The following is a 57262-nucleotide window of genomic DNA, read 5'->3' on the forward strand; positions in this document are numbered from 1 at the left end:
GACCCGCAGCGGCCCCACCACCGGCAGCTCGACGGTGAACTGGAGCGTCAGCGGCTCGGGGACCAACCCGGCCTCGGCCGCCGACTTCGCGGGTGGAACCCTGCCCTCGGGCACGGTGACCTTCGCGGCCGGCGAGACCACCAAGACGATCACGGTCAATGTGGCCGGCGACACCGTGGCGGAGAACACCGAGGGCTTCACCCTGACGCTTGCCAGCCCCACCGGGGCGACCCTGGGCACGGCGACCGCCTCCGGCACGATCACCAACGACGACGGCAGCACCCCGCCGCCCACCGGAGGCCAGGTGCTGACCTCGTCCAAGTGGGGCGACACGCTCACCGGCGGCGCCGGGGCTGACACCCTGAACGCCGGCCAGGGCCCCGACCAGCTGACCGGGAACGGCGGCGCGGACCGGTTCGTGTTCGCCAACCCGGTCTGGAACGCCGGCAAGATCACCGACTTCACCCCGGGGACGGACAAGATCGACCTGCGCGGGATCTTCGACCAGGCCGGCTACACCGGCACGGACCCGATCCGCGACGGCTGGATGACGCTGCAACCCGGCGGCGGCGGCACCCAGGTGATCGTCGACATGGACGGCCCAAACGCCAGCGGCCAGTGGCCAATCACGGTGACGAACCTCGTCGGCGTGACGCCTGGCCAGCTGACGTCGAGCGACTGGATCGTGCAGTAGGCGGCGTCGGCGGCGGAGCGCCCTACCTCCCCCGTTGGGACAGCGACGGCGGGAGGGGGACCGCCGGCCGAGGCCGCAGGCCGGAGAGCCGGGGGTGGAGGGGGCGAGCCCCACACGCTGCGCCTGCCCCCGCGGGGATGAGCGCCTGCGCCTGTGGCTTGCCCCCTCCACCACCCGCTCTTCCGCCCGCTGGCGCGGACGTCGGCGGGCGGTCCCCCTCCCGCCGCTTCGCGGGGGAGGTAGGGGAAAGCGGCGGCGCGGGGATTTTCCCCGCCTCCCCGTTGCGGCAGCAACGGCGGGAGGGGGACCGTTCGCCGAGCATAGCGAAGAGCGAAGGGTGGAGGGGGCGAGCCCCACGCGCTGCGCTTGCCCCGCCGGGACGAGCGCCTGCGCCTGAGGCTTGCCCCCTCCACGGCCCGCCGCTTCGCGGGGAGGTAGAGCCGCGGCGCTAGGACCAAACGCCCCAGGGGATGAGGCTGGCGTTCCGCCCGCCGCCGGGATAGCGGACCGGCCCATGATCCGCCTCGACAACATCTCCAAGCAGAACGGCCACCAGATCCTGTTCATCGAGGCCTCGATGGGGGTGCTGAAGGGCGAGAAGGTGGGGCTGGTGGGCCCCAACGGGGCGGGCAAGACAACGCTGTTCCGGATGATCACCGGCCAGGAGCAGCCCGACGACGGGCTGGTGACCATCGATCCCGGCATGACCATCGGCTACTTCAGCCAGGACGTGGGCGAGATGTCCGGCCAGAGCGCGGTGGCCGCGGTGATGGACGGCGTGGGCCCGGTGAGCGCGCTCGCCGCCGAGATGGCCAGGCTGGAAGCCGCCATGGTCGATCCTGACCAGGCCGAGCAGCTGGACGCCATCATCGAACGCTACGGCGAGGTGCAGGAGCGGTTCGAGGAGCTGGACGGCTATGCCCTGGAGGCCCGCGCCCGCGAGGTGCTGGCCGGCCTGAGCTTCAGCCAGGAGCGGATGGACGGCGACGTCGGCCTGCTGTCCGGCGGCTGGAAGATGCGCGTGGCCCTGGCCCGCATCCTCCTGATGCGCCCGGACGCCATGCTGCTGGACGAGCCCAGCAACCACCTGGACCTGGAAAGCCTGATCTGGCTGGAGGCCTTCCTCAAGAACTACGACGGCGCCCTGCTGATGACCTCGCACGACCGGGCCTTCATGAACCGGATCATCGGCAAGGTGGTGGAGATCGACGCCGGGTCGCTGATCACCTACTCGGGCGACCTCGACTTCTACGACCAGCAGCGGGCGCTGAGCGAACAGCAGCGCCAGGCGCAGTACGAGCGCCAGCAGGCCATGCTGGCCAAGGAGATCAAGTTCATCGAGCGGTTCAAGGCCCGCGCCAGCCACGCGGCCCAGGTGCAGAGCCGGGTGAAGAAGCTGGACAAGATCGAGCGGGTGGAGGCGCCGCGGCGGCGCCAGTCGGTGCAGTTCGAGTTCAAGAGCCCGCCCCGCTCGGGCGACGACGTGATCAGCCTGCGCAACGTCCACAAGGGCTATGGCGCCCAGCCGATCTATGAGGGCCTCGACTTCCTGGTGCGCCGGAAGGAGCGCTGGTGCGTGCTGGGCGCCAACGGGGCGGGCAAGTCGACGCTGCTGAAACTGGTGGCCGGCGCGACCGAGCCCGACGAGGGCGTGGTCAGCATCGGGGCCAGCGTCCGGATGGGCTACTTCGCCCAGCACTCCATGGACCTGCTGGACGGCGAGGAGACGATCTTCGAGTCCCTGGACGGCGCGTTCCCGCACGCCGGCCAGGGCGCGCTGCGCACCCTGGCGGGGTGCTTCGGCTTCTCCGGCGACGACGTGGAAAAGCCGTGCCGGGTGCTCTCCGGGGGCGAGAAGGCGCGGCTGGTCATGGCCAAGATGCTGTTCGATCCGCCGAACCTGCTGGTGCTCGACGAGCCGACCAACCACCTGGACATGGCCACCAAGGAGATGCTGGTCCAGGCCCTGGCGAACTTCGAAGGCACCATGCTGTTCGTCAGCCACGACCGCCATTTCCTAGCGGCGCTGTCGAACCGGGTGCTGGAGCTGACGCCCGAGGGGGTCCACCAGTACGGCGGCGGCTATACGGAATATGTCGCCCGCACGGGCCAGGAAGCGCCGGGGCTGCACCCGGGCGGCTAGGCGGCGGGCTTCGGCGCGCGAGGGTCGCGCGCGGCGACGGTCAGGGGGACCAGCCGCGGCGCCGGCGGACCTCGACCAACATGGCCTGCGCCGAAGGGGCGGAGACGGCGGCGGCCGGTGCGTCGCCCGGGGGCGCGCACGCGAGCTTGAACAGCAAGGGCATCTGGCGGTCGCCCGGCAGGGCCCGCCAGGGCGAGCGGCTGGGATTGCGGAACACGGGCCGGAAGGCGGCGTCGTAGGCCACGACCTCCTCTGCCCGCACGCGCGCGCCCTTGCAGTCGAAGCCGTAGCTGAACTTCAGGTAGGTGGCCGGCGGGTCGCCGCCCGGCTGGGCCGCCGCGCCCCACAGGTCGAGGACCCGCGCGCCGTCGGGAGCCGATCTGATCGACAGGCTGGCCACGTGGGCCCGCCGATCGTCCTGGTCGATCACCAGGAAGGTCTCGGCCCCAGCGCTCACCGGCGCCGCCGGCCAGGCGAACAGCAGGGCAAAACAAGCGTGACGGACGCGCGCGAGGGCCATCGTGGACCTCCGTGACCGGGAAGGTGGCGCAGGCGCTTGTAGGCAAGCGTGCGCGGGCGGGCAACGGGGCCAACGGATTCGCCCGCCCGCCTGAGCCTTGCCGCCGGAGCCGCGTTTAGGGGGACGCGAAGGGAGCCGACGATGCGAGCATTCCTGGCGGCCGGCCTGGCGGTCTGCGCCTCATTCACGGGCGGCGCAGCAGCCGCCCAGGGCGGCGTCCCACCTGAGCCACCCAGCGTCTGGTCTCGGGTGACGCTGGCGGTCCCCGTCGCCACGCGCCACACGCCGAACAATCGCGACTTCAACAACGAGAACTGGGGGCTGCTGGCCGACGTGGCTCTGAACGAGCGGTGGTCGCTGGTCGGCGGCGGCTTCCGCAACAGCTATGGCCGCAACACGGTGCTGGCGGGGGTCGCGTGGCAGCCCCTGAGCGCGCGGGTGGGCGACGCGCGGCTGCGCCTCGGCGGGATGGTCGGCGTCGACCTCAACGGCGGGTACCGCCGCTTCAACTCGGCCGATCCGCTGATCGGGGCCTTCAATGTCAGGCTGACCGCGGCCGAGCCGGACGCGCGCCCGCTCAGCCGCCTGGGCCTGCTGCTCACCATCATCCCGCCGGCCCCCGAGAACGGCAGCACGGCCTTCAACCTGGCGGTGACCTACAAGTTGAGGTGAGCCGCCGCCGCGGGCAGGCCGTCAGTTGAGCGCAGCTCCCGCCGTCAGGTCGGCGACGGCGTGGGCCTGCTCCGGCCGACCGTAGGGCAGCGGCACGATGATCTCGCAGAAAACGCCGGTGGGACGGTATTCCAGCCGAGCCTCGCCGCCGCTCTCGCGCGCGATGCCCGCGATCAGCCGCGATCCGAACCCGCTGGTGGTGGGCGGCTTGACCGGCGGGCCGCCGCTCTCCACCCACAGCAGCTTCATGATCGCGCCGTCGCCGCTGCGCGCCATCCACCAGGACACGTCCACCCGGCCGTCGGCCGACAGGGCGCCGTACTTGCTCGCGTTGGTCGCCAGCTCATGCAGAACGAGGGTGACGGCCACCGCGCTGCGGGCCGAGAGGCGCATGCTGGGACCCGAGGCCCGGAGCCGGTCGCGATTGTCCAGGAAGGGCTCGATCGCGGCGGCCACCAGCTCTTCCACGAAGGCGGCCTCCCAGCTGTGGCGGGTCAGCACCTCGTGCGCGTTGGCCAGGGCGATGATCCGGGACTCGAAGCCGGCGCGGATGTCGGCGGGCACGGATTTCAGGCTCTGGCGGGCGACGTTCTGGACCAGCGCCAGGGTGTTCTTCACCCGGTGGTTCAGCTCGTCGAGGAGCAGCTCCTGGCGGCGCTCGCTGGCCTTCAGGGCGCTGATGTCGCGGGCCACGGCGACGACGCCGCGGACCTCGCCTTCGGCGGTGCGCAGCGGCACCTTCTTCACCATGTAGGCGCGCTCGACGCCATCTCGCGAGCTCGGCGCTTCCTCGCCGACGATGGTCTCGCCGGCGAGAACCCGGGCGTCGTGCGCCTGCACGGCGGCGAAGGCCTCCGGCGAGAACAGCTCCGCCGCCCTCACGCCGACGAGATCGCGCTCCGGATCGCCGAAGGCGGCCGCGGTGGCGCGATTGGCGAACAGGTAGGCCCCATCCGCATCCTTGGCGAAGATCGGGTCCGGCGAAGCCTGCAGGATGCCGGCGAGCAACTGCCTCGCCTCTTCCAGCTGGGCCAGCTGGTTGCGTTCGGTGGTGAGGTCGACGGACACGCCGGCGAGACCGATCACCTCGCCGTCGGCGTTCTTGAGCGGCGCCTTGGTGGTCCGCCAGACGGTGCGGCGGCCTTGGCCATCGGTGAAGGTCTCTTCCGCGGCCAGGGCCTCGCCGGTCTCCAGCACCCGGGCGTCGTTGTCGTCGTAGGTGGCCGCGTCGGCGGGCGCGAGCTCCCGGTTGGTGCGCCCGAGCACCGCCTCCAGGGGCTTGCCCAGCTCCCGGAGCAGGGCGGCGTTGGCGTAGATGGTCCGCCCCTGGCGATCCTTGGCGTAGGTCGGGATCGGCGAGGCCTCGCCGATCGCCTGAAGCAGGGCCGAGGCCCGCGTCGCGGCCTCAGTGGCCTCGCGCTGGCGCGCCAGCTGGGCCTCGCGCTCGGCGAGCGCCCGGCGCAGCTCGAGCTCCGCCATGACGTGGCGGGCCAGGACCCGCAGGATGCGCGCCTCGGCCGCGCTCAGCCCCTCCGGCCGAGGCGTGCGGTCGAGGACGCAGACGGTGCCGATCGGCAGGCCCTCGGGAGTGAGCAAGGGGGCGCCGGCATAGAACCGCAGGCCATCCTGCACGTGGATGAGCGGGTTCTGCCGGAAGCGGCTGTCGGCGCGCAGGTCCGGGACCACGAAGAGGTCGGGCTGCAGGATGGCGTGCCGGCAGATGGAGACGTCGATCGGCAGCTCGCGCTGGCCGATGCCGATCTCGGCCTTGAACCACTGCCTTTCCGTGGCGACGAAGTTGACCACCGCGATGGGCGCAGACAGGCCGTCGGCGGCGAGGCTGGCGATGTCGTCGAACTGCGCCTCGGTGGGCGTGTCCAGGATGGCGTACCGCCCAAGCGCCGCCGCCCGCTCCTGCTCGTCCCACGCGGGAGAGCAGCTGGCCGCGGCGGAGAAGGCCGAGGCATCAGCGCTCAAATCGGCGGGGTCGTCCACAGTCGCTTCGGCCCTCGTTCTCCCGAGCAGCCACCATGACGTGTTCTTCGGCAGAGTGCGAAAGCTAAACGCCTGATAACGCGGTATTGCAAGGCGAACGGCCGGTTGTGGCCGCCAGCGCTTACCCTCAGGCGGTGGGGTAGACCCGCGGGCGCATGGGCTCGATGCGGACCGGCAGACCGGGGGTGACGCCCTGCGGCAGGGTCGGGCCATGGGCTTCCAGCTCGAAGACCTGGCCGGCGATGACGCATTCGATGCGCACGTCCGGGCCGCGCTGGGCGACGGCGCGGACGTCCGCGGCCAGGCCCTGGCCGCCCGCGGGCGCGAAGGCCACCTCGTCCGGGCGGAAGAAGACCTCGACGGGGCCCTGCGGCGCGCCGGCGGGCGCGGCGGTCTCCCAGTCGGCGACGGTCATGCGGCCGCCCCGGATCTCGCCCGGCAGGCGGCAGGCGGCGCCCAGGAAGTCGTAGACGAAGGGGGTAGCCGGATCCTCGTAAACCTCGTTGGGCGTGCCCAGCTGGACGAGCTCGCCGTCCTTCAGGATGGCCACGCGGTCGGCAAGGTCGAGGGCCTCCTCCTGGTCGTGGGTGACGAAGACGGTGGTGACGCCGGTGCGCTCGTGCAGCTCGCGAAGCCAGCGGCGCAGCTCGCGGCGGACCTGGGCGTCCAGGGCGCCGAACGGCTCGTCCAGCAGCAGCATGCGGGGCTCGATGGCCAGGGCCCGGGCGAGCGCCACGCGCTGGCGCTGGCCGCCGGAGAGCTGGGTGGGGAAGCGCTTCTCCAGCCCCTCCAGCTGGACGAGGGACAAGAGCTCGCGCACGCGCTCGGCCACCTGGGCCTTGGACGGGCGCTCGGCGCGCGGCCGGACCGTCAGGCCGAAGGCGATGTTCTGGGCCACCGTCATGTGGCGGAACAGGGCGTAGTGCTGGAAGACCATGCCCACGCGGCGCTTGCGGACCGGCAGGGCGAGGAAGTCCTCGCCCGCGAAGCGCACCTCGCCCGCGTCGGGAAGCTCGAGGCCGGCCAGCACGCGCAGCAAGGTGGTCTTGCCCGAGCCGGACGGCCCGAGCAGCGCCAGGAACTCCTTGTCCCTCGCCTGCAGGGAAACGTTGTTCAGCGCCGGGAAGCGGCCGAACGACTTGGAGATCCCGCGGATCTCCAGCGACGTCTGACTAGTGTCGGCGGCTGGCTGAAAGTTCACCGGAATGACGCCATTCGAGAGCGGTCTTGAGGATGAGGGTGACGAGGCCGAGGCCTGCGAGGATGGACGCGGCCGCAAAGGCGCCGACGCTTTCGTAGTCATTGTAGAGCACCTCGACGTGGAGCGGCAGGGTGTTGGTGGCGCCCCGGATGTGGCCTGACACCACCGAGACGGCGCCGAATTCCCCCATCGCGCGCGCATTGCAGAGCAGGACCCCGTAGAGCAGGGCCCAGCGGATGTTGGGCAGGGTGACCTTCCAGAAGGTGGTGAAGCCCGAGGCGCCGAGCGTCAGCGCGGCGACCTCCTCGTCGGCCGACTGGTCCTGCATCAGCGGGATCAGCTCGCGGGCCACGAAGGGGAAGGTCACCAGGATGGTGGCCAGCACCAGGCCCGGCAGGGCGAAGATGATCTTCAGGTCGTGCTCGATCAGCCAGTCGCCGAAGAAGCCCTGGGCCCCGAACAGCAGCACCCAGACCAAGCCCGAGACCACGGGCGAGACCGAGAACGGCAGGTCGATCAGGGTGAGCAGCACGCTCTTGCCGCGGAACTCGAACCTGGCGATGCACCAGGCCGCCGCCACCCCGAAGACGGCGTTCAGGGGCACGGAGATCGCCGCCACGATCAGGGTCAGCCGGATGGCGGCCACCGCGTCGGGCTCCTTGAGCGCCTCGCGGAAGGCGTCCCAACCCTGCGCCAGGGCCTCCTTGAAGACGATCCCCAGCGGCAGCACCACGAGGGCGCCCATGGCGGCCGCGGAGAGCAGCACCATGAGGGGCGCAAGGCCCGGCAGGTGGACCCGAAAGGCGGGCGAGGCGGTCTGGCTGCTCATCGGCGACCCCGTCCGGCGAGGAAGATCTGGGTGGCGTTGATGACGATCAGGGCGCCGAACGAGATCACCACCATGGCCAGGCCGATCGCCGCAGCCCCCGCATAGTCGTACTGCTCGAGCTTGATGACGATCAGCAGCGGCGCGATCTCGGTCTTCATCGGCATGTTGCCGGCGATGAAGATCACCGAGCCGTACTCGCCCACGGCCCGGGCGAAGGCCAGGGTGACCCCGCTGATCAGGGCCGGCAGGAGGGTGGGCAGGACCACCCGGACGACCCGCTGCAGGTCGGTGGCGCCCAGGGTGCGGGCCGCCTCCTCCACCTCGCGGTCGAGATCCTGCAGCACCGGCTGCAGCGAGCGGACGACGAACGGCAGGCCGATGAACACCAGGGCGATGAAGATGCCGAGCGGCGAATAGGCGGTCTTCAGCCCGATCTTCTCGAACTGCGAGCCGAGCAGGCCCGACGGCGCGTAGAGGGTCGTGAGCGCGATGCCGGCCACCGCCGTGGGCAGGGCGAACGGCAGGTCGACCAGGGCGTCGATCAGGCGGCGGCCCGGGAACTCGTAGCGGGTCAGCGTCCAGGCGATCAGCAGGCCGAGCGGGGCGTTGACCAGGGCCGCGGCGGCCGAGAGGCCGAAGCTGAGCTTCAGGGCCGCGGCCACCCGCGGATCGGTGAGCGTGCGCACCACGCCGTCCAGCCCGAGTTCCCAGGGGCGGAGCGCAAGGGCCGCCAGCGGGATTAGGACGACCAGGCTGAGGTAGACGACCACGAAGCCGAAGGAGAGGCCGAAGCCCGGCAGGATCGAGGGTTGCACGAAGCCCTGCCGCCGCGCGGGCACGGGCGACGGCGGTCGGATCACCGGGGCGGCGTAAAAGCGAGCCTCCATGTTCAGGCCGGCTTGTAGATCTGGTCGAACACCCCGCCCTCGGCGAAGTGCGTCTGCTGGGCCTTCGCCCAGCCGCCGAACGGGTCGGCGACGGTCACCAGCGGGATCTGCTTGAAGCTCGCGCCGTGCCGGGCGAGCGCGGCGGCGTCACGCGGCCGAAAGTGGTGCTTGCCGACGATGTCCTGGACCGCCGGGCTGTAGAGGAACTCCAGATAGGCCTGGGCGGCGGCGCGCGTGCCGCGGCGGTCGACGTTCGTATCCAGCAGGGCGACCGGGGGCTCGGCGAGGATCGACAGGGACGGATAGACGATGTCGAAGTTCGGGCCAAACTCGTCCAGGGTCAGGAAGGCCTCGTTCTCCCACGACAGCAGGACGTCGCCGATGCCCCGCTGCGCAAAGGTGGTGGTGGAGCCGCGGGCGCCGGTGTCGAGCACGGGGACGTTACGGTAGAGCCGGGCCACGTAGTCGCGGGCGGCCGCGTCCCCGCCAGCTTTCAGGCCGAAGGCGTAGGCCGCCAGGTAGGCCCAGCGCGCGCCGCCGGAGGTCTTGGGGTTGGAGGCGATCACCTGAACGCCCGGCTTGATCAGGTCCGGCCAGTCGCGCAGGGCCTTGGGATTGCCCTTCCGGACCAGGAAGACGATGGTCGAGGTATAGGGCGCCGAGTTGTTCGGCAGGCGCGACTGCCAGTTCGCCGGCAGGAGCTTGGCCCGGTTGGCGATCTCGTCGATGTCCGCGCCCAGCGCCAGGGTGACCACGTCGGCCTGGAGGCCGTCGATCACCGCGCGCGCCTGCTTGCCCGAGCCGCCGTGGCTCTGCTCCATCTCGATCTTCTGACCGCCGTGCTTGCCCGCCCAGTCGGCGGCGAAGGCGGCGTTGATCTCCTTGTAGAGCTCGCGGGTCGGATCGTAGCTGACGTTGAGCAGGCGGATCGCGCCGCCGCCCTGACCGTCGTCCCCGCCGGACGAACAGGCGGCGGCGAGGCCGGCGACGCCGGCGGCCAGCAGGGTGCGTCGGGAAAGCAGGGTCATGCGGGGGCTCGCCATGGGCTCGATGTCCTCAGCGGCCGTTCTACCTCAATTCCAAGCCGCGCACTCGGAATAAGCGTGAAAGCCGGCCGAGATTTTCTAACCCCCGGCTAACGCCCCCGTCTTTTTTCCCGTGGCGATCACGCCGGCTTGTAGATCCGGTCGAACACGCCGCCGTCGTTGAAATGGGTGGCCTGGGCCTTCTTCCAGCCGCCGAAGGTGTCGTCGATGGTCACCAGCGGGATCTGGCGGAACTTCGACCGGTACTTGGCCAGCGCCTGGGCGTTGCGGGGCCGGAAGTGGTGCTTGCCGATTAGGTCCTGGGCGAGCGGGCTGTAGAGGAAGTTGAGGTAGCCCTCGGCCTGGACGCGGGTCTTGTGGCGATCGACGTTGCGGTCGACCACCGCCACCGGCGGCTCGGCCAGGATCGAGACCGACGGATAGACGATCTCGAAGTTGGGCCCGAACTCCTCGATCGTCAGATAGGCCTCGTTCTCCCAGGCCAGCAACACGTCCCCTAGGCGGCGTTGGGCGAAGGTGGTCGTCGAGCCGCGGGCGCCGGTGTCCAGCACCGGAACCTGCTTGTAGAGCTTCTGAAGGAAGGCCTGGGCGGTGGCCGGCGAGCCGCCGGGCTGCCGTAGCGCCCAGGCCCAGGCGGCCAGGTAGTTCCAGCGCGCGCCGCCCGACGTCTTTGGATTGGGCGTGATCACCTGGACGCCCGGCTTCACCAGGTCGTTCCAGTCGCGGATCTTCCACGGATTGCCCTTGCGGGTCACGAACACGATCGTGGAGGTGTAAGGGGTCGAGTTGTTCGGTAGCCGGCTCTGCCAGTTGGCCGGCAACAGCTTGGCGCGGGCGGCGATCTCGTCGATGTCGGCGGCGAGCGCGAGCGTCACCACGTCGGCCTGCAGGCCGTCGATCACCGAGCGCGCCTGACGGCCGGAGCCGCCGTGGCTCTGCTGGATGTCGAGGCTCTGGCCGGTGCGGCCCTTCCAGTACTTGGCGAACTCGGCGTTGATCTCCTTGTAGAGCTCGCGGGTCGGGTCGTAGCTGACGTTCAGCAGCTTGATCGGCTTGCCGGCGGCCTGGGCCTGGGCCTGGGCCTGGCCGCCGAGCGCCAGGGTGGCGGCCGCGCCGGCCCCGGCGGCCAGCAGGCCGCGGCGGGAGACTTCAGAGAAGCTCATCGGAATTCCCTTCGGGAGCAGTGGGTTAGAAGGCGTACTGGGTGCGGAGCGACCAGATGTCGAACTCCTGGCCGATCTGGGCCCCCGCGGGCGGGGTGAGCGCCCCGGCTCCGAAGGCCGTGCCGCCCGGCGACAGGCGGTCCACGTCCACGTGCTGCCAGGCGGCCTGGAAGCGGACGACCTGGTTCGGGTACCAGTTGAGGCCAAGGGTGATGATCTTCTGTTCCCCGCCGCGCACCGCCGAGGCGACCTGCGCGCCGCCGGAGCCGGCCAGGTAGTTCAGGTCGAGGTCTGAGTAGCGGGCCGCCAGCTCCCAGACGCCCCATGTCCGCTTCTTCAGGCTGAACGGGTCGCCGCGCGGACTGTCGAAGGTGGCCGTGGCGATGCTGTAGCGGCGCGGCTGCCCGGTGATCGTCCAGGCGCCCTGCACGTACCAGCCGTCGAAGCTGGGATCGGCCAGGGCGCTGGCGCGGCGGTCGATCTCGATGCCGTAGTATTCCGCCTGGACGTGCAGGTTCTTGCGCTGGGCGGCGAACTCGAGCCCCCAGGCGGTGAGGCCGTCGGCGTCGATGTTGCCAGTGTCCACCAGGCGGGTCCCGTCGACGCGGATCTCGGGCCGGTCGCGCAGGCGCAGCGGGCTGGCCACGCCGGCGGCGACCTCCGGGCCCGACTTGGCCGGGTTGATGACGATCTCGGTGTTGGCGCCCAGGTGGACGAGGTAGTCGGGCCCGCGCATCGGCACGTAGGCGACGCGGCCCACAAAGGCGAGCTGCTCGTCGAAGGTCTGCGTGCCCACGATGTTGCCGCTGAACGCCGCCGAGTAGTTCCAGCGGTCGCCGTTGCCGAACAGGCCGATGGCGGTGCGCCCGTCGCCGGAGGCGATGCTGCGCACCAGCTCGGACGGCGAGGCGCGCTCGACGAACAGGGAGCCGTTGGTGGAGGTGGCCTCCTCGATGCCCGAGGGCGGGGAGAAGGCGCCGATCCGCAGCCGGGCCTTCGGGAAGGCGGCGTATTCCAGCCAGGCGGCGGAGATCCGGCCGGCCTCCTCGTTCCCCGAGCCGCCGAAGTCGTAGAGGAAGTTGTAGTTCCAGTCGCCGAAGGCCCTGCCCTCGATGCCGATGCGGGCGCGGCGGAAGTTCGCGCCGTCGCCGAGGTCGCGGGCGCGGTCGGACTCGGTGGCGTCACCAAGCGAGCCGCGTCGGAAGTCGCTGGCCAGCGGGCCCGCGCGGTCCTGGTCATAATGGGCGGCGTCGAGCTGGAAGACGCCGCGCAGCGAGGCGGTGAACTGGCCGTCGCCGGACGCAAAGGTCGGGCGGCCGTTGGCGAGCGAAACGGTGGTCGCCTCCACCTGCTCGCGGATGGCCTGATCACCCGCGGTGGTCTGGGCCTTCAGGTCGGCGATCTGGTCCTGCAGCTCGCGGTTCTGCTGCTCGAGGGCGTCGAGCCGGGCCGACAGCGCGAGCGCCTGCTCCTGGCTGATGCCGCCGCCCACCACGGGCGCGGTGGACTGGGCCTGGGCCAGGGCCGCCGGCGCAGCCCCCGCCAACAGGAGGGCCAGGAAGGCCGTGCGGATCGGTCGGTTGGTCATGTTCGCCCCTCAGTCTTATGAGGAGCAACATACCCCACTTATTCCTATCGGCTAAGTGGGATTACTCTGCTGAGGCGACGAGTTTTTCTGAAAGCGTCGCCTCGGCCCGCTATTCCGCGGCGGCCAGCAGGGCGCGGCCGGCGGTGAGCGAGGTCTTGGCGGCGAGCTCTGCCTTGGCCCGCTCGTACTCGGCCGAGAGGCGGGCCACGAGCTCGCCGGCGGTGGGGATGTCCTTCACGGCGCCGATCCCCTGGCCGCAGCCCCAGATGTCGCGCCAGGCCTTGGCCTTCTGGTTGCCGCCCGAGCCGAAGTTCATCCGCGAGGGGTCGGACTGCGGCAGGTCGTTGGGATCGAGGCCCGCGGCGATGATCGACGGCTTCAGGTAGTTGCCGTGCACGCCGGTGAACAGGTTGGAATAGACGATGTCGTCGCCCGACGAGGCGACGATCATGTCCTTGTAGGCGGCGTCGGCGTTGGCTTCCTGCGTGGCGATGAAGGCCGAGCCGATGTAGGCCAGGTCCGCGCCCATGGCCTGGGCGCCCAGGATGGCGTGGCCGTTGGCGATCGAGCCCGAGAGCGCGATCGGGCCGTCGAACCACTCGCGGATCTCCTGCACCAGGGCGAAGGGCGACAGCTGGCCGGCGTGGCCGCCCGCGCCCGCGGCGACGGTGATCAGGCCATCGGCGCCCTTCTCCACCGCCTTCTGGGCGAAGCGGTTGTTGATCACGTCGTGCAGCACCACCCCGCCGTAGGCGTGGACCGCCGCGTTGAGGTCCTCGCGCGCGCCCAGAGAGGTGATGACGATCGGCGCCTTCCACTTGCTCGACATCTCCAGGTCGTGCTCGAGCCGGTCGTTGGTCTTGTGGACGATGTGGTTCACGGCGAAGGGGGCGGACGGGGTGTCCGGGTGGTCGCGGTCCCAGGCGGCCAGCTCCTCGGTGATCCGGTGCAGCCACTCGTCGAGCAGCGAGGCCGGCCGGGCGTTCAGCGCCGGGAAGCTGCCCACCACGCCCGCCTTGCACTGGGCGATCACCAGCTCGGGCCCCGAGATGATGAACAGGGGCGAGCCGATCACCGGCAGGCGCAGGCGGTCACGGAGCACGGGCGGCAGGGCCATGGGCGGGTCCTTCTGGCGGAGGCTGGCGGATTTGATTTACAGCGTACAGGCAACCAGCGCGAACCCGCAAGCCTCCTCAGCCTGCCGCGGCGTCCGGCAAGTCAGATCTTCGGCGTGCGCGGCGGCGGCCGCACCTGCGGCCTGCGGACCGGCGGCGGCGGGCGGCTGGGCCGGTCCTCCACCTGCCGGGTCCATTTGTCCAGCAGGCGCCCGGCGGTGTCGCGGCCGCCGATGCCGAAGGCCAGGGCCGCGGCCACGGCCGCCGAGCCGAGCACCAGGCCGAAGGCCAGGATCACGATCTCGTCGGCGATGCCCATGAACTGCAGGCCCATGGCAGTGGCCAGCGCGATGGTCGCCCAACGCACGATGGTCGAGGCGAAGTGGTCCGCGCCGTTGGTGGAGCGGTCGAGCAGGTTGGCCAGGAAGTTGCCGATCAGCACGCCGACGGTGATGATCACCCCGCCGAACAGCACGTGGCCAGCGAGCTCCAGCACCTCGGTGAGCATCACCGCCACCGCGGCGAAGGCCAGCAGGCGGGCCGCCTCGACGGCGGAGAACAGCATGATCGCCACGAGGGCCAGGCGCGCCACCACCTTGGAAGGCGTGATCCCGCCCGGGGGCGGGGCCTCGGGGGTGTCGGCGGGGTCGGCCGCCGAGGGCCCGCCGATGCCCAGCGCCTGCAGGCTGCGGTCAAAACCGAAGGAGGGCAGCACCTGCTCGATCAGGCCCGCCACCCAGCGGCCGATCAGGAAGGCGATGGCCAGCACGATGGCCGCCGCGATGAGCCGCGGCAGGGCGTCGAGGACCGTGGCGAGCACCGCCACCGCCGGCTCGGAGATCGCCCGCACCCCCAGCTGCTGCAGGGCCGCGATGGTCACCGGAATGATGATCAGCACATAGACGAGCGTGCCGAAGGTGCGCGCCAGGCCGGACGCGCCGGTGAGCCTGGCGAGCCCTGCGCGGTCCAGCCAGCTGTCCACGTGGGCCACGTTCAGGGCGGCTTCCACCACCCGCCGGGCCAGGGTGGCCACGACCACGCCGACCACGAAGATCACCACGGCGCCGATCAGGTTCGGCAGGAAGGCCATGACCTCGGTCAGCAGGCCGTTCAGCGGCAGGATGATGTCGTCCATGCCGAGGATGGAGAGCGCGCCCACCACGCCCACCAGCAGCACCAGCCAGTAGCCGAGCTGGCCAAGCTGGTAGCCGGTGGTCTCCTTCGGCGCCGCGCCCTCGTTGTGCTTCTTCATGCCCGGCGCACGGTCGATCAGACGGGCCACGCCCCACTGCACGCCCTTGGCGATGAAGTGGGAGACCACCAGCACGGCGATGGCGGCCAGCAGAGCCGGGCCCCAGTTCCAGGCCAGGTTGCGGAAGTAGGTGTAATCCAACGTGGGCATGGCGATCCTCGGAGCGTCCCAGAAGCTTAACTTTTAGAAGGCGATTCCGTTCGCCACGGCGCCCTTAGGTGAACTTGACGGCCCACGGCCTTCCGGCCCATCTGCCCCGATGGCCGACGCAAGCCTTTTCCCGCCCGCCACGGAGGACGCCTGGCGCGCCCTGGTCGCCAAGACGCTGGGCGAGGCGCCGTTCTCCAGCCTGGAGAAGACCACCGCCGAGGGGCTGCCGATCGCGCCGCTCTATCCCCAGGCCGAAGCGCCGGCGGCCTTTCCGGCCCGGCCGTTCGACGCGGCGCGGGCCTGGGACCTGCGGACCCTGGTGGCCCATCCGGACGCCGGCCGCGCCAACGCCGAGATTCTGGCCGACCTGGAAGGCGGCGCCGCTTCGGTGGCGGTGCGGATCGATCCCGCTGGCCGCAACGGGGTAGCGGTGGGCTCGGCCGACGGGCTGGCCCGCGTGCTCGACGGCGTGATCCTGGAGCTCGCCCCCGTGGCCCTGGACGCCGGCTTCCTGGGGCCCAAGGCCGCCGACTGGCTGGGGACGGTCGCCAAGGCATCGCCCGGCGCCAAGCTGCGCTTGCACATGGACCCGCTGTCGGCCTTCGCCGAGGCGGGCGCGAGCCCCGGGCCGATCGAGAGCCACCTGATCGCCGCGGCCACCGTGGGCGCGCGGCTGGCCGAGACCTATCCGCAGGCGCAGCTTTTCCTGGCCTCGGGCCGGGGCGCCCACGAGGCGGGCGGCGGCGAGGCGCTGGAGGTGGCCGTCGCCGCCACCGCCGCCATCGCCTACGCCAAGGCCCTGGCGCGCGCCGGCCTGCCGGTCGCCGAGGCCTTCGCCCGCATCACCCTTGGCCTGTCGGCCGACGCCGACCATTTCGTGACCATCGCCAAGCTGCGCGCCGCCCGCGCCGTCTTCGCCCGGATCGCGCAGGCTTCGGGCGCCGATCCGCAGGCGCGGATCGAGGCGCGGTCCTCGCGGCGCATGCTGGCCGTCCGCGACGCCTGGACCAACATGATCCGGCTGACCGCGGCCGGCTTCGGCGCGGCGGTGGGCGGCGCGGACGCCATCGTGCTGGGCGCCTTCACCGACGCCATCGGCCTGCCCACCGCCTTTGCGCGCCGCCAGAGCCGCAACACCCAGCTGGTGCTGATGGAGGAGGCGCACGTGGGCCGCGTGGCCGACCCGGGCGCGGGCTCCGGCTACATCGAGGCCCTAACCGACCAGATCGCCCGCGCGGCGTGGGCCAAGCTGCAGGCCATCGAGGCGGCCGGCGGCCTGGCCGCGGCGCTGAGCTCCGGCCTGGTGGCCGAGGAGGTTGCGGCGGCCCGCGCCGCGCGTCCGGCGCCGAAGCTGGTGGGCGTCAACGCCTTCCCGCCGGACAAGGAGAGCGCGGTGGAGGTGGAGCAGGCCGAGCCGAAACCGGTGGAGGCCCCCTCCCCGCAGCTTCCGGGCCCGGACGGGCGCTGCCCGCCGCTGGCCCCGATCCGTCTGGCGGAGGCGTTCGAGGCATGATCTGCGACCTGCTTCGCTCGTATCTGCAACGCGAAGAGCGCATCTCTCCCGCTCATTCCCGCGGAAGCGGGAACCCAGGCTTTTTCCGCCAACCTGGGGCAGAGGCGGGCGCCGAACCGATGTCCGAACAAAAACACCTGGGTCCCCGCCTTCGCGGGGATGAGCGGGGTTACTGAGATGAGCGCAAGCTTCCCCGATTTCGCGACCCTGCCGTTCGACGCCGACCTGCCGGCCAGCGCTGCGCCTGCCGGCGACCCCTGGGCCACGCCCGAGGGCATCGCGGTGAAGGCGGCCTATGGCCCGCAGGACGCCGCCGGCCTGGACGTCGTCGGCGGCTATCCGGGCCTCGCGCCGTTCCTGCGCGGCCCCTACCCCACCATGTACCTCACCAACCCGTGGACGATCCGCCAGTACGCGGGCTTCTCCACGGCCGAGGACTCCAACGCCTTCTACCGGCGCAACCTGGCGGCCGGGCAGATGGGCCTGTCGGTGGCCTTCGACCTGGCCACCCACCGCGGCTACGACAGCGACCATCCGCGGGTGAAGGGCGACGTGGGCATGGCCGGCGTGGCCATCGACTCGATCCTCGACATGCGCACGCTGTTCGACGGCATCCCGCTCGACAAGATGAGCGTCTCGATGACCATGAACGGCGCGGTGCTGCCGATCCTGGCGCTGTACATCGTGGCCGGCGAAGAACAGGGCGTGGCGCACAAGGCGCTGTCGGGGACGATCCAGAACGACATCCTGAAGGAGTTCCTGGTCCGGAACACCTACATCTATCCGCCGGCGCCCTCGATGCGGATCATCTCGGACATCTTCGCCTACACCAGCGCGGAGATGCCGAGGTTCAACTCGATCTCGATCAGCGGCTACCACATCCAGGAAGCCGGAGCGACGCTCGACCTGGAGCTGGCCTACACCCTGGCCGACGGGATCGAATACGTGCGCGCCGGGGTCGCCGCGGGCATGACCGTGGACCAGTTCGCGCCCCGCCTGTCGTTCTTCTGGAACGCCGGCATGAACGTCTTCATGGAGATCGCCAAGCAGCGCGCGGGGCGGCTGCTGTGGGCCAGGCTGATGAAGGAGAACTTCGACCCGAAGGACTCCCGCTCGCTCTCGCTGCGGGCCCACACCCAGACCTCGGGCTGGTCGCTGGCCGCGCACGACGTGTTCAACAACGTGCCCCGCACGGTGGTCGAGGCGCTGGCGGCGACGGGCGGCCAGACCCAGAGCCTGCACACCAACAGCCTCGACGAGGCCCTGGCCCTGCCCACCGACTTCTCGGCCCGGATCGCGCGCAACACCCAGCTGTTCATCCAGCTGGAGAGCGGCCAGACCCGGGTGATCGACCCCTGGGGCGGCAGCTACTACGTGGAGCGGCTGACCGCCGACCTCGCCGAGCGCGCCCTGGCCCACATCGCCGAGGTCGAGGCCCTGGGCGGCATGACCAAGGCGATCGAGGACGGCCTGCCCAAGCGCCGCATCGAGGAGGCCTCGGCCCGCACGCAGGCGCGGATCGACTCCGGCCTGCAGTCGGTTGTCGGGGTGAACCGCTACCGGCCCGAGACGGCCGACGAGATCCCGGTGCTGAAAGTGGACAACACCGCCGTGCGCGAGCGCCAGCTGGAGAAGCTGCAGCGCCTGCGGGCCGAGCGCGATCCGGAGGCGGTGCGCCAGGCGCTCGAGGCCCTGACCAACGGCGCGGCCGGCGGGGCCAACCTGCTGGAGCTGTCGGTGAACGCCGCCCGGGCCAAGGCCACGGTGGGCGAGATCTCGGATGCGCTGGAGAAGGTCTTCAACCGGCACAAGGCCCAGGCCGACGCGGTGAAGGGCGTCTACCTGCGCGAGTCCGGCGAAACGCCGGCCGCCCAGCGGGCCAAGGCGATGGTGGAGAGCTTCCGCCAGGCCGACGGCCGCAAGCCGCGCATCCTGGTCGCCAAGATGGGCCAGGACGGGCACGACCGCGGCCAGAAGGTGATCGCCTCGGGCTTCGCGGACCTCGGCTTCGAGGTGGACATCGGCGACCTCTTCCAGACGCCGGCCGAGACCGCCGCCCAGGCGGTGCAGGACGGCGTCCATGTGGTGGGCGCAAGCTCGCTGGCGGCCGGCCACCTGACCCTGGTGCCCGAGCTGAAGGTCGAGCTGGCGAAGCTCGGCCGGCCCGACATCCTGGTGGTGGTGGGGGGCGTGATCCCGCCGGAGGACTTCAAGGCGCTGGAGGACATGGGCGTGGCGGCGGTGTTCACGCCCGGCACCGTGGTGCCGGAGGCGGCCGTGACGGTGCTGGAGCGGCTGAACGAGCTGCTCGGCTACGCCCAGGAGCAGGCGGCGCAGTAATCCTCCTCTCCCGCGAGCGGGAGAGGAGACGGCGGCGCGGCGAGCTCCCCCTCTCCCGCTTGCGGGAGAGGCCGGGTGAGGGCGGCGCAGGGTTCAGGTCGTGGCAGGAGGTTGGAACCGGTCGCGTTCGGGTCCAACGGGAGCGCAGGCGGCCCGGCGGGCGCCGCCCTCACCCTGCCCTCTCCCGCGAGCGGGAGAGGGAAAGGCGGAGGGTTCAAGCTTGCCCTAGCCCAGCGGGGTGTTCTCGTTGGGGCCATCGTTGGACGGGCGGCGGCGGGGGAGCAGGGCGGAGGCGGCCTTCATCTCGGCCTTGTCGATGTTGCCGTCCTTGGAGGTGTCGATCCGTTCGAAGAACGGGCCGATCATCCTGCCCATCTGGCCGCGCATCTCGGCCTTCTGCAGGCGACCGTCGAGGTTGTCGTCCATCATCCCGAAGAGCCGGGTCTCGGCGAAGCGGGCGTCGTTGTCGATCTGCTTCTCGGCGGTCTCGTCGAGCCACCGGAAGCTCACCGAGGTGAACAGCATCTCCTCGTGGCTCTGCTCGCCCCAGGTGACCTTGATGGTCGGATCGGGGTTCGCCGGGTTCCGCTTGGAGTTGTCATAGACGTAGTGGGCGATCAGCTTGGAGCCGGCCGGGATCTTCACCGGCTCGGCGAAATTGTAGCTCCGCTGCCAGTTGAAGTCGTAGCGCGGCAGGCTGAGCAGCAGGGTCTTCTTGCCGTCCGGCGTCTGCAGCCACAGATCCGAGGAATAGGCCCGGTAGTGGGCGTGCGGGAAGGCCGAGTAGAGCAGCGCGTCCTTCGGGAACTCGACGTAGGCCACTTCCTTGTGGCGGGCGCTGTTCGGCTGGATCTCGATGCTGGTGTCGATCACCACCACGCTGCGCATGATGTACTTGGGCTGGTCCTTCCGGAAGTAGACGCCGATCTGCGACTTATCGACCGTCTCCTTGCCGTAGGGCGTGTAGTGCATCTGGTAGCCCACGGCGCCGCCGGCTGGCAGGAAGGTGCCCACGTCGCCGCCGAACACGTTGGACTCCGCGCCCACCGCATAGCCGCCCACCGAGCCGCGCCAGTTGGTCTCGGACGACACGCCGTTCTTGGGGGCCTCCTTCATCCAGCCGGTCAGGACGTGGTGCACGGCCCGCCGGTCGCCCGGCTTGACGGTGGTGGCGCGGATCCACTTGCCCTCGGTCAGCGGGTTGGCGCTGAAGGGGCGCTGGTAGTCGACGATGCCGGAGGCGGGCACCTTGTAGGCCGGGATGTCGAGGATCAGGTCCGGCTTGCCCAGCGGCCACTCGGCGGCGACGATCTTCTTGGCGCCCAGGGGATCCGGGCCGTCCCCGCGCGGCGCGCCGGCCTCGATCCAGTGGACGAGGGTCTTGATCTCGGCGGCGGTCATGTTCTTGGAATCCGAGAACTTCCCGACGTGCGGATCGGCGTTGTAGGGCGGCATCCGATCGGTGCGGATCACTTCGCGGATCATCGGGGCGAAGCCCTTCACCATGTCGTAGTTGCTCATGGCGAACGGGCCGATCCCGCCTTCCGAGTGGCAGCCCACGCAGTTGCGCTCGAGGATCGGGGCCACGTCGCGGGCGTAGGAGATCTTGGCGAACTGGGCCTGGCGGGCGCGCTCGGGGAAGGCGATGGCGAGGCCCTTGGTGGCGCCGGCGGCCGGCGGCGCCTGGCCGGCCAGCACCGCCTTCAGCGCGGGCTCCGCGTCGGCGGCCGCGCCGCGGTAGGCCACGGTCCAGGTCTTCGGGTCGACGATGTAGAGCTCGGCCGAGCGGGTGACGCCCAGCTGTTCGCCCACCAGTTGGTGCGCGTCCATCAGCACCGGCAGCCGCAGGTCCTGGGCGACCAGCGCCTCGCGGGTGTCCTTGAGGTTGGAATTCAGCAGCAGCAGCTCGACGCCCTGGGCCGCGTAGCGATCGCGCAGGGCGGCCAGCTGCGGCGCCAGCCGGCGGATCTCGGGGTCGCCGGCCGCGTGGGAGACGATCACCACCGCCTTGGCGTCGGCCAGACGGTAGAGCTCGTGCGCCTCGAGGTTCTGGTCGACGAGCATGAAGTTGTCGACGCGGGCCGGGGCGGCCTCCGCAACCGAGGCGGCGTTGTCCAGCGCGTTGGCGGCCAGGGCGCTCGATGTCGTGGCGTTGTCGGTGGTGCAGCTCGCCAGGACTGCGGTGGTGGCCAGCAGGCCAAGGACGCCGAAAGCCGCGCGGATCATCACTGTCGTTCCCTCAAAATGGCGGCGGGCGCGACTCTTCGGCCGCCTCCGCCGGACTGAATGTCCGGTATGCTTGTTACACCAAAATTTCCGCCACGGCGCGGCCAAGCGAGTCGCAGGCCCGTCAAAGCCTGCTCCCCTGCCCCACGGCGCCGGGCCTACTGCCGGCTCAGCTCGACGAGGCCGAGGTCGACCTGGTCGTCCAGGTTCTGGGCGACGAGGACGCGCCCGTCGGGCGAGACGCCGATGTAGCCGGCGGAGGTGGGCACGTCGGCGAGCTTTCGGGCCGGGCCCGACCAGGGGTGCAGCCAGACGCCGGGGGGCTGGTCGCGCCGTGCCGTCAGGACGTAGATCCCGTCGCGGCCGACCGTCCAGGCGTCGCCGATTGGCGCCCGAACCGCCGGTGCGGCGCCCGTCAGCGCCTCCACCTGACCGCCCGGCGTCCGCAGGCCGAACAGCCGTCCGTCGGGTCCGGCGCGCAGGTTGCGCCAGCCGGCGCCGCCGGGCACGGGGCGCGGGCGGCCGTCGCCGGCGAGGAGCCGCTCCATCAGCTGGAAACCGGTCGCGGTGCGCTGCAGGTAATAGATGCGGTCGCCGCCCGGGCCCCACACCGGCTCCAGCTTGTCGACGCCGTCCCACGTCAGGCTGCGCAGGGCCGAGCCGTCACGGGCGACCGTGTAGAGGTCCGACCGGCGGCCCTTCACGGCGACGAAGGCCAGGCTCTGGCCGTCCGGCGACCAGGAGGGCGCGGTCAGGTAGCTGCCGACGATGGAGGTCAGCCGCACCGACTGGCCGTCGGGCCGGGTGACCCAAAGCTCGGGCGCGCCGTTGCGGCTGGAGACGTAGGCGACGGTCCCGTCGGCGGCCGCTTCCGGGTCCCAGTCGAGGCCGGCTTCGGTGGTGACCGGGGTGAGCCGCCCGCCGGGCTCGAGCCAGGCGATGTTGGTGCGGCCGCGCGGGGCCTCCACCGCCAGCCGGTTCCGGCGGTCGATGGACAGCCGGCTGAAGGTGATCTGGCCGAGGCCAAGGCTGATCCGCTCCGGCGGCTGGCCGGTGCGGATGTCGACAGTCCACAGGCCGAACTCGCCGCCGCGGTTGGACGAATAGAAGATGTGCCGGCTGTCGGCCGACCAGACGTAGCCCGCCGCCTTCCAGCCGTCGGTGGTCAGGGCCCGCTCGCGGCCGGTGCGCAGGTCCTTCAGGAAGAGGTCGTCGGCGCCGTGCATCAGGCTGCGCCGGAACACCACGTAGCGGCCGTCGGGCGAGGCGGCGGGATCGGAGTCGCCCAGGGTGCCGGCGTCCGGGCTGGTGAGGTCGCGAGCCGCGCCGGTGCGCACGTCGATGGCCCGCAGGCGCCACAGATCGGCGGGCGACGGGCGGTCGCCGATCACCAGGGTCTGGTCATCGATCCAGCTGACCCGCGTATAGGTGGCCTGCTGGCAGGGCGCGACCGCGCGCTCCGGGCCGACCGGCACTGGGACGATCATCACGGTGCAGGCGCCGCTCGGCGGCGTCCGGATGAAGGCGAGGCGATCCCCGCGAGGCGACCACACGGCGCTGATGTCGTCGTCCGGGTGGCTGGTGATGCGCACCGGCGTGCCCTGCTCGACGCTGCGGATGTAGAGGTCGCGCCGGGCGGAGAGGTCGGGGCGCTGACTGTAGACGATCTGCTCGCCGGTGGGCGACAGGGCCGGGTGGGTCTCCAGCCCCTGCTCGGCGGTGAGCGGATGATAGCCCTGGGCGCTCCAGCTCACCGGCCGCGGCAGGGCGAGCCACAGGCCGGCGGAGGCCGCCGCAACGCCGGCCAGCAGGCCCAGCACCACCCGGTGGGCCGGCCGCCGCGCCGACGGGGCGGGCGCCGCGGGCTGCGGGGCCGGCTCGGCCGCCACGGGCAGCGCCCGGCGGGCCTCCGGCAGCGCCTGCAGGCGGTAGCCAACGGTGGGGATGGTGTCGAGGCGGATGCGCGGCTCGGACTGCAGCGCCTTGCGCAGCTGGGCCACGCAGCGGTTCAGCGCACCCTCGGTGACGATCCGGCCGTTCCAGCACAGGTCGATCAGCTCGTCGCGGCTGACCGGCTGGCCCCGGGCGCGATGCAGGGCGACCAGCACCTTCATGACCCGCGGCTCGAGCTGGACCACCGCGCCGGCGGTCTCGACCTCCAGGGCGGCGGGGCGCACCTGGGCGCCGGCGAGGGTGAAGGGCAGCTCGCGGGCCAGGTTCAGCCCCGGCCAGAGCGCCACGTGCTCGTTCATCGCGAAACCATTACGAATAAATCACGCCCGCTGCCGCGCCGTCCCCGCGCCAATTTCCGACAGATCGCCCCGTCTGAACAGCCGAGTTCGGCGGGGATTACAGAGATGTCACACTTCAGGGCCGCGCTTCTGATCACGGTTTTCACGGGCACGCCCGTCCTGGCGCAGGAGAGCGCCGTGCGGTCCGCTGCCGACGCCTTCGGCGAGCGGGTGGGGATCGAGCAACTGGGCCTCTACTCCGAGGGCCAGGTGCGCGGCTTCGACCTGCAGTCGTCGGGGGCCTACCGGATCGACGACGCCTACTTCGCGCGGGCCGCGCCGCTGAACGATCCGGTGCTGGCCGGCGTGGGCGTGCGGGTGGGGGTGAACGCCGCCCGGCTGGCCTATCCCGCGCCCTCGGGCGTGGTGACCTACCGGCTGCGGGAGCCTGGCCCGCGCAACAGCCTGACGGTGGGCGGCGGCTTCCGCGACTATGGCACCCAGACGCTGGAGGCCAACGGCTCGTGGTCGAGCGAGGGCGGCGAGGTCGGCGTGGCCGGCGGCGTGGTCTGGCGGCCCCAGGCCAACTGGGGGGCGGGGACGCAGGGCAAGGCGGTCGACGCCGGGCTGGTGGGGCGCTGGCGCATCTCGGAGAACCAGACGCTGCGCGCCTTCGCCTCGTTCTACGACCGCGCCTATGACGGGGACTACGGGATGAAGGCCGCAGAGCCGCGCGTGCCCCCCGCCGCCGAGCCGTTCCGCAACTACTCGCCCGAGTGGGCCAGGGTCGCGGCGACCAACACCAACTTCGGCGTCCTCTACGCGGCCGAGGCGGGCGGTTGGTCGCTGGGGGCATCGGCGTTCCGCTCGATCTACGACGCCGACCGGCAGGACTTCACCCTGGTGAGCGTCGATGATCTGGGCCAGGCCTCGGCGGTCCTGTTCCTCAGTCCGGGCAAGACCAACGTCTCGGACTCCGGCGAGGTGAAGCTGAGCCGGGTGTTCACGACCGGATCGCTGAGCCACCTGGTGAGCGCGTCCCTGCGCGGCCGACGCAGCGAGGTCGACCTGGCCACCACCGTGCCCGTGACGCTGGGCGCCTTCCGGTTCGAGGACGAGACGCCGCAGGGCGCCGAGCCGGTCTGGGCCGGAGCGCGCGGCCTCGACACCGTCGAGCAGGTGACCGCCTCGGTGGGCTACGGGCTCGCCTGGGCGGACCGGCTGCAGCTGCGGCTGGGGGCCCACCGGACGCGCTACGACAAGCAGGTGCGCACGCTGGCCGGCGGGGACACCCGCGGCAAGGACGAGACGACCCTGTGGAACGCCTCGGTGGTGTGGAGCCCGACCGCGCGGACCAGCCTGTTCGGCAGCTGGGTGACGGGGCTGGAAGAGAACGGCCTGGCGCCCAACACCGCCACCAACCGCAACGAGGTGCTCTCGCCCGTGGAGGCCGAGCAGTTCGAGCTGGGGGTGCGCCAGGCGGTGACCCCGCAACTGACCTTCATCGGGGCGGTCTTCGACGTCTCCAAGCCGACGATGGGCTTCCGGGCCGACGGCTCGTTCGGGCTGGTGGGCCGGGTGGCGCACCGCGGCGTGGAGGCGTCCCTGGCCGGCCAGGTCGACGAGAAGACCAGCGTGGTGATGGGCGCGGTCGCCTTCCAGCCGAAGGTCAGCGGGCCGCTGGTGGACGCCGGCGTCGTGGGGCCGCGGGCCGCCGGCCTGTCCGACGTGGTCGTCAACGCCAGCGTGGAGCGGCAGGTGGGCGACGGCTGGAGCCTGGACGCCCAGCTCAGCTGGTACAGCGCCCGGTGGGCCGACACCCAGAACACCTTCCGGACGCCGGACGTGACCCAGCTGAACCTCGGCGCCCGACGGCGCTTCACGCTGGGCGAGCGGCCGGCGCAGTTCCGTGTGCTCGCCTCCAACGTGACCGGGACGGAGGGCTATTGGGCCTCGCCGTCGACCACCCTGTGGCCGATCGCCGGGCGGACCGTGCGGGCGCTGTTCAGCGTGACTTTCGGCGGCTAGGGCGCCGCCACCGACAGCCTAGGCCGCGACCGCCTCGGCCGCGGCGGCGCCCACCTCCACCTCGACGTCCATGCCCAGGTAATCGGCGGGGTCCCCTGACCACGCGCCCTGCAGCGGCAAGGCGTGCAGCGGATTGGCGACCACCGCCACGCGGATCAGGTCGGCGGCGCCCACTGTCCCGTTGGTCGGGTCGAGGTCGACCCAGCCGCAGCCGGGCACGTGGGCCCGGACCCAGGCGTGGGTATGGCCGGCCGCGGCCGGCTCGCGGGCCGCGGCGCTGTAGAGGTAGCCGGACACGAAGCGCGCGGGGACGCCCAGGCTGCGCACCGCCGCCATCATCAGGACGGCGAAGTCGCGGCAGCTGCCGCCCTTGGCCTCCAGCGTCTCGTCGGGCGTGCGGGGACCGCCATCGAGCCGCACGCCATAGGCGAAGTCGCGGCGAATGGCCTGGCTCATCTCGGTGAGCACCGGCAGCAGCAGGGGCCGGCCCTTGCGGCTGAGGAAGCGGCTCGCCCACTGGGCGGCGGCGCCTTCCACGCGCCGGGCCGCCGGGTCGACGATGGCGTCGGAGATCAGCTTGGAGACCGGCTGCGGCCGATGGTCCACCAGCACCCGGCTCTCGAACACCAGCTCGTCGGACAGCGCGCCGAACTGCGCCACGCCCACCTGTGCGCCATAGGCGTCCTGCACGTGCTCGACGGCGTGCGGCTCGGGCGTGATGTCGAGGGCGGCGGAGATCACCCGCTGGTCCGGGCCGTCCAGAGGACGGAACATCATCCTGTGCTCGCCGAACGCCACGGGGCGGCGATAGCGGTAGGCGGTGCGGTGGCGGATCGAGACGACCGGCATCCTTGAACTGTTCAGGCGATTCCGCCGCCCCGTCCACGCGAGCGGGGCTGTGACTTGGCCGAAGGATCGGCTATCCGTGCCGCGCTTCGGAGGGAGCCCCAGATGGCCCGCGTCTATGTCCTCAACGGACCGAACCTGAACCTGCTCGGCCTGCGCGAGCCGGAGATCTACGGTCGCGACACCCTGGCCGACGTGGAGGCCCGCTGCCGCCAGATCGCCGAGCGCGAGGGCTTCGAGCTTGAGTTCCGGCAGACCAACCGCGAGTACGAGATGGTCGACTGGATCCAGGAGGCGCGCCAGTCCGCCGGCGTGGTGATCAACCCGGCGGGGCTGAGCTACAATTCCGTGCCGGTGCTCGACGCGCTGAAGATGTGCGAATGCCCGGTGGTCGAGGTGCACATCTCGAACATTCACAAGCGGGCGGAGACCGAGGCCCGCTGGCGCGCCGACAGCCTGATGAGCGCGGCGGCCACCGGCGTGATCGCGGGCCTGGGCGTCGCGGGCTACGAACTGGCTGTGGAGTACGTCGCGCGGCGTCTGGCGGCGCGATGATCCTCACCCTCTCCTGCCCGGACCGCACGGGGATCGTCGCCCGGGTCGCGGCGCTGCTCTACGAGCGCGGCGCCAACATCGTCGACGCCCAGCAATACGACGACGCCGAGACCGGCCGGTTCTTCATGCGCGTGGTGTTCGACCTGGCGGCGGGCGACGAGCTGGAGGCCTTGCGCGGCGCCTTCGGCGAGCTGGCGGCCCAGCTGTCCATGGACTGGACCCTGCGCGATCCCGCGCAGAAGCGGCGGGTGATGATCCTCGCCTCGCAGACCGACCACTGCCTGGCCGACCTGATCTGGCGCTGGCGGCAGGGCGAGCTGCCCATGGACATCTCCGCCGTGGTTTCGAACCATCCGGCCGCCACCTTCCCGCACACCGACCTGAAGGGCATCGCCTTCCACCACCTGCCGGTGACGCCGGACACCAAGGCTGCGCAGGAAGCCCAGCTCTGGGCGCTGATCCAGGAGACCCGGACCGACCTCGTGATCCTCGCCCGCTACATGCAGGTGCTGTCGGACGGGCTGTCGGCCAGGCTGGAAGGCCGCTGCATCAACATCCACCACTCGTTCCTGCCCGGTTTCAAGGGCGCGCGGCCCTACCACCAGGCCCACGCCCGCGGCGTGAAGCTGATCGGCGCCACGGCCCACTTCGTCACCGCCGACCTCGATGAAGGCCCGATCATCGAACAGGACGTGGAGCGGATCAGCCACCGCGACACCCCCGCCGCCCTGGTCCGCAAGGGCCGGGACATCGAGCGCCGCGTGCTCGCCCGCGCCGTTCGCTGGACCCTCGAGGACCGCGTCCTGCTGAACGGCCGCAAGACGGTGGTCTTCACGGACTAGAGACGGCCAGTTGGTGGGGACACCGGGGGTCGAACCCGGACGGATTGCTCCGAGCGATTTTAAGTCGCTTGCGTCTACCAGTTTCGCCATGTCCCCGGCGGCCTGAGGGTTACCGGCAAAGCCCCCGGCCGTCGAGGCGCGGGGCGCCTAGAGGCGCCGCCCGAGCAGCTTCTCCACCTCGCGGCGCTCCCAGGCCCCGTCGAGGAAAGAGATCCTGTTGAAGACCGCCAGCGCGTGCAGGCCCACGGCGGGACCCCAGGCGAGCAGGACCCACAGGCACCAGAGCTGGTCGGGGGTGGTCAGCAGGTTGCCGATCACGAACATCGGCATCAGCACGACGAACTGGATCAGGTGGACCCAGAACTCCTTGACCTTGCGCACCCGGGCGAGCGCCAGGGCTTCTTCGGTGGGCAGGTCGGCGGATTTGGGATCGGACATCGCGGTCTCCTGAAGTCGAGAGAAGTCGATCTCGAAGACAGCCCCGAGCGCCTTGAGCGACTCGGGATTGGCGCGGCGCCCGCGCTCGATGCGCTGCACCGTGCGCACGCTGATCCCGGCCAGCTCGGCGAGCTGCTCCTGAGACCAGCCGCGTTGCACCCGGAGTTTCTGAACCAGCATGTCGGCTCCCTTCCGATCGACACGCGAGCACGTGGTCAACCGCGGCGAGTTGAACACGACACGGCCACGTCAGGGTAGCGACTTTCCCCCGACACAGGGTGCGACGCTCAGCCGAACACCACGTCCAGAAACATCATCGCCACGAGGCCGACCATCAGGGCCGCCGTGCTGAGGCCCTGGCGATTATCGCGGTGGGTCTCCGGGATGATCTCCGAGCTGACCACCCAGATCATGGCGCCGGCGGCGAAGCCGAGACCCCAGGGCAGCAGGCCCGTGGCCACCGAGACGGCAGCCAATCCCACGGCAGCGGCGACGGGCTCCACCAGTCCAGTAGCCAGGGCGAGGCCTACGGCGACGCTGCGCCGATAGAATGCGGCCAGCGAAGCCGCGACGGCGAGCCCTTCGGGCATGTTCTGCAGGCCGATGCCCAGGGCCACCGGCCCGCCCTTCTCCGGCCCGACGCCATAGCTGACGCCGACCGCCAGGCCCTCCGGGATGTTGTGCAAGGTGATGGCGATCACGAACAGCCAGACCCGGCTGAGGCCGGGCGCAACCGCTCCGTGGTGGCCGGCGAGGAAGTGCTCGTGCGGAGCGAGCGCGTTCAGCACGTGAAGCGCCGCGGCGCCGAGAAGCACCGCCACCACGACCACCAGCGCGGCCCGAACCTCGCTGCCGGTGTTAAGCTCGGCCGCATCCAGGGCTGGAATGATCAGCGAGAAGAAGGCTGCGGCCAGCATGACGCCGGCGGCGAAGCCGAGGAATGCATTCTGCGCCTGGTCCGAAAGCTTGCGGACCATCAGCAGCGGCAAGGCGCCGACTCCGGTGGCCACTCCTGCGGCTAGGCTGGCCAGCACGCCGGTTGCGATAAGGTTCACGCGGTCTCCCTGAGGCGGCCCTGCAGTGGGTCCGGCCTCAGGGACGCGCGCGGCGGCGGGAGGTTCCGCCGCGCCTGGCTCAGACCCGTTCGACGATGATCGCCGGAGCCATGCCGCCGGCGGCGCACATGGTCACCAGGCCGCGCTTCAGGTCGCGGCGCTCCAGCTCGTCGACGATGGTGCCGATCAGGATGGACCCGGTGGCGCCGATCGGGTGGCCGAGCGCCATGGCCCCGCCGTTCACATTGACCTTCTCGCGGTCGAGGTTGAGGTCGCGGATGAACTTCTCGGCGACCACGGCGAAGGCCTCGTTGATCTCCCAAAGGTCGATGTCGTCGGGGGTGAGGCCCGCCTTCTTCAGCACCTTCTTGGCGGCGGGGACCGGGGCATTGAGCATCAGCGTCGGGCTGTCGCCCACATTGGCCATGGCGACCACGCGGGCGCGCGGCTTGAGCCCGTTCCTGGCCGCGTACTCCGGCGAGGCCAGCAGCACGGCCGCGGCGCCGTCGACCACGCCCGAGGAGTTCCCGGCATGGTGGAAGTGCTGGATCTTGAGGTCCGGATAGACCCGGTTGATCAGGCCAGCGAGCGTGGTGCCGTGGTTGTCCAGCGGCACGTTCGCCATCGCTTCGAACGACGGCTTCAGCGCCGCGAGACCTTCACGTGTGGTCTGCGGCCGCGGGAATTCCTCGCGGTCCAGCGCCACCGAGCCGTCCTCCCGGTACACCGGCACCACCGAGCGGTCGAAGCGGCCTTCTCGGATCGCCTGGTCGGCCCGCTGCTGGCTGACGTAGGCCAGCTCGTCCAGGGCTTCGCGGCTGATGCCTTCCAGGGTGGCGATGGCGTCCGCGCAGACGCCCTGGTGGGATTGCGGGTGCTTGGCGCGCAGGCGGGTGTTGCCGCTGTCGATCAGGGCCGGGCCGCCGTCAGGGCCCGTCGGGCTGGCGGTGGCGGCGGTGTAGCTCATCATCTCGGCGCCGCCGGCGATCACCAGGTCTTCCATGCCCGACATGATCTGCGCCGCCGCCAGGTTCACCGCGGTGATGCCCGAGCCGCAGAAGCGGTCCAGGGTCACACCGGAGGCGCGGACGTCATAGCCGGCGTCGAGCGCCGCCATCCGGCCCATGTCGCCGCCCTGCTTGCCGCGCTGCGACGAGGTCCCCCAGATGATGTCGTCCACCTCCTCGGTCTTCAGCTGGTTGCGCTCGGCGATCGCCGCCAGGACCGTGGCCGCCAGGTGCTGCGGGTGATGGTCGGCGAGCGCCCCCTTGCCGACCTTGCCGATGCCGCGGGGCGTGCGGGCGGCGTCGATGATCAGGGCTTCGGGCATAGGCGAGGTCCTCGAAAGATGCAGGATTGTGGGCGCCACGCTGCCTGCCCGACGCCACGTCAGTCCAGCGGGCGTTTCGCCCGTCAGCGCATGCCGCCGTCCACGCGCACGATCGCGCCGGTGGTGAAGGAGGAGGCGGGGCTGGCCAGGTAGAGGGCGGTGGTCACCACCTCCTCCGGGCGTCCGGGACGTCCGAGTGCGTTGTTCGCCCGCTCGCGGGCCTCTTCGGGCCAGGCCTTGGCGATGTCGGTGAGGAAGGGGCCGGCGGAGAGGGTGTTCACCCGCACCTTGGGGCCGTACTCGTGGGCCAGCGACACCGTCATGGCGTTCAGCGCCGCCTTGGCGCCCGAATAGGGCACGGCGCCCGGCAGGGGCACGAGCGCCCCCGACGAGGAGACGTTGAGGATCACCCCGCCCTCGCCTTGCGCCATGCGGTGCGCCACCAGGCTCGCCAGGCGGAAGGGGCCCTTGAAGTTCAGGCTGACCACGCTGTCGAACAGCGCCTCGCTGACCTCGTGGCTGGGGACCGACGGGGACATGCCGGCGTTGTTCACCAGGATGTCGATGCGGCCGAACTCGGCGTAGGACCGCTCGACCAGGCCCTCCACCTGGTCCCACTTGCCCGCATGTGCCGAGACCGCCAGGGCGCGGCGGCCCATGGCCCGCACCTCCTGGGCGGCCGCCTCGCAGGCCTCGAGCTTGCGGCTGGCGATGATCACGTCCGCGCCGTGCCGCGCGAAGGCGCGGACCATCTGCAGGCCGAGCCCCCGGCTGCCGCCGGTGACCAGGGCCACCTTGCCGGAGAGGTCGAAGAGGTTGTCGGTCATGGCGCGCTCCCTTTGGCCGGAGCTTCCGAGCGCGCCGCGACGTAAGCCAAGCGGCTCAGAAGAAGGCGCGGACCCCGACCACGGCGCGCGTGTCCTCCACCGCCTCCCCTTCCGCCCGGGCGTCGTCCGCCGTGTCGCCGAACTTGCGCCGCCAGTGGACCCCCACATAGGGCGCGAAGGTCTGGCGGATCTCGTAGCGGAGGCGAAGGCCGAGCTCGATGTCGCGCAGGCCCGCGCCCTCCCCGATCGCGCGGTCCGCGCTGGCCGCCAGGTTCGCCTCGGCCCGGGGCTCCAGGATCAGCGCCTGGGTCAGGCGCAGGTCGTAGGAGCCCTCCAGCCGCGCGGAGACGTCCCCCTTGTTCGACAGGAACAGCGCGCCCTCCAGCTCGAACCAGTAGGGGGCGAGACCGTCCAGGCCGACGGTGAGGTAGGTCCGTCGCGGCCGCGGCTCGATGTCCTGCCGAACGCCGGCGTTCAGGTTGAAGTAGGGGCCGATGGCGCGTGCGTAGAGCCCCTGCACCTCCGCCTCGTGGAGGTCGCCGCCGTCCAGCTCCCCCTCGGTCTTCAGCAGCAGCCGGTGGATGTCGTCGCCGTGGGATGCGGCGCCTTCCCAGGCGAACTGGTCGCCGTCCGCGGAGGGCCGCAGCTCGAAGGTTTCGGCCATCACCTTGGACCAGCGCACGGCGCCGTGCTCGTGGCGCAGCAGGGTGCGGGCTCGGGCCATGTCGGCGGCCGGGAAGTAGCGCTCGGCGGCGTGGTCCGCGGGCGGCGGCGGCGCGGGCTCCGCGCCCACTGGCGAGGCCGGGGCGGCGTGCCCCGCATGCGGGTCTGCCGGCGCGGCAGGCATGTGGTGGCCGGCGTGCGGATCGGCGGGCGCGGCGGGCATCTGGTGGCCCGCCTGCGGATCCGCGGGCGCGGCCGGCATGTCATGACCCGCGTGCGGATCGGCCGGCGCGGCGGGCATGTGGTGGCCCGCGTGCGGATCGGCGGGCGCGGCGGGCTTGTGGCGGCCCGCGTGCGGATCGGCCGGTGCGGCGGGCATGTGGTGGCCTGCGTGCGGATCGGCGGCCACGGGCGCAGCGGCCGGCGGGTGATGGTGGGCGTGCGGGTCCTGGGCGAGCGCCGGACCGGCCAGGGCCAGCGGGGCGGCCCCGAGCATCAGAAGGCGCCTCATGCGGCGGCCCCTTCCACGGGACGCACGGTCACCACCCGGAACATGCCGGCGTGCATGTGCAGCTGCATGTGGCAGTGGAAGGCCCAGTCGCCGGGCGCGTCGGCCACAAGGTCGAAACTCGCCTTGCCGCCCGGCAGGACGTTGATGGTGTGCTTCAACGGCTGGTGCGCGCCGTGGCCGTTCACCAGGCTCATGAAGTGGCCGTGCAGGTGGATGGGGTGGGCCATCATGGTGTCGTTCACCAGGGTCACGCGGACCTTCTCGTTCAGCCGGAAGGGGATCGGCGTGCTGTCCTCGGCGTAGGTCTTGCCGTCGAAGCCCCAGATGAACCGCTCCATGTTGCCGGTCAGGTGGATCTCCAGGCTGCGTGACGGCGCGCGGACGTCAGGGTTGGGCGTCGGCGAAACCAGGTCGGCGTAGGTGAGCACCTTGTGCGGGACGCCTTCCAGGCCGGTCGGACGGTCGGCCACCCGGTCGACGGGCATCGGCGAGATCATCTGCACGCCCGGCGTCAGCGCCACCTGCGGGGCGTTCGCGGGGTCGCGCATGCCCATGGAGCCGTGGTCCATCTGGTGGGCGCCGTGCCCGCCATGGTCCATGGCGCCCATGCCCATGTCCTTCATGGTCAGCAGCGGCCGCTCGCGCAGCGGCGGGACCTCGGCGACCATGCCAGCCCGCGGCGCCAGCGTGGCGCGGGCCAAGCCGGAGCGGTCGGCGGACTCGGCCACGAAGGTATAGGCCCGATCCTCGCCCGGCTGGACGATGACGTCGTAGGTCTCGGCGTTGGCGATCTGGAACTCGTCGACCTCCACCGGCCGCACTGGCATGCCGTCAGCCTGGACGACGGTCATCTTCAGGCCGGGGATGCGCACGTTGAACATGGTCATGCCCGCGGCGTTCACGATGCGCAGGCGCACCCGTTCGCCCGGCCGGAACAGGGCCGTCCAGTTGCTCTTCGGGCCGTGGCCGTTGATCAGGTAGTGGAAGGTGTCGCCCGTGACATCGGCGATGTCGGTGGGGTCCATCCGCATCCTGGCCCAGGCCATCCGGTCCTTCAGCGGCTGGTCCTTGCCGGCCAGCAGGCCCGCCACCGTCTGCTTCTGGCGGTTGAAGAACCCCGGCTGCTGCTTCAGCCGCACCATCAGCTGGTGGGGGTGCAGGAAGCTGTGGTCGGACAGCACGATCACGTGCTCGCGGTCGTAGGGGGCGGGCTCGGCGCCGGCCGGGTCGATCACGATGGGCGCATAGTGGCCCATCATCTCCTGCATGCCCGAGTGCGAGTGGTACCAGTAGGTGCCGGCGTGCTTGATCGGGAATTCGTAGGTGAAGGTCTCGCCCGGCCGGATGCCGGGGAAGCTGACCCCCGGCACCCCGTCCATCTGGAACGGCAGCAGCAGGCCATGCCAGTGGATCGAGGTGTCCTCGTCGTGCAGGCGATTGGTCACGTGCAGGCGGACGTTCTGGCCTTCCTTCAGCCGGATCAGCGGGCCTGGGACCGTGCCGTTGATCGCCACGGCGTGGCTGCGGCGGCCGTCGATCATCGCGGCGGCGTGGCCGATGGACAGGCGGATGTCTTCGCCCTGCAAAGCATCGGGACGAGCCGCCAGGCCCGGCGTCTGGCTGCGCGCCCAGCCGGGCAGCAGGCTGGCGGCCCCAAGCGCCGCGGCGCCGGTCAGCAGGCGGCGCCGGTCGGGGGATTTCGGAAGGTCGGCCATGGCCGGTCGCGGGACTCCTGAACTGGAGGGCGGCTGATAGGGCTTCCCACCGTGGGAAGGTCAAGCGCGCATTGCCGCCGATCTCCTGAGCGCGGCGATCTCTTCACCGGCCCCTTGACCCTCCCATCATGGGAAGGTCCATCTGAATGCGGCCTCACCGAAGAGGTGGAGACCGACCATGTCCAAGACCTGCTGCGCCCCCAGCGATCACGTCGGCCACGACGCGCACCGCCACCACGGCCACGGCCACGCCCACGGCCACGATCACGGCCATGACCACGCCGCCGCGCCCGCGCATGCCGTGAAGGACCCGGTCTGCGGCATGTCCGTAGACCCGGCGACGGCCGCGCATCGCGCCGAGCACCAGGGCCAGCCGTATTATTTCTGCTCCGCCGGCTGCCGGACGAAGTTCGTTGCCGACCCGCAGCGCTACCTCTCCCCCGAGCCGGCGAAGGCTGCGCCCGCGCCGGCCGGAACCGTCTACACCTGCCCGATGCACCCGGAGGTGCGGCAGGTCGGTCCCGGCTCCTGCCCGATCTGCGGCATGGCGCTGGAGCCCGAGCTGGTCAGCGCCGAGAGCGGGCCCAATCCCGAGCTGGTCGACTTCACGCGCCGGTTCTGGGTCGGCCTGGCGCTCGCCGCGCCTGTCTTCGCGCTGGAGATGGGCGGCCACCTCACCGGCCTGACGATGCGGCTGGGCGGGCAGGCCTCGAACTGGCTCCAGCTCCTCCTGGCCACGCCCGTGGTGCTGTGGAGCGGCTGGCCGTTCTTTGAGCGCGGTTGGCGCTCTCTCGTCACCCGCAAACTCAACATGTTCACCCTGATCGCCATGGGCACCGGGGTCGCCTGGCTCTACAGCGTCGCGGCGACCCTCGCGCCGGGCGCCTTTCCGGACGCCTTCCGGCGGCATGACGGCACGGTGGCCATCTATTTCGAGGCCGCCGCGGTGATCACCGTCCTGGTGCTGCTGGGTCAGCTGCTGGAGCTGCGCGCCCGAGAGCAGACGTCAGGCGCCATCAAGGCGCTGCTGGACCTCGCCCCGAAGACGGCCCGGCGGGTGCGCCAGGACGGCGCCGACGAGGAGGTCACGCTCGACCGGATCGCGGTCGGCGACCGCCTGCGGGTTCGGCCCGGCGAGAAGGTCCCGGTGGACGGCGAGGTGCTGGAAGGCCGGGTCGCGATCGACGAGTCCATGGTCACCGGGGAGTCCATGCCGATCACCAAGTCGCCTGGCGACAAGGTGGTCGGCGGGGCGATCAACAAGACCGGCTCCTTCGTCATGCGCGCCGAGAAGGTGGGCGCCGACAGCCTGCTGTCGCAGATCGTCCAGATGGTCGCCCAGGCGCAGCGCAGCCGGGCGCCGATCCAGCGCCTGGCCGACCAGGTGTCCGGCTGGTTCACACCCGCGGTGATCGGCGTGGCGCTGCTGGCATTCGCCGGCTGGGCGCTGTTCGGCGCCGAGTCGCCGTACGCCACCGGCCTGGTGGCGGCGGTCTCGGTGCTGATCATCGCCTGTCCCTGCGCCCTGGGGCTGGCCACGCCGATCTCGATCATGGTCGGGGTGGGGCGCGGGGCGCAGGCGGGCGTGCTGATCAAGAACGCCGAGGCCCTGGAGCGCTTCGAGACCCTCGACACCCTGGTGGTCGACAAGACCGGCACCCTCACCGAAGGACGCCCGGCGGTGACAGCCATCAGCACGGTCGCGGGCTTCGGCGAGACCGAGGCGCTGCGGCTCGCCGCCAGCCTGGAGCGCGGCAGCGAGCATCCGCTGGCCGACGCCATCGTGCGCGCCGCCGCCGAACGCGGCCTCGCGCTCTCCGAACCCAAGGCCTTCGACTCTCCGGTCGGAAAGGGCGTCATGGGGGAGGTGGACGGGCGTCGCGTCGTCCTGGGCTCGGGCAGGTTCCTGCAGGAACTGGGGGTCGACGGCAGCGGGCTGGAGGGGCAGGCCGAGGCCCTCCGCGCCCAGGGGGCGACCGCCATCTTCATGGCGGTGGACGGTCGGGCCGCAGCCGTGCTCGGCCTCGCCGACCCGGTGAAGGCCACCACCGCCGAGGCCGTCCGCGCGCTGAAGGCCGGGGGCGTGCGCCTGGTGATGATGACCGGTGACAACCGCACGACGGCGCTGGCGGTGGCGCGCACGCTGGGCATCGACGAGGTCGAGGCCGAGGTCCTGCCGCAGGACAAGGCGGCCGTGGTCCAGGCGCTTCGCGCCGCCGGCCGCCGGGTGGGCATGGCGGGCGACGGGGTCAACGACGCCCCGGCGCTCGCCGCGGCCGACGTGGGCATCGCCATGGGGGCGGGCGCCGACGTGGCGATCGAGAGCGCCGGCGTCACCCTGCTGCACGGCGACCTGCAGGGCATCGTGCGGGCCCGGCGGCTGTCGCGCGCGGTGATGCGCAACATCCGGCAGAACCTGTTCTTCGCCTTCGTCTACAACGCCGCCGGCGTGCCGATCGCGGCCGGCCTGCTCTATCCGCTCTTCGGCTGGATGCTGTCGCCGCCCGTGGCCGCCGCGGCCATGGCGCTCTCCAGCGTCAGCGTCATCGGCAACGCCCTTCGCCTGCGCGGCGTGCGGCTGTAGGAGGATCGCCCATGAACATCGGCCAGGCCGCGCGCGCCAGCGGCGTCACCGCCAAGATGATCCGCTACTACGACGAGATCGGTCTCGTGCGGCCCTCCGCGCGCACGGAGTCGAACTACCGGGAATACGACGATCGGCAGATCAACGAGCTGAAGTTCATCCGCCGCGCCCGCAGCCTCGGCTTCTCCATGGAGGAGATCACCCGCCTGCTGTCGCTCTGGCGCGACCGGGGCCGCCCGAGCCGGGAGGTCAAGGCCATCGCCGACAAGCACATCGCCGACCTCGACGCGCGCATCGCGGAAATGCAGGCCATGGCCGAGACCCTGCGCCATCTGTCGCATTGCTGCGCGGGCGACGACCGGCCCGACTGCCCGATCCTGGCCGACCTGACGGAAGGCTCGGCCCCTAGCGATCCGCCGGCCCACCGCCCCAGACGCGCCTGAGCACCAGCGCCGCGGCCTCGGCCGCCTCGGCGCCCCGTTCGGCCTGGATCGCCTTCAGGCGCTCCACCGCGCGGAGCAGGACGGCCGCCTCCTCCTCGGTGGCCCCGCCGTTCTCCAGCACCAGCTCGCGCACGTGCCGCAGGGCCTCGGGGCAGAGGGGTTCCGGATCTCCATCGCTCACGCGCGGGCTATAGCCGAGACTCGCCCGCCGCGTGCGCGCCGGCAACCTAAAGTGGGCTCCTTCAGCCGGCGGAGAGTTCCAGGCCCTTCAGCTCGCCGTCCTCGCGCCAGGCTTCCAGCACCTTGGTGAACGCCACAGGCCCCGCCCCGTAGGAGCTGTTCCGGGCGCTCATCGTCTCCGGCATGCCCTCGTTGTTGTAGTAGCCGGGGGTGCATTCCTTCAGGAACTGCTCGCGCAGCACGGCCAGTTTGACGATCGTCTCGACCCACGCGTCCTCGGCTTCCTGGCTGGGCTCGACCGTGCGGGCCTGGCGTTCGGTAGCCGCCTTCAGGATGTAGGCGATGTGCTTCACCTGCTCGTTGATCATGTGCGGGAAGTTGGCCGAGAAGCCGGACTGCACGTTCGAGACGATGAAGCAGTTCGGGAATCCGCGGCTGGTCAGGCCGTGCAGCGTCGCCGCCCCGCCCTTCCACTTCTCCGTCAAGGTCAGCCCGTCGCGGCCGTAGAGCTCGTAGCCCGAGCGCCGGGTGTAGTCGGTGCCCACCTCGAAGCCCGTGGCGTAGATGAGGCAGTCGAGCTTGTACTCACGCCCGTCCACCACGACTCCGTCCTCGGTGATCCGCTCCACGCCGCGGCCTTGCGTGTCCACCAGGGTGACGTTCTCGCGGTTGAAGGTCGGCAGGTACTCGTCGTGGAAGCACGGCCGCTTGCAGAACTGGTTGTACCAGGGCTTCAGCGCCTCGGCCGTCTTCGGGTCCTTGACCACCTCGTCCACGCGGGCGCGGACCTGCTCCATCTTCTTGAAGTCGGCCAGCTGCATCAGCTCGGCCGGGTTCTCCACAGGCTCGCCGGCCTGAGCCTTACGGCGGGCGAGCAGCAGGATGTTGCCGATGATGTCGGTCCAGCCGTCCTGCACCAGGTCCTCCTCGGCGAAGCCGCCGGAGACGAGGACGTTGAAGTTGTCCATGCGGTGCTGCTGCCAGCCGGGGGACAGGGTCTGCGCCCAGTCGGGATCGGTCGGCCGGTTGTTGCGCACATCGATGGACGAGGGGGTGCGCTGGAAGACGTAGAGGTGCTTCGACCACGCCCCGAGGTGCGGGATGCACTGCACGGCGGTCGCGCCCGTGCCGATGATCCCCACCACCTTGTCCTTCAGCCCGGTGAGGCCCCCGTTGGCGTCGCCGCCGGTGTAGCCGTAGTCCCAGCGGCTGGTGTGGAACGAGTGGCCCTTGAAGCTCTCGACGCCTGGGATGCCCGGCAGCTTCGGCCGATGCAGCGGGCCGTTGGCCATGACCACGAAGTGCGCCCGCATGGCGTCGCCGCGGTTGGTCTTGACGATCCAGCGAGCCGCGTCGGCGTCCCACCGCATCTCGGTGACTTCGGTCTGGAAGCAGGCGTTGTCGTAGAGGCCGAAGTGGCGGCCGATGGCGCGGCTGTGCTCGAGGATCTCCGGCGCCCGGGAGTACTTCTCGCGCGGGACGTAGCCGATCTCCTCCAGCAGCGGCAGGTAGATGTAGCTCTCGATGTCGCAGGCCGCGCCGGGATATCGGTTCCAGTACCAGGTGCCGCCGAAGTCGCCGCCCTTCTCGACGATGCGGATGTCCTTGATGCCCGCTTCGCGCAGCCGGGCCCCGGCCAGCAGGCCGCCGAACCCGCCGCCGACCACCAGCACCTCGACCTCGTCGGTCAGCGGCGCGCGGCTGAACCCCGGCTCCACGTACGGGTCTTCGAGGTAGTGGGCGAACTCGCCGGCGATCTCCACGTATTGCTGGCTGCCGTCGGCCCGCAGGCGGCGGTCGCGCTCGGCGCGGTACTTCTGTTTCAGGGCGTCCGGGTCGAAGCCCAGGTCATCGGACTTGCGGTCCAGCGTCTCGGACATGGTTCCTCCCGGCCGTCTCGACTGCGGCCCTACGCGCCCATTCCGCGCCGTTTCCGCGGCGGGAGGCAACCCCGTTCACAGTCCTTCGCCATACCCAAAGCTCGACAAGACCGCGGCGCGGGGGCTACCGTTTCGCATGCCCAGGTTCCGCACCGCCCTCGCCGCCCTCGCCCTCGCCGCCCTGGCCACCGGCGCCTCCGCCCAGGCCTACAAGGCGCCGCGCAACGCCTTCGGCCAGCCCGACCTGCAGGGCGTGTGGACGAACGCCGCCATCACCGGGCTGGAGCGCCCCGCCAACTTCAAGACGCTGACCATTCCCGAGGCCGAGGCGAAGGCCTTCGAGGCGCGCCGCGCGGCCATGCGGGCGGCGCAGGACCGGCCGAGCGACCCCAACGCCGGCGCCCCGCCGGTGGCCAATGACCCCGGCGGCTACAACGCCGCCTGGACCGACCCCGGCACCGCCCTGGGCCGCATCGCCGGCGAGGTGCGCACGTCCTGGATCGTCGACCCCGCCGACGGCAAGCTGCCCTACAGCCCGGCCGGCAAGCGCCTGCTCGACCAGACCCTGCAAAAGGCCCGCAACAGCTTCGACGGACCGGAGAGCCGGCCGCTGGGCGAGCGTTGCATCCTGGGCTTCGGCTCCACCGCGGGGCCCCCGATGCTGAACGTGCTCTACAACAACAACTACCAGTTCGTTCAGACGCGCGACGCCGTCGCCATCGTGGTCGAGATGAACCACGACGTGCGCACCATCCGCCTCGACCGGCGCGAGCACCTGCCGGCCCACATCCGGCCGTGGATGGGCGACAGCGTCGGCTGGTGGGAGGGCGACACCCTCGTCGTCGAGACCACCAACTTCAACCCGGGCGAGGTGCTGCGGCCCTACTTCGCCGCCACCATCTACATCTCCGAAGACGCCAAGGTGACCGAGCGCTTCACCCGCATCTCGGCCGACCAGATCCTCTACGAGTTCACCGTCGACGATCCGAAGGTGTTCACCCAGGTCTGGAAGGCCCAGATGCCGCTGAACGCCGCCAAGGGCCCGGTCTACGAATACGCCTGCCACGAGGGCAACTACTCCCTCCCCGGCATCCTCGCCGGCGCCCGCCTGGCGGAGAAGGAAGGCCGCGCCGTCGAAAGCGTCGACATCACGGAATGAGCTGAACGCGGGGCCCTTCCCCCGCTCATCCCCGCGAAAGCGGGGACCCAGGCTTTTTCAGCCGGACGGAGCCGACGATGTTCGCCGTCTACATCATGGCCAGCGGCCGGAACGGCACTCTCTACATCGGCCATACCGACAGCCTGTCGCGCCGTGTGTACGAGCATCAGGAAGGCCTGCGCCAGGGATTCACCTCCCGCTATGGCGTGAAGACCCTCGTACACTACGAGTATTTCGAGACCCGGGACGGCGCCTTCACCCGGGAACGCGCGATGAAGAAGTGGCGTCGGGCGTGGAAGATCGAGCTGATCGAGCGGTTCAACCCGGGCTGGCGCGACCTAGCCGAGGAGTTGCAGCCGGAATGAAAAACGCCTGGGTCCCCGCTTTCGCGGGGATGAGCGAAATAGAGGGCTAGTGCACAGCTACGACTACATCATTGCGGGCGCGGGCACGGCCGGGTGCCTGCTGGCCAACCGGCTGTCGGCGGATCCGCGCAACCGGGTCCTGCTGCTGGAGGCGGGCGGCAAGGACGACTGGGTCTGGTTCCACGTGCCGGTGGGCTACCTGTTCGCCATCGGCAATCCGCGCGCCGACTGGATGTTCTCCACCGAGGCGGAGGCCGGCCTGGGCGGCCGGGCGCTGGCCTATCCGCGGGGCAAGGTGATCGGCGGCTCCAGCGCCATCAACGCCATGATCTACATGCGCGGCCAGGCCGCCGACTACGACGGCTGGCGCCAGCTCGGCCTGCCCGGCTGGGGCTGGGACGACGTGGTGCCCGCCTTCCTGCGCCACGAGGACCATATCGACGGCCAGGGCCCCTTCCACGCCGCGGGCGGCGAGTGGCGGGTGGAGCACCCGCGGGTGCGCTGGGAGATCCTGGACGCTGTGCGCGAGGCCGCCGCTGGCCTCGGCCTGCCGAAGATCCCCGACTTCAACACCGGCGATAACGAGGGCTCGTCCTACTTCCAGGTGAACCAGAAGCGCGGCCGCCGCTGGAGCGCCGCCCGCGGCTTCCTGAAGCCTGTGCTGAACCGCCCGAACCTGCGGCTGGAGACCGGCGTCGAGGTGGAGCGGGTGACCTTCGAGGGCCGTCGCGCCGTGGGCGTCGTGTTTCGCAAGGGGGGCGAGCGGATGGAGGCCAGGGCCGCCGGCGAGGTCATCCTGGCGTCCGGCGCGGTCGCCAGCCCGAAGATCCTGGAACTCTCTGGCGTCGGGAACGGCGACCGCCTGCAGGCCCTGGGCCTGCCCGTCGTGCGCCACGCGCCGGGCGTCGGCGAGAATCTGCAGGACCATCTGCAACTGCGCCCGGTCTTCAAGGTCAGCGGGGTGAAGACCCTCAATACCGAATACGCCAACCTCGCCCGCCGGGCGTGGATGGGCGTGGAGTACCTGCTGCGCGGCTCCGGCCCGCTGACCATGGCGCCCTCGCAGGTGGGGCTCTTCGCCAAGTCGTCCCCGCGGTACGCCACCGCCAACCTGGAGTTCCACTTCCAGCCGCTGTCGCTGGACAAGTGGGGCGACGGGCTGCACCCGTTCGGGGCCTTCACCGCCAGCGTGTGCAACCTGCGGCCCAGCAGTCGTGGCTCGGTCCATGCGGCCAGCGCCGACCCGAGCGCCGCGCCGCGGATCGCGCCCAACTACCTTTCGACCGAGGAAGACCGGGAGGTGGCCTGCGATGCGCTGCGGCTCGCCCGCCGCATCGCCGCCCAGCCGGCCCTGGCCAAGTACCGGCCCGAGGAGTTCCGCCCGGGGCCGCACCTCACCTCCGACGAGGACCTGCGCGCCGCCGCCGCCGACATCGGCACCACCATCTTCCACCCGGCCGGCACGGCGGCCATGGGCCCGGATCACGATGCGATGGCGGTGCTGGACGCGCGGCTGCGGGTCCGCGGCGTGGACGGCCTGCGGGTGATCGACGCCTCGGCCATGCCCAGGATCGTCAGCGGCAACACCAACTCGCCGACCCTGATGATCGCCGAGAAAGGCGCCCAGATGGTGCTGGAAGACCGGCGCTAGATCCGCCGGCGCGCCTCAGCCGCGCTCCGCCTGCATCACGCGCTGCTGGCGGTCGACGTTGTCGCGGTCGGAGGCCTTGCGCTCCTCCCACTGCTCGGCGGTCATGCAGACCTTGGTCGGCATCCGCGAGCCGAGCACCGCCTCCTTCTTGCAGACCAGGCCGTCCTTGTTGACCTTCTCCTTCTTCGCAGGCGCCGAGCTGGCGACTGGCGTCGGCGTGGCGGCCTGGGCGGCGGCGTCGGCCAGCAGGAGGGTGGCGGCGAAGGTAATGGCGATCATGGCGGTACGCTCCCCGAAGGCGGTCGAAGCTAATCCATAGCCGAACGCCGGTCGCGGAACAAATTAACCGTCGGTCTCAGGGCTTGCGGCGGGATCGGCGCTCAGGCCGCGGCCACTTCCGCCATCCGCTCCACGCCCGCCTCGCGCAGGGCGGCCAGCAGCTCGTCCACGGCGGCCGCCAGGGCCTCCGGCTCGCGCCCGCGCAGCACCAGGTTGGAGCCGAAGCCGTCCGGGCCGAAGAACGGGTAGCTGCCCAGCGACAGCTCGGGGTGCGCCTTGGCCACCGCCTCCAGCGGCGCCGCGATCTGCCCCTCGCCAGAGCCCTCGACCCGCACCGTGCGCGAGATCGTGACCTTGCCGCCCCTCAGCCGCGGGCCGACGTCCTCCAGCATGCCGCGCATGATCGACGGGACGCCGGCGAGCACGAAGACGTTGCCGATCGTGAAGCCGGGCGGGCCCTGCACCGGGTTCTTCACCAGGTCCCCGCCCACCGGCACCCGCGCCATGCGCCGGCGGGCGGCGTTCAGCTGGTCGCCCCAGCGGGCCTCCATCATGGCGATGATCTCGGGATGCTCCTCGAGCTCCACCCCGAAGGCGGCGGCCACGGCGTCGGCGGTGATGTCGTCGTGCGTCGGCCCGATCCCGCCCGTGGTGATCACGTAGTCGTAGCGGCTGCGCAGCGCGTCCAGCGCCGCCACGATCTCCTCCAGCACGTCGGGGACGGTCCGCGCCTCGGCCAGGTCCACGCCGTGGACGCCCAGGTAGCGGGCAATGTCGCGCAGGTTCGTGTCCTGCGTCCGGCCCGAGAGGATCTCGTCGCCGATGATCAGCACGCCGGCGGTGACGCGGTCCTCAGGGTCGGCGGACATGGATGCTCCAGTTCACTTGAGGCCCGTTCGCCGCCCGGCATCCTTCAGGATGCTGGAAGCCCTTAAGCCCATGGTCAGATTGGAGCTATGGCTCCGGATCAGGTCAAGGACGGCCCTGCGGGCCGCCGCTGCGCGGCGCGCGCTGCGCGCGCGTCCTTGAGCTGATCCGGAGCCATAGCAGGATGGCCGCCATGGACTTAAGGCGCAGAACGCCTTCGCCAAGAGCGGGGCGTCGCCTATCTACGCGCCGATGAAATTCCCCTCCCCCCTCCTGCGCGGAACCCTCGTCGCCCGCTACAAGCGCTTCTTCGCCGACGTGGTGCTGGAGGACGGCTCCGCGGTGACGGCCCACTGCCCGAACCCCGGCGCGATGCTCGGCCTGAACACGCCCGGCCTGCCCTGCTTCCTGTCCACCTCGGACGACCCGAAGCGGAAACTCCGCCACACGCTGGAGCTGGTGGAGGCGGACGGCGGCCTGATCGGCATCAACACCCTGCACCCGAACCGCATCGTCGCCGAGGCGCTGGCGGCCGACGCCATCCCGGAGCTGGCCGGGTACGCCAGCCATCGCCGCGAGGTGAAGTACGGCGTGAACTCCCGCGTGGACTTCCTGCTGGAGCACCCGGACCGGCCCAGGGCCTGGGTGGAGGTGAAGAATGTCCACCTGAAGCGCCAGCCAGGGCTGGCCGAGTTCCCGGACTGCGTCGCCGCCCGTTCCACCAAGCACCTGCGCGAGCTGGCCGCCATGGCCGCCGAGGGGGAGCGCGCCGTCGTCCTGTTCGTCGTCCAGCGCACCGACTGCGAGCGCTTCCGCCCCGCCGCCGATTGCGACCCGAAGTTCGCCGCCGCCCTGGCCGAGGTCGCCCAGGCCGGGGTCGAGGTGCTGGTCTACGGCTGCGAGATCGCCGCCGACGGTGTGCATCTGGCGCGGCCCATGCCCTGGGAGGGGGCGCCTCGCACGAGAGCGTGATCGCAGCCTCGCGGATCGCGGTTCGGCCTCGGGGTGTTTGCCCGCGCGGAGGTTGCAGATGGACCGTATGCTCCGGGCGCTCGCCCTTTCGACCCTGATCCTGATCCCGGGCGCCGGTGCGGCCGCGGCCGTGGAGACCGCCGCCGCCCCGCAGATGGTCGAGGACGAAGACCTGAAGGGCGCCGTGGGGGTCTGCGTCCGCTGGGGCGCCGACCCGACCCGCGTGGCCGAGGTGGTGGTGGTCAAGCCCTCCGGCGACGACCGCGTCGACGCCCTGGCCACGGCCACCCTGAAGGAGATGCCCTTCCCCAAGCCGGCGGGCGACACCGGCGGCTGGCGCGCCATGAGCATGGGCATCGGCGGCGCCGAGCCGCTCTCCGAGGCCCCCAGCTGCGACGGCCTCTCTTCGGTGGTCGACGAGCCGCTGTTCACCCGCCCCCTGCCGCGCAAGATGGTGGCCTAGCCGCGCGCCGGCGTTGAACTTCCGCCAAGGGATTGCGACATAGGCTGTTCCGGCGGCCGCCTTCGGCCGCGGGCCAGCTTCCCGAGCCTTCCCCATGACCGACATCCTCGACGGCGAATACCGCACCGGCCAGATCAAGATCCATTCGCCCGAGGACTTCGAGGGCATGCGTCGCGCCGGCCGCCTCGCCGCCGAATGCCTGGACATGCTGACGCCGCACGTCGTGCCGGGCGTGGTCACCGAGCACCTGGACGACCTGGCCCGCGAATTCATCCTCGACCACGGGGCGATCCCCGCCTGTCTGGGCTACCGCGGCTACACCAAGACCACCTGCATCAGCCCCAACCACATCGTCTGCCACGGCATCCCGGGCGAGCGCGTGCTGCGCGAGGGCGACATCGCCAACATTGACGTCACCGTCATCGTCGACGGCTGGCACGGCGACACCAGCCGGATGTACGGCGTGGGCGAAGTGGCCCCGCGCGCCAAGCGGCTGATCGACGTCACCTACGAGGCCCTGGAGCGCGGCCTGGCCGCCGTGAAGCCCGGGGCTCGCACCGGAGACATCGGCCACGCCATCCAGCAGTACGTGGAGAGCATGCGCTGCTCGGTGGTCCGCGACTTCTGCGGCCATGGCCTAGGCAAGGTGTTCCACGACGCGCCCAACATCCTGCACTTCGGGCAGAAGGGGACGGGCGACCTCCTGCGGCCCGGCATGTTCTTCACGATCGAGCCCATGGTGAACCTCGGCAAGCACCCGGTGAAGCTGCTCGCCGACGGCTGGACGGCCGTGACGCGTGACAAGTCGCTCTCGGCCCAATGTGAGCACTCGGTGGGCGTCACCGACACGGGCGTCGAGATCTTCACCGGCTCCCCGGCGGGCATCTTCAAGCCCCCGGTGCAGAGCGCCTGATCGTGATCCTGCGGAAGTGGACCGGCCGGATCCGCACCGCGGACGAGGCCGAATACGCCGCCTACATCGCCGCCACCGGCGGCAAGGACTACGCCGCCACACCGGGCAACCTGGGCTGGCAGATGGTGTTCCGCGGGCTGGAGGATGGCGTGAGCGAGGTCACCACCCTCTCCTGGTGGCCCGACATGGACGCCATCCGCGCGTTCGCCGGCCCCGAGCCCGAGCGCGCCGTCTACTATCCCGAGGACGACCGGTTCCTCCTCGACCGCCCGCCGCACGTGGAGCACCACCGCGTCGTGGCCGGCTCGGGCCCGCCACGCGGTTAGAGCGGGCGCAGGCGCGCCGCCCCGGGGCAGGCCGTAACACCCTGCGGCCAAAGGTTACGCTTCGCTAACTTGCGCCCGCCGCGGCCGTCGGTGCAGCCTCCCTGCAACGAGGGGTGGTGAAACCGATGCTTTCCATCAAGAACCTGACGCACGTCTACGCCAACGGCACGCGCGCGCTCGACGGCGTCGACCTGGAGGTCGGCACCGGCATGTTCGGCCTGCTGGGGCCCAACGGGGCCGGCAAGTCGACGCTGATGCGCTCCATCGCCACCCTGCAGACGCCCTCGTCGGGCGAGATCCGCTTCGGCGAGATCGACGTCATCAAGACGCCCGAAGCGCTGCGGCGCACCCTGGGCTACCTGCCGCAGGACTTCGGCGTCTACCCGCGAGTCAACGCCTACGACATGCTCGACCACATGGCGGTGCTGAAGGGCATCGCCGGCCGCGGCGAGCGCAAGGCGACGGTGGAAGCGCTGCTCCAGCAGGTGAACCTGTGGGACGTGCGCAAGAAGGCGGTGGCCGGCTATTCCGGCGGCATGCGCCAGCGTTTCGGCATCGCCCAGGCGCTGATCGGGCGTCCGCAGCTGATCATCGTCGACGAGCCCACCGCCGGCCTCGACCCCGAGGAGCGCAACCGCTTCCTGAACCTGCTGGCCGAGATCGGCGAGAACGTGGTGGTGATCCTTTCCACCCACATCGTCGAGGACGTGGCCGACCTCTGCCCCCGGATGGCCATCCTGGCCGGCGGCAAGATCCTCAAGGAAGGCGCGCCCTCCCAGCTGATGGCCGAGCTGAAGGGCCGCATCTGGACGAAGACCCTCGACCGGCACGAGCTGGACGCCGCCAAGGCCGCCCACGAGGTGATCTCCACCCGCCTGTCCGGCGGGCGCACCGTGATCCACGTGCTGGCCGACAGCGCGCCTGGCGCCGGCTTCGCGCCCGTCGAGGGCGGCCTCGAGGACGTCTACTTCTCCACTCTTGCCGCCTCGCGGCGCGCGGCCTGAGCCCGAAGGAACGCGCACCATGTTCGGCAAGATCGCGGGCTTCGAGCTCCGCTACCAGATCCGCCAGCCGATCTTCTGGATCGCCGGCCTGATCTTCTTCCTGCTGGTCTTCGCCTCGGTGACGATCGACCAGATCCAGATCGGCTCGGGCGGCAACGTCCACAAGAACTCGCCCAACGCCATCGCCGAGACATGCTTCGTCATGTCCCTGTTCTTCATGTTCGTCTCGACGGCCTTCGTGGCGAACGTGATCGTGCGCGACGACGAGACCGGCTACGGCCCGATCATCCGCTCCACCCCGATCCGCAAGTTCGATTACCTGTTCGGCCGCTTCGCCGGGGCCTACGCGGCCGTCGCCCTGGCCTTCCTGTTCGTCCCGGCCGGGATCTTCGTGGGCTCGCTGATGCCCTGGGTGGACCCCGAGACGCTGGGGCCGAACAACCCGGCCTACTACGCCTTCGCCTATCTGCTGATCGCCTTGCCCAGCCTGCTGCTGGTCTCGGCCATCTTCTTCGCCCTGGCCACCGCCACCCGCTCGATGATGGGCACCTACCTGGGGGTCGCCGGCTTCCTGGTGCTCTACCTCATCATGAACGCGGCGCTGCGCGACCCGGACAAGCTGAGCATCGCCGCCCTCGTGGAGCCGTTCGGCTTCGCGGCCTACGAACTGGCCACGCGCTACTTCACCGCCGCGGAAGCCAACACACGCATGCCGGCCTTCGAGGGCCCGCTGCTGTTCAACCGACTGATCTGGTCGGGCGTGGCCGCGGCCTTCCTGGCGCTGGCCTACGGCCTGTTCCGCTTTGAGGTGAAGGGCAAAAAGGCGCGCCGCCTGGAGAAGCTCCGCGCCGCCGCTGACGCCGCCCCGCCGCCGCCCGTCGGTCCCCTGCCCGCCCCGCGCTACGGCGCCGCCAGCGCCTGGGCGACGCTCTCCAAGCGCACCCGCTTCGAGATGGGCCAGGTGTTCAAGAGCCCCGCCTATGTGGTGCTGGTGCTGCTCGGCCTGTTCAACGCCATGGGCGCCCTGGTGCTGGGGGCGGAACAGGGCGGCACCGACATCTACCCGGTGACCCGCTGGGTGATCTCCACCCTGAATGGCGCCTTCAGCCTGGTGGTGATCGTCATCGCCATCTACTACGCCGGCGAGCTGGTCTGGCGCGAGCGCGACCGCAAGACCCACGAGATCGTCGACGCCACCGCCGTTCCCGACTGGGCCTTCCTGGTCCCCAAGACCCTGGCCATCGCCCTGGTGCTGATCTCCACCCTGTTGATCAGCGCCGTGGGCGGAGTCCTCGTCCAGCTTGGCAAGGGCTACACCGACGTCGATCTCGGCAAGTACCTGGCCTGGTACATCCTGCCCTACGCCGTGGACTGGACCTTGCTGGCGGTGCTGGCGATCTTCCTGCAGGCCATCTCGCCGCATAAGTTCGTGGGCTGGGGCCTGATGGTGATCTACCTGATCGCCACCATCACGCTCGGCAACCTGGGCTTCGAGCACAACCTCTACAACTATGGGGGCGCGCCGGCGGTCCCGCTGTCCGATATGAACGGCCAGGGCGACTACGCCGGCTTCGCCGCCTGGTTCCGCGCCTACTGGTCGGCGTTCGCGGTGATCCTGCTCGTGCTGGCGTACGGCCTGTGGCGGCGCGGGACCGAGACCCGGCTGATGCCGCGCCTGAAGCGACTGCCGCGACGCCTGATGGGGCCGGCCGGCCTCACCGGCGGCCTGGCGCTCATCGCCTTCGTCGGCCTGGGCGGCTACATCTACCTGAACACCAACGTGTGGAACCCGTACCGCACCCGCCTCGACGGCGAGCGGTTCCAGGCCGACTACGAGAAGCAGTTCCTGCCGTACGAGAAGCTGCCCCAGCCGTCGGTCACCGACGTGAAGCTCGACCTCGACCTCTACCCGCACGAGCCGCGCCTGGTCACCCGCGGCAGCTACCGGCTGGTCAACGACAGTGGCCAGCCACTGCGCGAGCTGCACGTGCGGCTGGACCGCGACACGAAGGCGACTAGGCTCGCCCTCTCCGTCCCCGCCTCGGTGAGGACGTTCGACCGGTTCAACTACCGCATCTTCACCCTGACCCGCCCGCTGCAGCCCGGGGAGACCGCCGAGCTGACCTTCGAGACCCTGATGCATCAGAAGGGCTTCAAGAACAGCGGCAACACCACGCGCCTGGTCGACAACGGCACCTTTGTCGACAATAGCGAGTTCGCGCCCGTCATCGGCATGGATCGCAGCCAGCTGCTGCGCGACCGGGCCAAGCGCCGCAAGTACGGCCTTCCCGCCGAGCTGCGCCCGCCCAAGCTCGAGGACCGTTCGGCCCAGGCCCGCAACTACGTGGGCAACGCCGACTGGGTGAACGCCGACATCTCCGTCACCACGGCCGCTGACCAGACCCCGGTGGCCCCGGGCTACCGGATCAGCGACGTCACCCGCGCCGGGCGGCGGACCATCCATTACCGGACCGACGCCCCGGTGCTGCACTTCTTCTCCGTGCAGTCGGCCCGCTACGCCGTGCGCAAGGTGGACTACAAGGGCGTGGAGCTGGCGATCTATTATGACGCCCAGCATCCCTACAACGTCGACCGGATGATCAAGGCGCTGCAGAACGGCCTGGACTACTACCAGGCCGAGTTCAGCCCCTACCAGTTCCGCCAGGCGCGGATCCTGGAGTTCCCGGGCTATGCGACCTTCGCCCAGGCCTTCGCCAACACCATGCCCTACTCCGAGGCGATCGGCTTCATCGCCGACAACCGCGATCCGGCGAAGGTCGACTTCGTCACCTACGTCACCGCCCACGAGCTCGGCCACCAGTGGTGGGCGCACCAGGTGATCGGGGCCGAGATGCAGGGCGGCACCATGCTGTCCGAGACGCTCGCCTCCTACTCGGCGCTGAAGGTCATGGAGCGCACCTACGGCCCGGCCGGCATCCGCCGTTTCCTGAAGCGCGAGCTGGACACCTACCTTCGCCGGCGCGGCGGCGAGGTCGTCGAGGAGCTGCCGCTGATCCGGGTCGAGAACCAGGACTACATCCACTACCAGAAGGGCGGGATCGTCATGTACCTGCTGGCCGACCGGATCGGCGAGGCCAAGGTCAACGCCGCGCTGCGCCGGCTGCTGCAGCAGTACGCTTTCAAGGGCGCGCCCTATCCGCGCTCGCAGGACCTGGTGGACGCGCTGCGCGCCGAAGCCGGGGCCGACCCCGTCGCCCAGCAGCTGATCACCGACCTGTTCGAGAAGATCACCGTCTACGACCTGAAGACCAAGACGGCGGCGGTGAAGAAGCGTCCGGACGGCCGCTACGACGTCACCCTCACGGTGGAGGCCAGGAAGATGTACGCCGATGGCCAGGGCCGCGAGACCGAGGCGCCCATCCGCGGCGAGGTGTTCGACGTGGGCGTCTTCACCGCCGAGCCCGGCAAGGGCGGCTTCTCGTCCAAGGACGTGGCCTTCTTCCAGACCCGGCCGTTCCGCTCAGGCGCCCAGACGCTGACGGTCACCGTCGACAAGCCGCCGAAGTTCGCCGGCGTCGATCCCTACAACAAGCAGATCGACCGCAACTCGGACGACAACGCGATCCGGGTGACGGAGGGGTGAGGCTTGTCCCGCCCCTCTGGCGCGGCGGCGGGCGCAACTCGCCCTTGCCATCAGGGAACATTTGCGGAACATTCTTCCACCATGGACCGCCGCGCCGCCGTCGAGGACGCCAGCTCCCCCGCCGACCTCTGGGCGGCGGCGGCCGCGCCTGAGCCGAAGCCGCACTACCACGGGCATCGTGAGCGGCTGCGGGCCCGCGCCCAGGCCGGCGGACTGGCCGCCCTGCCCGACTACGAGGTGCTCGAGCTCTTCCTGTTCCGCTCCATCCCCAAGCGCGACGTGAAGCCGCTCGCCAAGCAGCTGCTGGCCCGCTTCGGCTCCATGGCTGCGGTGCTGGGCGCCACGGTGGACGAGCTGAAGACGGTGAAGGGCGTCGGCGAGGCGGTCGCCCTGGACCTCAAGCTCCTGCACGAGGCCGCCCTGCGCGCCGGCCGTGACCAGATCGGCCGCCGGCCGGTGATCTCCTCCTGGTCGGCCCTGCTCGCTTATGTGAAGACCGCCCTCGCCCACGAGGCGCGCGAGCAGTTCCGGGTGCTGTTCCTCGACAAGAAGAACCAGCTGATCGCCGACGAGCTGATGAACCGCGGCACCGTCGACCATGCCCCCGTCTATCCCCGCGAGGTGGTGCGCCGCGCGCTGGAGCTCTCGGCGAGCGCCGTGATCCTGGTGCACAACCACCCCTCCGGCGATCCCACCCCTTCGTCCGCGGACGTCGACATGACGCGCCAGGTGATCGACGCCGCGCGTCCGCTCCGCATCGCCGTCCACGACCACCTGGTGGTCGGCCGCCATGGAGTCGCCAGCTTCCGCGCGCTTGGACTCCTGTAAGGCGGCGGTGGCCGGCGGCAGGGCGGTGGAGCGGGCGGGCTGCGGACACGCGGCGACGACTCACGGGAGCCGCTCCCCCGATGCTGTCGCCCAACGGTGTTCGCCGATTTCGATTGCTGGAGGTTGTGCAGCGCAGCATAGGCGCGCGGGCGGGTTGCAAAGCGTGGCCTGAAAGTTGCTGCGCCGCCCGTTGTGCGCTAGGCGCGTCCCAGGGCCGGACGCCGCCGAACGCCGTTCGGACTGAGGGGAAATTGTGACCATCCGCCGCCAACTGCTCGGCCTCGCCGCCGCCGCCGCCGCGCTCGCGGGCGCTGGCCACGCTGCGGCTCAGACCAGCCAGACGGCGACCGGCAGCATCACCGTCATGCAGCCGGTGCTGAACGTCACCAAGACCGCGGACCTGGCGTTCGGCTCGGTGATCCGGCCGACGAGCGGCTCGGGCACGATCTCCATTGACCCAAACACCGGCGCGGTCAGCACCTCCAACCTCGGCCAGGCCGGCGGCAACTCCACCAGCCGCGCCAGCTTCAACGTCGAGGGCCAGGCCAACGCCAACATCCAGGTGACCTACCCGGCCAGCATCAACCTGCTGCGCTCGGGCGGCTCGGAGACCCTGCAGGTCAACCTGACCTCCAGCATGGGCGGCGGCCAGATCGGCTCCGGCGGCACCGTGGCCTTCCACATCGGCGGCCAGGTGACCCTGCAGGCAGCCACCATCACGGGCGCCTATTCGAACAGCTTCACCGTCACAGTCGCCTACAACTAGGAGCGGCGCCGGGGCCTTGCGCCAGCCGGCGTGGCCGCCCTACCGTCCCGCTCGGCTTCAACCACCGGGACCGCCCATGCGCCTCGACCGACGCGAACTCCTCCTGTCCGGCGGCGCCCTGGGCCTTCTGGCCGCCGCGCCGCCCGCAGGCGCCCAGGTCACCGAGGTGACGCCGGCCCCGCAAACACCCGACCAGGCGCTCGCCCGCCATCTGGACGACCTCGCCGAGCGGATGCTGATCCGCAACCCGGAGCAGGCCACCAGCCTCGGGCTCGACAAGGAGGCGCGCGCGGGCCTCAAGGGCCAGCTCTCCGACGCCGCCTGGGCCAATGTGATGGACGACCGCGGCTTCTGCCGCGCCGGCCTGGCGTCGCTCGAGGCCTTCCCCGACGCCGGCCTGTCGCCGCAGAGCCGGATCCACAAGCAGGTGGTCGCCTATGCCCTGCAGTTGGGCGCCGACGCCGCGCCCTTCGACTACGGCAACAACACGCTCGCCTCGGCCATGAGCGAGAGCTCCACGCCCTACGTCGTCAGCCAGCAGGGCGGCGCCTACAGCTTCGTGCCGGAGTTCCTCGACAGCCAGCACGCCATCGAGACCGAGGACGACGCCGACGACTATCTCTCGCGCCTGCACGAGATGTCGCTGGTGCTCGGAGAGGAAACCGCCCGTATCGAGCGGGACGCCGGCCTGGGCGTGATCCCGCCGGACTTCATCCTGGCCAACATCCTCGGGCAGCAGCAGGGCCTGCTGGCGGTCCCCGCCGCCCGCTCGCGGTTGGTGGGCTCGGTGGCCCGCCGGGCCCGCGCGAAGCGGCTCTCCGGGGACCTGGAGGCCCGCGCCACCCGCATCGTCGAGAGCGAGGTCTATCCTGCCCTCGCCCGCCAGCACGCGGTGCTGAAGGCGCTCGCGCCCCGGGCCGGGCACGACGCCGGCGTCTGGCGACTGCCTCAGGGCGAGGCCTACTACCGCTGGTGCCTGCGCGAGGGGACCTCCACCTCGCTGTCGCCCGACGAGGTGCACCGCATCGGCCTGGAGCAGAACCGGGCCATCGAGGCGCGCATGGACGCCCTGCTGAAAGCGCAGGGCCTCACCCAGGGCACGGTGGGGGAGCGGATGACGGCGCTCGGCCGCGATCCCGAGCACCTGTTCCCCGACACCGACGCCGGCCGCGCCCAGCTTCTCGACTACCTGAACGGGGTGATCGCCGGCGTGCGGCCGAGGCTCGCCCAGGCCTTCACCTTGCGGATGAAGGCGCCGGTGCAGGTCAAGCGCGCGCCGGTCGACATCCAGGAGGGCGCCGGCCAGGGCTACATGAGCTTCGGCTCGCTCGACGGCTCCCGGCCATCGACCTACTACATCAACCTGAAGACCACCTCGAACTGGCCGAAGTTCAGCCTGCCCACCCTCACCTACCACGAGGCCGTCCCCGGCCACGCGTGGCAGGGCGCCTACCTCACCGAGACGGGCAAGCTGCCGCTGATCCGCATCCTGCTCTCCGGCATCAACGCCTATGTGGAGGGCTACGCCCTCTACGCCGAGCAGCTGGCCGACGAGATCGGCATGTACGAGACCGACTGGGCCGGCCGGCTGGGCTACCTCCAGGCCCAGCGCTTCCGCGCGATCCGCCTCGTGGTGGACACCGGCCTGCACGCCAAGCGCTGGACCCGTGAGCAGGCGATCGACTGGGCGGTGCAGAACTCCGGCCGCGCGCGCGACGCCATGACCAGCGAGATCGACCGCTACTGCGCCACCCCCGGCCAGGCCTGCGGCTACAAGATCGGCCACACCGAGATCAACCGCATGCGCGACAAGGCGCGCGCCGCCCTCGGCCCGCGGTTCGACGTCCGCCGCTTCAACGACCTGCTGCTCGAGACCGGCGCCGTGCCCATGAGCGTCCTCGACGGCGTCGTCGACGGCTGGGTCCGGGCGGGGGGCGCTTAGTCCCCCGCCTTTCCGGAGGGGAGGATCAAGGCATCGCCGCCTTCGGGATGATCGCGCCGGGGTGACCGACCACCACCGCCGCCAGCCGCCGGCCCGCCTCCACGGCGTCACGCGCCGAGGCTCCTGCAAGCCGCGCGGCCAGGTAACCCCCGTTGAAGCTGTCCCCCGCGCCGGTGGTGTCCACCACCTTGGCCGCGCCTGGGCCGGGCGGCAGCACGTCCACCGCGCCGTCCGCGTGGATCGCGACCGTGCGGTCCTCCTCGCGGCGGATGACCTCGGCGCCGTGGGCGGCCCAGGCCTGCGCCACCTGCTCCGCGCTCCCGCCGCACAGCGCCTCGGCGTCCGGCCCGCTCACCGACACGTAGCGGCAGAACGGGATGACCGCCTCGGCGGCGGCCTGCGCCTCGGCCGCGTCGCGCCACAGCCTCGGCCGGTAGTTGGGATCGAAGCCGATCGCCACCCCCTGCCCCTGCGCCTCGGCCAGCAGCTCGCCGAGCAGGGCGCGGCCCCGCTCGCCCACCACCGCCAGGCTGACGCCCGAGAGGAAGACCAGCTCGGCCTGCCCGAAGGCGGCCCGCAAGGCGTCCGCCTCCACGTGATCGAAGTAGCTCCGCACCGCGGCCTCGCCCCGCCAGTAGAAGAACCGCCGCTCGCCGGCCGCGTCGCGCTCGATGGCATAGAGCCCCGGCAGCCGCCCTTCGACGCGCAGCGTCAGATCGTCGGCGATCCCCTCCTCCGCCATCAGGTCGCGGATCGCGCGGCTGAACGGGTCGTCGCCGCCCACCGCCGTCGCATAGGCCACTTGGCGGCCCAGGCGGGCCAGGTAGACCGCCGTGTTGAAGGTGTCCCCGGCATAGGCGATGCGGCCCGCGCCGCCCTCCCCCAGGGACAGTTCCACCATGCATTCGCCCAGCGCGATGATCCGGCTCATGCGGCCCCGCTTCCCACAAACTGGCGAACGCCGCTAGCCTCTCCCCCATGTCGGTGGAAATCGGTGTCATCGAAGGCTTCTTCGGCCGTCCCTGGACCTGGGCGGAGCGGACAGCCAACGTCAGCTTCCTGGGGCCGCGGGGCTACGGCTTCTGGCTCTACGCGCCCAAGGCGGACCCTTACCTGCGCAGACGCTGGCGCGAGCCTTACCCGGACGCCGAGCTCCAGGCCCTGAAGGCGTTCGGCGCGGCTTGCCGGGAGGCGGACGTCCGCTTCGGCGTGGGACTGACCCCGTTCGAGCTGCACTTCGGCTTCGACACCGCCGCCAAGGTGGCGCTCTCGGCCAAGCTCGCCCAGCTGGATGACGCCGGGGTCGAGGACCTGGCCATCCTCTTCGACGACATGCGCGGCGACCTGCCCGACCTGGCCGCCCGCCAGGCCGAGATCGTCCACTGGATCGGCCCGCGCACCAAGGCCTCGCGCCTGATCATGTGCCCCAGCTACTACAGCGACGATCCGGTCCTCGACCGGGTGTTCGGCCAGCGGCCGTCGACCTACCTCGCCGAACTGGGCATCGCGCTGGAGCCCGTGGTGCACGTCATGTGGACGGGCGAGGAGGTCTGCTCGCTGGAGTACTCCGCCGGCCACCTCGAGCGCGTCGGCCAGCAGCTGCGCCGCCGGCCGTTCCTCTGGGACAACTACCCGGTGAACGACGGCCCGCGGATGAGCCAGCACCTGCACCTGCGCGCCTTCACCGGCCGGCCGGCGTCCATCGGCGCCCACCTATCCGCCCACGCGGTGAACCCGGCCTCCCAGCCGGTGCTCACCCGGATCCCCATGCTGACGCTGGCGGAGAGCTACGCCCGCGGCGAAGGCTATCAGTACCTCGCGGCCTTCCGCCGGGCTGCCGAGACCGTGTTGGGCGAGCCGCTGGCCCGCCAGGTCACCGCCGACCTGCTGACCCTGCAGGACACGGGGCTCGACCGCTTCAGCGACGAGCGCAAGGCCGCGCTGGTGGCGCGCTACCAGGCCTACGACCATCCCGCCGCGCGCGAGATCGTCGACTGGCTGCAGGGCGGCTACGCCATCACCGGCGAGGCGCTGCAGACCCAGTAGGCCTCAGGTCCAGCGCAGGGCGCGCCGGACGTCGTCGATGGTCTCGCGCCGGCTCTGCCGCGCCGCGAGATCCTGGGTCAGTTCATCGAGCCGCCGTTCGGCGTCACGGCCGTAGCGCGCGCGCAGGCGCCGCGCCTCCTCCTCGGCCGCTTCCGCCTGGGCGAGGGCCTTCAGCCAGTACTCGGTCATCGCCGTCACCTCCTCGATGCCAGGAAGGTTAACGCGAAGGTTACGCCAGCGCAGCCGCTTCCGACCACCGGCGCAGTCAAAGGGACGTGAGGGCGCAACCTCAGCGAACATCGTTGCAGATTCCGCTTGCGTCTCCCGACGGAAGGGGTACAGTAAATACGCAACTAGTTAGTTTGCAGCCATCTTCGTCGCCCGGTCGCGCGGCCGCGGGCATGTGTAGCCCCAGGTCCCGCGGTCTCCCCCACTCCCCCAAGTGCGCGTGACCGGGCGGCGAAGACCACCGCCCGTGTACCCTGGCCTATGAGCACGCCTGCCATGACCGACGCCCGCCTGCCCGCGCCCGTGCGCTATCAGATCCGCTGGACCCGCGCCCTCGAGCTCGCCGCCGTCTCGGCCAGCCTGCTGGCCCTCGTCGCCCTGCTCGTC

49 protein-coding genes and 1 tRNA gene (1 of these 50 cut by a window edge) are annotated in these 57262 nt (G+C 71.1%); 23 read left to right on the plus strand and 27 right to left on the minus strand.

Annotated features, from left to right (window positions below):
• The coding region (locus VIL67_RS19175) for a Calx-beta domain-containing protein (protein ID WP_332050530.1) at positions 1-694 on the plus strand (694 nt) is incomplete at its 5' end.
• A gap of 514 nt (positions 695-1208) precedes the next feature.
• A complete protein-coding gene (locus VIL67_RS19180) occupies positions 1209-2837 on the plus strand; it encodes an ABC-F family ATP-binding cassette domain-containing protein (RefSeq protein WP_332050531.1) in 1629 nt (542 codons plus the stop codon).
• A 40-nt stretch (positions 2838-2877) separates the two neighbouring features.
• Here the strand turns inward: VIL67_RS19180 and VIL67_RS19185 are convergent, their stop codons facing one another.
• Positions 2878-3357 carry a hypothetical protein gene (locus tag VIL67_RS19185; RefSeq protein ID WP_332050532.1) on the minus strand — a complete coding sequence of 160 codons (480 nt, stop codon included), beginning with the start codon at positions 3355-3357 and terminating at the stop codon, positions 2878-2880.
• 141 nt (positions 3358-3498) lie between these two features.
• On the opposite strand from VIL67_RS19185, the gene VIL67_RS19190 reads away from it, so the two are divergent.
• Entirely contained in the window at positions 3499-4029 is a 531-nt protein-coding gene (locus VIL67_RS19190; RefSeq protein WP_332050533.1) for a hypothetical protein, read from the plus strand.
• Between the two features lie 21 nt (positions 4030-4050).
• Here the strand turns inward: VIL67_RS19190 and VIL67_RS19195 are convergent, their stop codons facing one another.
• The 9 genes from VIL67_RS19195 to VIL67_RS19235 form a co-directional block, all read right to left on the minus strand.
• The gene (locus VIL67_RS19195) at positions 4051-6006 is read right to left on the minus strand and encodes a PAS domain-containing protein (RefSeq protein WP_332050534.1); all 1956 of its coding nucleotides are present in this window, start codon (positions 6004-6006) and stop codon (positions 4051-4053) included.
• A 145-nt stretch (positions 6007-6151) separates the two neighbouring features.
• Positions 6152-7225, minus strand: coding sequence for a sulfate/molybdate ABC transporter ATP-binding protein (locus VIL67_RS19200; RefSeq protein WP_332050535.1), 1074 nt, complete (start codon positions 7223-7225; stop codon positions 6152-6154).
• Positions 7197-7994, minus strand: coding sequence for a sulfate ABC transporter permease subunit CysW (gene cysW / locus VIL67_RS19205; RefSeq protein ID WP_332050615.1), 798 nt, complete (start codon positions 7992-7994; stop codon positions 7197-7199). The genes VIL67_RS19200 and cysW overlap by 29 nt, the downstream gene beginning before the upstream one ends.
• 56 nt (positions 7995-8050) lie before the next feature.
• A complete protein-coding gene (gene cysT, locus VIL67_RS19210) occupies positions 8051-8941 on the minus strand; it encodes a sulfate ABC transporter permease subunit CysT (RefSeq protein ID WP_332050536.1) in 891 nt (296 codons plus the stop codon).
• A gap of 2 nt (positions 8942-8943) precedes the next feature.
• Entirely contained in the window at positions 8944-9984 is a 1041-nt protein-coding gene (locus tag VIL67_RS19215) for a sulfate ABC transporter substrate-binding protein (RefSeq protein WP_332050537.1), read from the minus strand.
• 122 nt (positions 9985-10106) lie between these two features.
• Positions 10107-11150, minus strand: coding sequence for a sulfate ABC transporter substrate-binding protein (locus VIL67_RS19220; RefSeq protein WP_332050538.1), 1044 nt, complete (start codon positions 11148-11150; stop codon positions 10107-10109).
• A gap of 25 nt (positions 11151-11175) precedes the next feature.
• Positions 11176-12738, minus strand: coding sequence for a porin (locus tag VIL67_RS19225; protein WP_332050539.1), 1563 nt, complete (start codon positions 12736-12738; stop codon positions 11176-11178).
• 109 nt (positions 12739-12847) lie between these two features.
• A complete protein-coding gene (locus VIL67_RS19230; protein ID WP_332050540.1) occupies positions 12848-13855 on the minus strand; it encodes an NAD(P)H-dependent flavin oxidoreductase in 1008 nt (335 codons plus the stop codon).
• A 101-nt stretch (positions 13856-13956) separates the two neighbouring features.
• Positions 13957-15255 carry a mechanosensitive ion channel gene (locus VIL67_RS19235; RefSeq protein ID WP_332050541.1) on the minus strand — a complete coding sequence of 433 codons (1299 nt, stop codon included), beginning with the start codon at positions 15253-15255 and terminating at the stop codon, positions 13957-13959.
• Between the two features lie 109 nt (positions 15256-15364).
• On the opposite strand from VIL67_RS19235, the gene VIL67_RS19240 reads away from it, so the two are divergent.
• Both VIL67_RS19240 and scpA read left to right on the plus strand, forming a co-directional pair.
• On the plus strand, positions 15365-16768 hold the full coding sequence (locus VIL67_RS19240; RefSeq protein WP_332050542.1) for a methylmalonyl-CoA mutase family protein: 1404 nt from the start codon (positions 15365-15367) through the stop codon (positions 16766-16768).
• A 177-nt stretch (positions 16769-16945) separates the two neighbouring features.
• Positions 16946-19108, plus strand: a complete 2163-nt coding sequence (scpA, locus tag VIL67_RS19245) for a methylmalonyl-CoA mutase (RefSeq protein ID WP_332050543.1) — start codon at positions 16946-16948, stop codon at positions 19106-19108.
• Positions 19109-19333: 225 nt separating this feature from the next.
• On the opposite strand, the gene VIL67_RS19250 is transcribed toward scpA, so the two are convergent.
• On the minus strand, positions 19334-21334 hold the full coding sequence (locus tag VIL67_RS19250; protein WP_332050544.1) for a redoxin domain-containing protein: 2001 nt from the start codon (positions 21332-21334) through the stop codon (positions 19334-19336).
• Positions 21335-21492: 158 nt separating this feature from the next.
• Positions 21493-23586, minus strand: coding sequence for a winged helix-turn-helix domain-containing protein (locus VIL67_RS19255; protein ID WP_332050545.1), 2094 nt, complete (start codon positions 23584-23586; stop codon positions 21493-21495).
• Between the two features lie 105 nt (positions 23587-23691).
• Here VIL67_RS19255 and VIL67_RS19260 point away from each other — a divergent pair, with 105 nt between their 5' ends.
• A complete protein-coding gene (locus tag VIL67_RS19260; RefSeq protein ID WP_332050546.1) occupies positions 23692-25593 on the plus strand; it encodes a TonB-dependent receptor domain-containing protein in 1902 nt (633 codons plus the stop codon).
• A gap of 18 nt (positions 25594-25611) precedes the next feature.
• Here the strand turns inward: VIL67_RS19260 and VIL67_RS19265 are convergent, their stop codons facing one another.
• The gene (locus VIL67_RS19265) at positions 25612-26442 is read right to left on the minus strand and encodes a transglutaminase family protein (protein WP_332050547.1); all 831 of its coding nucleotides are present in this window, start codon (positions 26440-26442) and stop codon (positions 25612-25614) included.
• Between the two features lie 102 nt (positions 26443-26544).
• Here VIL67_RS19265 and VIL67_RS19270 point away from each other — a divergent pair, with 102 nt between their 5' ends.
• The gene (locus VIL67_RS19270; RefSeq protein ID WP_332050548.1) at positions 26545-26994 is read left to right on the plus strand and encodes a type II 3-dehydroquinate dehydratase; all 450 of its coding nucleotides are present in this window, start codon (positions 26545-26547) and stop codon (positions 26992-26994) included.
• On the plus strand, positions 26991-27836 hold the full coding sequence (purU, locus tag VIL67_RS19275) for a formyltetrahydrofolate deformylase (protein WP_332050549.1): 846 nt from the start codon (positions 26991-26993) through the stop codon (positions 27834-27836). Before VIL67_RS19270 ends, purU begins: the two co-directional genes overlap by 4 nt.
• Positions 27837-27847: 11 nt before the next feature.
• Here the strand turns inward: purU and VIL67_RS19280 are convergent.
• The 7 genes from VIL67_RS19280 to VIL67_RS19310 form a co-directional block, all read right to left on the minus strand.
• Positions 27848-27932, minus strand: a tRNA-Leu gene (locus tag VIL67_RS19280).
• A gap of 51 nt (positions 27933-27983) precedes the next feature.
• Complete coding sequence (locus VIL67_RS19285) at positions 27984-28454, minus strand: helix-turn-helix domain-containing protein (protein WP_332050550.1); 471 nt, start codon at positions 28452-28454, stop codon at positions 27984-27986.
• A gap of 107 nt (positions 28455-28561) precedes the next feature.
• The gene (locus VIL67_RS19290) at positions 28562-29329 is read right to left on the minus strand and encodes a ZIP family metal transporter (protein ID WP_332050551.1); all 768 of its coding nucleotides are present in this window, start codon (positions 29327-29329) and stop codon (positions 28562-28564) included.
• Between the two features lie 79 nt (positions 29330-29408).
• Positions 29409-30659: an acetyl-CoA C-acetyltransferase gene (locus tag VIL67_RS19295; RefSeq protein ID WP_332050552.1), complete on the minus strand. Its 1251-nt coding sequence runs from the start codon at positions 30657-30659 to the stop codon at positions 29409-29411.
• A gap of 83 nt (positions 30660-30742) precedes the next feature.
• Positions 30743-31486 (minus strand): SDR family NAD(P)-dependent oxidoreductase, encoded by a 744-nt coding sequence (locus VIL67_RS19300; protein ID WP_332050553.1) that lies wholly within the window; start codon positions 31484-31486, stop codon positions 30743-30745.
• A 55-nt stretch (positions 31487-31541) separates the two neighbouring features.
• A complete protein-coding gene (locus tag VIL67_RS19305) occupies positions 31542-32660 on the minus strand; it encodes a copper resistance protein B (protein ID WP_332050554.1) in 1119 nt (372 codons plus the stop codon).
• Complete coding sequence (locus VIL67_RS19310) at positions 32657-34375, minus strand: copper resistance system multicopper oxidase (protein ID WP_332050555.1); 1719 nt, start codon at positions 34373-34375, stop codon at positions 32657-32659. The genes VIL67_RS19305 and VIL67_RS19310 overlap by 4 nt, the downstream gene beginning before the upstream one ends.
• Positions 34376-34553: 178 nt before the next feature.
• Here VIL67_RS19310 and VIL67_RS19315 point away from each other — a divergent pair, with 178 nt between their 5' ends.
• Together VIL67_RS19315 and cueR are read left to right on the plus strand one after the other, a co-directional pair.
• Positions 34554-36959 carry a heavy metal translocating P-type ATPase gene (locus VIL67_RS19315; protein WP_332050556.1) on the plus strand — a complete coding sequence of 802 codons (2406 nt, stop codon included), beginning with the start codon at positions 34554-34556 and terminating at the stop codon, positions 36957-36959.
• Positions 36960-36970: 11 nt separating this feature from the next.
• Positions 36971-37402, plus strand: a complete 432-nt coding sequence (gene cueR / locus VIL67_RS19320; RefSeq protein WP_332050557.1) for a Cu(I)-responsive transcriptional regulator — start codon at positions 36971-36973, stop codon at positions 37400-37402.
• On the opposite strand, the gene VIL67_RS19325 is transcribed toward cueR, so the two are convergent.
• Together VIL67_RS19325 and VIL67_RS19330 are read right to left on the minus strand one after the other, a co-directional pair.
• Positions 37365-37583, minus strand: a complete 219-nt coding sequence (locus VIL67_RS19325) for a hypothetical protein (RefSeq protein WP_332050558.1) — start codon at positions 37581-37583, stop codon at positions 37365-37367. The two genes, cueR and VIL67_RS19325, sit on opposite strands and share 38 nt — an antisense overlap.
• Before the next feature lie 61 nt (positions 37584-37644).
• On the minus strand, positions 37645-39462 hold the full coding sequence (locus VIL67_RS19330) for a flavin-containing monooxygenase (protein ID WP_332050559.1): 1818 nt from the start codon (positions 39460-39462) through the stop codon (positions 37645-37647).
• A 136-nt stretch (positions 39463-39598) separates the two neighbouring features.
• Here VIL67_RS19330 and VIL67_RS19335 point away from each other — a divergent pair, with 136 nt between their 5' ends.
• The 3 genes from VIL67_RS19335 to VIL67_RS19345 all read left to right on the plus strand — a co-directional run bounded on the left by VIL67_RS19335 (position 39599) and on the right by VIL67_RS19345 (position 42637).
• Positions 39599-40621 (plus strand): hypothetical protein, encoded by a 1023-nt coding sequence (locus VIL67_RS19335; RefSeq protein WP_332050560.1) that lies wholly within the window; start codon positions 39599-39601, stop codon positions 40619-40621.
• A gap of 77 nt (positions 40622-40698) precedes the next feature.
• On the plus strand, positions 40699-40986 hold the full coding sequence (locus VIL67_RS19340; RefSeq protein WP_332050561.1) for a GIY-YIG nuclease family protein: 288 nt from the start codon (positions 40699-40701) through the stop codon (positions 40984-40986).
• A 49-nt stretch (positions 40987-41035) separates the two neighbouring features.
• On the plus strand, positions 41036-42637 hold the full coding sequence (locus tag VIL67_RS19345) for a GMC family oxidoreductase (RefSeq protein WP_332050562.1): 1602 nt from the start codon (positions 41036-41038) through the stop codon (positions 42635-42637).
• 15 nt (positions 42638-42652) lie between these two features.
• On the opposite strand, the gene VIL67_RS19350 is transcribed toward VIL67_RS19345, so the two are convergent.
• Together VIL67_RS19350 and VIL67_RS19355 are read right to left on the minus strand one after the other, a co-directional pair.
• Positions 42653-42916 carry a hypothetical protein gene (locus VIL67_RS19350; RefSeq protein ID WP_332050563.1) on the minus strand — a complete coding sequence of 88 codons (264 nt, stop codon included), beginning with the start codon at positions 42914-42916 and terminating at the stop codon, positions 42653-42655.
• A gap of 101 nt (positions 42917-43017) precedes the next feature.
• The gene (locus VIL67_RS19355) at positions 43018-43785 is read right to left on the minus strand and encodes a competence/damage-inducible protein A (protein ID WP_332050564.1); all 768 of its coding nucleotides are present in this window, start codon (positions 43783-43785) and stop codon (positions 43018-43020) included.
• Positions 43786-44035: 250 nt separating this feature from the next.
• On the opposite strand from VIL67_RS19355, the gene sfsA reads away from it, so the two are divergent.
• From sfsA to VIL67_RS19400, 9 genes are all read left to right on the plus strand, one after another.
• A complete protein-coding gene (sfsA, locus tag VIL67_RS19360) occupies positions 44036-44755 on the plus strand; it encodes a DNA/RNA nuclease SfsA (RefSeq protein WP_332050565.1) in 720 nt (239 codons plus the stop codon).
• 58 nt (positions 44756-44813) lie between these two features.
• Positions 44814-45218: a hypothetical protein gene (locus tag VIL67_RS19365; protein WP_332050566.1), complete on the plus strand. Its 405-nt coding sequence runs from the start codon at positions 44814-44816 to the stop codon at positions 45216-45218.
• Positions 45219-45312: 94 nt separating this feature from the next.
• The gene (map, locus tag VIL67_RS19370; RefSeq protein WP_332050567.1) at positions 45313-46131 is read left to right on the plus strand and encodes a type I methionyl aminopeptidase; all 819 of its coding nucleotides are present in this window, start codon (positions 45313-45315) and stop codon (positions 46129-46131) included.
• A 2-nt stretch (positions 46132-46133) separates the two neighbouring features.
• On the plus strand, positions 46134-46457 hold the full coding sequence (locus tag VIL67_RS19375; RefSeq protein WP_332050568.1) for an antibiotic biosynthesis monooxygenase family protein: 324 nt from the start codon (positions 46134-46136) through the stop codon (positions 46455-46457).
• Between the two features lie 125 nt (positions 46458-46582).
• A complete protein-coding gene (locus tag VIL67_RS19380; RefSeq protein WP_332050569.1) occupies positions 46583-47461 on the plus strand; it encodes an ABC transporter ATP-binding protein in 879 nt (292 codons plus the stop codon).
• Between the two features lie 19 nt (positions 47462-47480).
• Positions 47481-51065 carry an ABC transporter permease/M1 family aminopeptidase gene (locus VIL67_RS19385; protein WP_332050570.1) on the plus strand — a complete coding sequence of 1195 codons (3585 nt, stop codon included), beginning with the start codon at positions 47481-47483 and terminating at the stop codon, positions 51063-51065.
• A gap of 81 nt (positions 51066-51146) precedes the next feature.
• Positions 51147-51893: a RadC family protein gene (gene radC / locus VIL67_RS19390; protein WP_332050571.1), complete on the plus strand. Its 747-nt coding sequence runs from the start codon at positions 51147-51149 to the stop codon at positions 51891-51893.
• 253 nt (positions 51894-52146) lie between these two features.
• Positions 52147-52659: a DUF4402 domain-containing protein gene (locus VIL67_RS19395; protein WP_332050572.1), complete on the plus strand. Its 513-nt coding sequence runs from the start codon at positions 52147-52149 to the stop codon at positions 52657-52659.
• Positions 52660-52735: 76 nt separating this feature from the next.
• Positions 52736-54601: a DUF885 domain-containing protein gene (locus VIL67_RS19400; RefSeq protein ID WP_332050573.1), complete on the plus strand. Its 1866-nt coding sequence runs from the start codon at positions 52736-52738 to the stop codon at positions 54599-54601.
• Positions 54602-54626: 25 nt separating this feature from the next.
• Here the strand turns inward: VIL67_RS19400 and VIL67_RS19405 are convergent, their stop codons facing one another.
• On the minus strand, positions 54627-55532 hold the full coding sequence (locus tag VIL67_RS19405; protein ID WP_332050574.1) for a sugar kinase: 906 nt from the start codon (positions 55530-55532) through the stop codon (positions 54627-54629).
• Positions 55533-55579: 47 nt separating this feature from the next.
• Between VIL67_RS19405 and VIL67_RS19410 the strand changes: the two genes are divergently transcribed.
• A complete protein-coding gene (locus tag VIL67_RS19410; RefSeq protein WP_332050575.1) occupies positions 55580-56647 on the plus strand; it encodes a beta-N-acetylglucosaminidase domain-containing protein in 1068 nt (355 codons plus the stop codon).
• 3 nt (positions 56648-56650) lie between these two features.
• Here VIL67_RS19410 and VIL67_RS19415 read toward each other — a convergent pair whose 3' ends face one another.
• On the minus strand, positions 56651-56836 hold the full coding sequence (locus VIL67_RS19415) for a hypothetical protein (RefSeq protein WP_332050576.1): 186 nt from the start codon (positions 56834-56836) through the stop codon (positions 56651-56653).
• A gap of 425 nt (positions 56837-57261) precedes the next feature.
• Position 57262, minus strand: a 1-nt sliver of a protein-coding gene (locus tag VIL67_RS19420) for a cyanophycinase (protein ID WP_332050577.1). Its footprint extends 827 nt past the window's final position; a 1-nt sliver of its 828-nt coding sequence is all that appears in the window; its start codon lies beyond the right edge, outside the window — the gene reads right to left on this strand; its stop codon straddles the right edge of the window (only 1 of its three bases is visible, at position 57262).

The organism is Phenylobacterium sp., assembly GCF_036563385.1.
In the GTDB taxonomy this organism is placed as follows: domain Bacteria; phylum Pseudomonadota; class Alphaproteobacteria; order Caulobacterales; family Caulobacteraceae; genus Phenylobacterium.

Bases quoted from the DNA above. Each gene is read 5' to 3' on its own strand.
- VIL67_RS19180 (WP_332050531.1), top strand. From the start codon at position 1,209: ATGATCCGCCTCGACAACATCTCCAAGCAGAACGGCCACCAGATCCTG.
- VIL67_RS19185 (WP_332050532.1), bottom strand. From the start codon at position 3,357: ATGGCCCTCGCGCGCGTCCGTCACGCTTGTTTTGCCCTGCTGTTCGCC.
- VIL67_RS19190 (WP_332050533.1), top strand. From the start codon at position 3,499: ATGCGAGCATTCCTGGCGGCCGGCCTGGCGGTCTGCGCCTCATTCACG.
- cysW (WP_332050615.1), bottom strand. From the start codon at position 7,994: ATGGTGCTGCTCTCCGCGGCCGCCATGGGCGCCCTCGTGGTGCTGCCG.
- cysT (WP_332050536.1), bottom strand. From the start codon at position 8,941: ATGGAGGCTCGCTTTTACGCCGCCCCGGTGATCCGACCGCCGTCGCCC.
- VIL67_RS19215 (WP_332050537.1), bottom strand. From the start codon at position 9,984: ATGGCGAGCCCCCGCATGACCCTGCTTTCCCGACGCACCCTGCTGGCC.
- VIL67_RS19220 (WP_332050538.1), bottom strand. From the start codon at position 11,150: ATGAGCTTCTCTGAAGTCTCCCGCCGCGGCCTGCTGGCCGCCGGGGCC.
- VIL67_RS19225 (WP_332050539.1), bottom strand. From the start codon at position 12,738: ATGACCAACCGACCGATCCGCACGGCCTTCCTGGCCCTCCTGTTGGCG.
- VIL67_RS19230 (WP_332050540.1), bottom strand. From the start codon at position 13,855: ATGGCCCTGCCGCCCGTGCTCCGTGACCGCCTGCGCCTGCCGGTGATC.
- VIL67_RS19235 (WP_332050541.1), bottom strand. From the start codon at position 15,255: ATGCCCACGTTGGATTACACCTACTTCCGCAACCTGGCCTGGAACTGG.
- VIL67_RS19240 (WP_332050542.1), top strand. From the start codon at position 15,365: ATGGCCGACGCAAGCCTTTTCCCGCCCGCCACGGAGGACGCCTGGCGC.
- scpA (WP_332050543.1), top strand. From the start codon at position 16,946: ATGAGCGCAAGCTTCCCCGATTTCGCGACCCTGCCGTTCGACGCCGAC.
- VIL67_RS19250 (WP_332050544.1), bottom strand. From the start codon at position 21,334: ATGATCCGCGCGGCTTTCGGCGTCCTTGGCCTGCTGGCCACCACCGCA.
- VIL67_RS19255 (WP_332050545.1), bottom strand. From the start codon at position 23,586: ATGAACGAGCACGTGGCGCTCTGGCCGGGGCTGAACCTGGCCCGCGAG.
- VIL67_RS19260 (WP_332050546.1), top strand. From the start codon at position 23,692: ATGTCACACTTCAGGGCCGCGCTTCTGATCACGGTTTTCACGGGCACG.
- VIL67_RS19265 (WP_332050547.1), bottom strand. From the start codon at position 26,442: ATGCCGGTCGTCTCGATCCGCCACCGCACCGCCTACCGCTATCGCCGC.
- VIL67_RS19270 (WP_332050548.1), top strand. From the start codon at position 26,545: ATGGCCCGCGTCTATGTCCTCAACGGACCGAACCTGAACCTGCTCGGC.
- purU (WP_332050549.1), top strand. From the start codon at position 26,991: ATGATCCTCACCCTCTCCTGCCCGGACCGCACGGGGATCGTCGCCCGG.
- VIL67_RS19285 (WP_332050550.1), bottom strand. From the start codon at position 28,454: ATGCTGGTTCAGAAACTCCGGGTGCAACGCGGCTGGTCTCAGGAGCAG.
- VIL67_RS19295 (WP_332050552.1), bottom strand. From the start codon at position 30,659: ATGCCCGAAGCCCTGATCATCGACGCCGCCCGCACGCCCCGCGGCATC.
- VIL67_RS19300 (WP_332050553.1), bottom strand. From the start codon at position 31,486: ATGACCGACAACCTCTTCGACCTCTCCGGCAAGGTGGCCCTGGTCACC.
- VIL67_RS19305 (WP_332050554.1), bottom strand. From the start codon at position 32,660: ATGAGGCGCCTTCTGATGCTCGGGGCCGCCCCGCTGGCCCTGGCCGGT.
- VIL67_RS19310 (WP_332050555.1), bottom strand. From the start codon at position 34,375: ATGGCCGACCTTCCGAAATCCCCCGACCGGCGCCGCCTGCTGACCGGC.
- VIL67_RS19315 (WP_332050556.1), top strand. From the start codon at position 34,554: ATGTCCAAGACCTGCTGCGCCCCCAGCGATCACGTCGGCCACGACGCG.
- cueR (WP_332050557.1), top strand. From the start codon at position 36,971: ATGAACATCGGCCAGGCCGCGCGCGCCAGCGGCGTCACCGCCAAGATG.
- VIL67_RS19330 (WP_332050559.1), bottom strand. From the start codon at position 39,462: ATGTCCGAGACGCTGGACCGCAAGTCCGATGACCTGGGCTTCGACCCG.
- VIL67_RS19335 (WP_332050560.1), top strand. From the start codon at position 39,599: ATGCCCAGGTTCCGCACCGCCCTCGCCGCCCTCGCCCTCGCCGCCCTG.
- VIL67_RS19340 (WP_332050561.1), top strand. From the start codon at position 40,699: ATGTTCGCCGTCTACATCATGGCCAGCGGCCGGAACGGCACTCTCTAC.
- VIL67_RS19350 (WP_332050563.1), bottom strand. From the start codon at position 42,916: ATGATCGCCATTACCTTCGCCGCCACCCTCCTGCTGGCCGACGCCGCC.
- VIL67_RS19355 (WP_332050564.1), bottom strand. From the start codon at position 43,785: ATGTCCGCCGACCCTGAGGACCGCGTCACCGCCGGCGTGCTGATCATC.
- sfsA (WP_332050565.1), top strand. From the start codon at position 44,036: ATGAAATTCCCCTCCCCCCTCCTGCGCGGAACCCTCGTCGCCCGCTAC.
- VIL67_RS19365 (WP_332050566.1), top strand. From the start codon at position 44,814: ATGGACCGTATGCTCCGGGCGCTCGCCCTTTCGACCCTGATCCTGATC.
- map (WP_332050567.1), top strand. From the start codon at position 45,313: ATGACCGACATCCTCGACGGCGAATACCGCACCGGCCAGATCAAGATC.
- VIL67_RS19380 (WP_332050569.1), top strand. From the start codon at position 46,583: ATGCTTTCCATCAAGAACCTGACGCACGTCTACGCCAACGGCACGCGC.
- VIL67_RS19385 (WP_332050570.1), top strand. From the start codon at position 47,481: ATGTTCGGCAAGATCGCGGGCTTCGAGCTCCGCTACCAGATCCGCCAG.
- radC (WP_332050571.1), top strand. From the start codon at position 51,147: ATGGACCGCCGCGCCGCCGTCGAGGACGCCAGCTCCCCCGCCGACCTC.
- VIL67_RS19400 (WP_332050573.1), top strand. From the start codon at position 52,736: ATGCGCCTCGACCGACGCGAACTCCTCCTGTCCGGCGGCGCCCTGGGC.
- VIL67_RS19405 (WP_332050574.1), bottom strand. From the start codon at position 55,532: ATGAGCCGGATCATCGCGCTGGGCGAATGCATGGTGGAACTGTCCCTG.
- VIL67_RS19410 (WP_332050575.1), top strand. From the start codon at position 55,580: ATGTCGGTGGAAATCGGTGTCATCGAAGGCTTCTTCGGCCGTCCCTGG.
- VIL67_RS19415 (WP_332050576.1), bottom strand. From the start codon at position 56,836: ATGACCGAGTACTGGCTGAAGGCCCTCGCCCAGGCGGAAGCGGCCGAG.